Source organism: Nocardia sp. Root136, assembly GCF_001427185.1.
In the GTDB taxonomy this organism is placed as follows: domain Bacteria; phylum Actinomycetota; class Actinomycetes; order Mycobacteriales; family Mycobacteriaceae; genus Nocardia; species Nocardia salmonicida.
On the sequence record NZ_LMFE01000007.1, the window covers coordinates 287,304 to 344,974 of the forward strand.

Here is a 57,671-nt window from a genome sequence, read left to right on the forward strand (position 1 = left end):
CACTCGCAAGGGCCGACAACGAACGGTCGGCATGCATGCGAACAGTCGGCGCATAGGTGCACCGCCGCTCAAGCTTACCGGGCCGGGCGGCCAGAGGCAAAAGTGCCCCGAACCGTACACCTCGACCGGGCCTCGCGCTGAGCTATCAACGGGCCGATCCGGAGCTACGAGGCGGCCACCACCGCGTTGGGGTTGTCGCGTAAACTCACCGACGTCGGAGAAGTGGGTCGATCAGATCGGGGGACCCTGGTGAGCGAGGCGTGCCGGTGAGCCGCAACAACGACAGCCTCCCCATGCTGCCGCCGTGGCTGTCGGAGAGCGACGTCACGCAGGTCGGGTACGAGGCTCCGGTCGAGAACCTGCCCCAGGACGACGAGATCGACGAGGCACCCAAACGCCGCCGCTTCATGAGCCGCGGCGACGATGCGCCGCGCAAGGACAAGGGCAGGCGCCGCCGTAAGGACCGCGAGTCCGAGGAAGAAGCCCCCGCCCAGCAGCACTCCTCGCGCCCAGCCGAGCCTGTCGACCAGCGACGCCCGGCCGAGCCGACCCATCAGTCCAGCTGGTCCGCTCAGCCGCCCGCGAACCCACTGATCCCCGGCCCGTCGCACCAGCAGCCCACCTACGACCAGCCGCCACACCAGCAGTCCGGCTATCCCGGCGAGCAACAGCCGCCCCAGGGTCAGGCCCCGTTCCAGCAGCCGACCCCGTATCAGCAGGCGGGGCAGTACCAGCAGCCCGACCAGCAGGCTGTGCCCGAGCAGCCGAGCGTCGGCCGACAGCCCGCCCCGGACCGTCTGACCGCGCCGACCAGCGCACCGCCGTCATCGATCGATCCAGCGCCGCGGCCGGACGCACATGGTCCGTCGTCCGCCCCTGGTCCGTCGGCAGCGGATCCGGCACCGTGGGCCGTCGGCCAGGCGTCGACGATCAGTCCGGCCCCATGGCAGACGGGTCAGCCGACGGCGGATCCCGCGCCGACTTCCGCCGCCGCGCCCCCGCCGATCCCGCCCGCGCCGTCACCCACCAGCGGGCATGCTCACGCGGGCCCGGAAACAGCCGCACCGACCACCGAGGCGGCGGATCACGCCGCGAACGCACTCCCGACGCGCACGCCGGCACCACCGTCGACCGGCTTCACCCCGCTGGGACCGAACCAGCGGCCCGATCTCCCCCCGCCCCCTCCCCTGCCCGACCCACCCGCACGGCCGACCCAGGCCCCACCACGCCTGACCGTCCCGCCGACCGCCGCCGAATCGCGGCCGGTCACCGCTGACCGGGAAGTGGCGCAGGCAGGCCCCGTGACCTCCCCACCGGCGACGCCTGGTGAAGAAGGCGGGCAACCCACCACACAGTCGACCTCCGCGCGCAGCGAGGCCGAGCAGGCCACACCGCCTCGCCCGGCCACAGAAGTGTCCGAATCATCCACGGCGACAACACCGACTTCCCCCGCGGAGTCGCCTGAATCGCAGACGACCGGTGCGCGTCACACGGCCGGATGGTCGATGCCCGACGAGCAAGCACCCGCGAACACCACTGTCGCCGCCGACAGCGCCGCGCAACCGAGCGTGGTCGAACCACCACAGCCGGAAACCGCACCGCAGCAACACGCAGCGCAGACACCGCAGACACCGCCGACCTCGACGCCCGAACCCTCCTCGGACGCCGGGCATTCGGATGCCCGATCCCCGTACCCCGCAGGCGAATCCGCACCACAGCACGGGTCGCCTTACAGCTCCGGCGAGTCCGTGGCTCCGCAACGGCCGACGGGAACCGAGCAGCGGTCGCCGTACGCGACGGGCGAGAACGCGCTGCCCACGACTTATCCTCCGACGCAATACAACTCCGTGCCCGGCGATCCCACGCCTGCCGTGCCGACGCATGCGCCGGATGGGCGGACCGAGGTCATCCGGTCCGATGATCCCCGGCTGCAGAATCGTGTGCCGAGTGCCGAGCACGGGCAGCCGAACCGGCAGAGCGGTGCCCAAACCGGTTATCGCTCGGGTGAATTCGTGCAAGCGGCCGACGCCGCGTCGCCGTATCCCCGTCCCGACGGCACCCCGGCCCAGCACCAGCAGCCCGATGGTCTGCCCACGTACGGACCCGACGGCGTCGCCCAGCGACCCGACGGTGCGACACCGCAGTATCGACCCGAAGTGGCTCCCGCACAGCAGTATCAACAGCCGAATCAGGGCGCGCAGCAGCAGTTCCCGGCACCGCCGTACCAGCCCGACGGCACACCCGCGCCGTACCAGCAGCAGCCCAACGGCCCGGCCCAGCAGTTCCACCCCGACGGCACGCCTGCCCAGCAGTACAACCAGCCCAACGGCCCCCAGTACCAGCCCGACGGCACCCCGGCGCAGCAGTACCAGCAGCCCAACGCGGCCCCGCAGCAGTACCAGCAGCCGGGCAACTACCAGCAGAGCCAGCAACCGCCCTATGGCCAACCAGGTTGGGGCGCACAGCCACAGGGCTACCAGCCCTCGCTCGACGACGTCCCGGTCAAGCGCGCGAAGAAGGCCCCTGGCAGCGGTTGGCGCAAGGCCGTGCACCACGTGTCCGGCGGTGCGATCAACCCCGGTATGTCCGCGGAGGAACTGCGTCTGCAGGAACTCGTTGCGCGCATTCGCCAACCTGTGCGCGGCGACTACCGCATCGCGGTGCTCTCGCTGAAGGGTGGTGTCGGCAAGACGACCACCACCACCGGCCTCGGCTCGATCTTCGCCTCGATCCGCGGCGATCGAGTCATCGCCGTCGACGCCAACCCCGACTTCGGCACCCTGTCACAGCGCGTGGCCATCCAGACCCGCTCGACCGTGCGCGACCTGCTGCTCGACCCGGCGATCCAGCGCTACTCCGACGTCCGCAGGCACACCTCCCAGGGCTCGAGCCGCCTGGAAGTCCTTGCCAGCGAGCGTGATCCGGCCGCGTCGGAAGCGTTCAACGATGAGGAATACCGGGCCGTAGCCCGCATCCTGCAGCGCTTCTACAACATCATCCTCACCGACTGCGGCACCGGCTTGATGCACTCGGCGATGAGCGGCGTCCTCGACCTCGCCCACTCGCTCGTGCTGATCTCCTCGGCCGCCATCGACGGCGCCCGCAGCGCCGCCGCGACCCTGGACTGGCTGTCGCTGCACGGCCACGACCACCTGGTCCGCAACGCCGTCGTCGTCATCAACCTGCCGCGTGAGGGCTCTCCCAATGTCGGCGTCCAGCAGCTACGCCAGTACTTCCTCTCCCGCTGCCGCGCCGTCCACATCATCCCCTTCGACGAGCACCTCTCCGAGGGCGCCGAAATCGACCTGCACCGACTGCACAAGACCACCAAGCGCGCGTACGTGGAACTGGCGGCGACGGTGGCCGACGAGTTCAGCGTCCACCACCACCGACTCGGCTGACCCGCACGCCCGCGGCCACACCGCGGGCGTGGTGCGGTCGACGCGCCGGCTCACCACTCGGGCAGCCGCCTGCGCCCGGCCAGTACGTCACGCACCAGATCGTCGTAGGCGTCGGCCAGTTCGGCCAGGTGGTGCCACGCGCAGTGCAGCATCTCGTCGTTGGCTGCCCGCGTCATCAGGGCGTGGTGCGCTCGCACAGAAGCCTCGGCCATCCGGTCGATGACCGCGCCGACGGTCTCCGTGTGCAGCGTCGCGCCGAGGCGGTGCTGCGGGATGGCCCGCAGGACCCAGTCGTCGATCGCCAGCACCAGTTCACTACGCCGACAGTCGATTTCGCGCAGGACCGCCGGATCGGTGTCGACCCGGCCGCCGCGCCCGACGATGCGTTTCTCGTGCAGCACGGCCAGATCGCGCGCGAACCACAACAGCGGTCCACCGACCACCCGATGTCCGCGACACGCCCGGACGAGAATGTCGGAGAGGGGTAACGGACCGGTAGCTGCCGGGAGCCCGGCGGTATCGACACTCCGCACTGTGTCAGGGAAAGCCATTACAACTGTTGAACTCTCCGAACCAGCCACGTTGCCTCGCCGTCATCGCCGCAGAGCACCGGATCAGGACGTTCATTACAATAAACCTCGCAAGCTTTCTGTCAAGCATTACTCGGCCGTAGGTAACCGATACGAGTACACTTCGTTACCTGCACGACCTACCGAGGAGCATGATGGCGGACGGTCCGACCTATCTCCGGATCGCGAACCTCCTCCGTGAGGAGATCCGCGCGGGCACATGGAAACCGGGCGACCGGCTACCCAGCCACTCCGAGCTCGCCGATCAGATGCAGGTCTCGATCACCACCTCACGCAATGCGATTCAGGTGCTGGTCGCTGAAAATCTGGTCTACACAGCGACTTCCCGCGGCACCATCGTGCGAAACCAGGAAGTCCTGGAGTCGGTGGTCACCGACCACATCCGTCGCGATCGGCCCCAGTCCTCACACGACATCTTCGAGGAGATCGCGCGCGCGGCCAACCGGGAACCGTCCAAGCAATTCAGCACCAGGATGGAACCCGCGAACACCGAAGTCGCGCGCTGGCTCGGCGTTGCCGCCGACTCCTGGGTGCTGGCCCGCACGGTGGTGCAGTACCTCGACAACGAACCGTGGTCGTGGGAGGTGAGTTTCTACCCCCGCGACCTCGCCGAAGCCGCGGGCATCGATTCCCCACACGACATCCCCGAGGGCACCACCCGCCGCCTGGCCGACCGCGGCTACGGCGAGACCGCCCACCGCGACACCGTGCTGGCCCGCGCCGCCACCGCCGAGGAAGCGGCGGTGCTCGGCGTCGCCACCGGCACCGTCCTGCTCGACCACCTGCGCATCGGCGCCAACCACGAACGCGTCACCCGTGCCACCCGACACCGCTCCCTGGCAGGCCGCAACCAGCTGGCCTACCAGCTCGGCGACACCACGGGCACCGACATCATCGCCCGCACCCTCGGCATCGCTCCTCGGTTGGCCGTCGCGCTGCCATGACGGTGCGCCTGCGCCCGGCCACCCTGGGCGACCTGCCGCTGATCTGCCGCCTGCGCGTGCAGCGCACGTCGTGGCTGACCGCACGCGGGTCGGATCAGTGGACGGTGGCGGGGCGCGGGCGGCCGATCGAGATCTTCGCCGGGGCGGTCGGGCGGGCGCTGGATCGGGGTGAGACGTGGATCGCGGAGATGAACGGTGAGTCGGCCGGGACGATCACGGTCAATCATCGGGCGGATCCGGGTTTGTGGTCGGCGTGGGAGCTGGCCGAGTCGGTGATCGTGCATTTCATGATCGTCGATCTGCGGTTCGCGGGTCTGCGGGTCGGTGATCACCTGCTCGCGCACGCGGCGCACCTGGCAGACCATGAACATCGGCCGTGGGTCCGCCTCGACGCGTGGACCACCAACACCGCGCTCCACAACTATTACCGCCGTGCCGGGTTCGCGCTGGCTCGGGTCGCGGGATCCGGCGCCTCGGGTCCGTCGAAGGCGCTGTTCGAACGACAGACAGGGACGTGGCCGCCCCGGCAGCCGCCGAGGTTCACCGCCACTGGCACGCAGCGGAGGTTCTCGGCGGCCTCGCTTCTGGACTGATCAGCGGTGTTCTATACCGGTGGCAGGTCCGCGATGTGAACCATTTCGATGCCGCGGCTGCGCGAGATCATGGTGCCGCGGCCCGGTGGCAGCTTGCTCGGGCGGACCTCGCCGATGAGTTTTCCTTCGTCGCGCGAGCCACTCATGATCAGCGTCTGCACCGACAGATTCTTCATCGCGCCCAGGATCGGGTCGTAGAGCGCCCGGGAGGCGCCACCGATGCGCCGGGCGGCCACGACGTGCAGACCGATGTCCCTGGCCTGCGGCAAGTACTCGATCAGTGGCGCGAACGGATTGATCGACCCGGTGACGACCATGTCGTAATCGTCGATGACGACATAGATCTCCGGGCCCGACCACCAGCTGCGATCGCGTAGCTGCTGCTGGGTGATGTCGGCGCCGGGGATCCGCTTGGACAGGTAGGTGGCGACTTCGGCGATCATCGGCCCGCAGGTCTGCGACGAGGTGGAGTAGCCGGCCAACTGCTTGCCGTCGAGGACGCCGAGCATGGTGCGCCGGTAGTCGATGAGGATCACCCGCGCCTCGTCGGAGGTGGACTGCTCGGTGATGCCCATGACGATGTTGCGCAGCAGCGTCGTCTTGCCGCATTCCACGTCCGCGAAGGCCATGAAATGTGGCTCGGTCCCGAAATCGAGTACCAGGGGCCGCAATTCGGACTCGTCGAGACCGACGACGACCCTGGTGCCGTTGAGCTCGGTGCCCTGCTCGCGCGCGGTGGCCAGGACCTGCTCACGCGGGAACCGCAGCGGGAGCATGCGTACCTCGGGTGCGCGACGGCCCTGGTAGAGCTCGACGAGACCGTCTTTGGCGCGCGCGACGCCGTCGGCGATGGTGCCGGGGTCGGAATCGGAATCCAAGCGCGGCAACGCGATCAGCAGGTGTAGATGTTCGGCGTTCAGGCCTCGACCCGGCCTGCCGACCGGAACCTGGTGCGCGACACGGCGACCCATCTCGGAGTCGGACGGGTCGCCGAGCCGGAGCTCGATTCTGGTGCCGACCTGGTCCTTGACCACCGGCCTGATCTCGGCCCATCGCGAGGCGCCGATCATCAGGTGGATGCCGAACGACAGACCCTGAGCGGCAATGGCGTTGATCTGCGCTTCGAGGAGGTCGAACTCCTCGCGGATCGCCCCCCAGCCGTCGATCACCAGGAACACATCGCCGAACCGGTCGGCGGCCAACGGATCGTTGGCGGCCGCGGTGGTGCCGTTGATCTGGCGCGCCTCGAACGCGGAGAACTTGCGCCTGCGGAACTCGACCATCGATTCGATGCCGAGCTCGGCGAAACGTTCCTCGCGCTGGCGCATCAGCGTGGTCAGTTCGGCGACGGTGCGGCGCACCCGGTCGCCGTCGAGGCGACCGGCGACCGAGCCGACGTGCGGGATGCCGACCAGACCCGCCATGCTGCCGCCGCCGAAATCCAGGCAGTAGAACTGCACCTGTTCCGGGGTGTGCGTGGCGGCGGCAGCCATGATGATGGTGCGCAGGGTGGTCGACTTGCCCGACTGCGGGCCACCTACGACGGCGGTATTGCCCAGCGCGCCCGCGAGATTGATCGTGAGCACGTCACGGCGCTGTTCGTAGGGCTTGTCGATGACACCGATCGGCATCCACAGCTGACCGTGCCGGTTGACGGGCGAGCGCCAGTCCGGATCGGGCAGCAGCATGTCGGCGGTCGGCGATTCCTCCAGCGGCGGCAACCACACCTCGTGCGCGGGCCTGCCGTGGCCGTTGAGCCGCTTCACGACGACATCGAGCAGCGAATCCGGCACGCCCTCCTCGGCAACAGGAACGGTGGGCGGCGGCGGTGGCAGCTCGGGCCTGCCGCGCACAGCGGTGTCCTCGGCCTCGACCCGTTCCGGTTCGGCGACCTCCACCGGTGCCGCGGTGAAGACCACCGGCCGCTGTCCCGCGACGGGCGCGCCGTCGTCATCGGTGATCGTGCCCGCGGGCGCCACGTACGGCCCCGACACGTAGCTGGCGTTGAACCGAAGCGGCTCGGAGGCATCGCTTTTCAGGTAGCCGGCACCGGGCACGCTCGGCAGGTGGTAGGCGTCGGTGATGCCGAGCACGGCACGGGATTCGTTGGCGGAGAAAGTGCGAAGGCCGATGCGGTAGGAAAGGTGCGATTCCAGGCCACGCAGCTTGTTCTCCTCCAGGCGCTGCGAGGCGAGCAACAGGTGCACGTGGAGCGAGCGGCCGAGTCGGCCGATCATCACGAACAGCTCCGCGAAGTCCGGTTTCTGCGAGAGCAATTCGGAGAACTCGTCGACCACGACGAACAGCGCGGGTAGTGGGTCGAGCGGAACGCCGGCAGCCCTTGCCTTCTCGTAGTCGGTGACGTTGGCGTAGTTGCCCGACGAGCGCAGCAGCTCCTGGCGCCGGTTCATCTCGCCTGCCAGCGCGTCCTTCATGCGGTCGACGAGGGAGAGCTCCTCCTCCAGGTTGGTGATCACGGCCGCGACGTGCGGCAGCGAATCCAGACCGAGGAAGGTGGCGCCACCCTTGAAGTCGACCAGGACCAGGTTCAACGCGTCCGGCGAATGGGTGGTGACCATGGAAAGCACAAGCGTGCGCAGGAATTCCGACTTACCGGAACCGGTAGCACCGATGCACAGCCCGTGCGGGCCCATCCCGTTCTCGGCCGACTCCTTGATGTCGATGTCGACAGGGGTGCCGTCGGGAGTGACGCCGATCGGCACCCGCAGGCGCTCGCGGGCCGTCCGCGGGCGCCACACACGAGCCGGATCGATCTGGGCCGCATCGGGAATGCGCAGCAACGCCATCAAGCCGGGATCGGCGGTGGTGCCCTCGCCGAGGCTGACGATCTGCGCGGCCGTCGCGAGCCGATAGCGCGCCAGGTTGCGGGCGAAGGATTCCGCTTCGGCCAGGCTGACCTCGTCAGCGGTGGCGAACCGCTCCACGCCTGCCGCGCTGCGCGCCGACACCGCGCCGTCGCTGACCACCAGCTGCAGCCCGCGCCGGGCCGCGAGGCCGTCGGCGGGCGCGGTCAGGTCGAGCACGGTGACCGAGTCGAGGCCGGACTCGCTGATGATGCGTTCGTTGCCGCTGATATAGCCGTCATCGATCACGACGACCAGGTGCAGTCGGCCCTGGGTCGGCTGCGGATTGCGCATGAAGCGTCCGCGTTCGAGCAGTTCGACCTGCATCGCCGACTCGAGCTCGCCTAGCGAGGTGTAAAGCATCCTGGACGAGCCGAGTCCGTCGCGCTGGCTCGGATGCTGCAGGTGCGGAAGCCATTTCGTCCAGGCCCAGTGCGCGTCAGGGTCGGCGCAGACGATCGCGACGGCGAGGTGGTCGGGTCCGTGGAAGGTGGCCAGTTCCATCACCATGGCTCGAACGAGCTCGCGGGCCTGCTCGGGATCACCGCCGATATTGATCGCGGGGAACGCGCGCGCCGAGACCGCGGTGGGCAGTTCGTGGACGACGGAGTGGGTGCGTACGAAGCGGCGCAGCGCGACGGTGGAGACCGGTTCGAGGTCTTCGAGCGGGCCGGTTTCCGGCCTGGCCAGTTTGGTGGCGAGCCGATGGCTGCCGACGCCGACACGTACGTGTCCGAAGTCGGGATCGTTGGGGCGGCGCTCCCACATTCTTCGGGTGCCGATCAGCGAGGCCAGATCGGCGGGCTCGGGATGGCTCCAGCCGAGGGTCTCCAGCTGCTTGATACCGGTGCCGCGCACCTCCTTTCGCACCTGGTCCAGGTAGCGGAAGTAGTCCTTGCGTTCCTCGTTGAGCTCGACGGCGCGCTTGGGGCCGCCGCCGCGCATGCCCGCCATCATGCCGACCATCGACATCAGCATCATCATCGGGAACATCATCGACATCGGGTTCGACAGCAGGCTTCGGCCCATCGTCGCCATCATCGCGATCATGCCGACGACCGCGACGACCATGATGACCGGCATCAGCTTCATCATCAGCGGCGACGGGATCGCGCGCTGGATCTCCGGCGGCGGGGTGAGCGCGACTTCACCGCCGGGGGCGCGCGGTGGCGCGATCCGGGGACGTCGGACGAAACCTTCGGTAGCCATCGTTGCCTCTACTCGAAATCCGAATTCAGGTCAGCCCGCCGCGCACGGAATGGAAAGCCGAGTGCGGCACCCATTCCGAGCACAGTGAGCAAGGTCAATGAGCCGATGATCGCCACCTGTCGCGGGCGCGGATCCGGCGCCGCGGGCGCGGCGGGGGCGGCGATCGGGTGGCCGCTGTCGGCGCCGGTGCTCACCGGGTCGGTGGGCAGCGGTGCGGTCAGCGCGGCGAGCGGATCGATCAGTCCGGCCCCGATCGCGTCATCGCGGCCACGCCCCGGCCCGTGTGCGGTGCGGATGATCCGATCGATCACCTGTTGGGCGTTGAGTTCGGGGAACTCGGCGCGCACCAGCGCGGCCAGACCCGCCACATATGGTGCGGCGAAACTGGTTCCGTCGACCGGCTGCACGCCCTGGGCGGTTTGCACGCCATCGACCAGCCCGCCCCCGCCCGGCTTGCTGTCGAGCGAGACGATGTTGCGCCCGATCGCGGCGACCCCGATCCAGGGCCCACGCAGCGACAGCGCCGACGGTGCGCCGTTGGCGTCCACCGATGCCACCGACAGCACGTACGGGGTGAACCACGCCGGAGTCGGGACGGTCGCCACCGCACCCCACCCCGAACCCTGGTTCTGGGTCTGGCACGCACCGCCCTGCTCGACATTGCCCGCGGCGGCGACCACCACCACATTGCGTTCGTAGGCGTACTTCACCGCGGCACCGAGCGCACTGTCCGCGGTATCTGAACCAGCCGCGGTGCAAGCGACTTCGGAGATGTTGATGACCGTAGCGCCCATGTCGACCGCGCGAACGACGGCCGCCGCGAGGGTGAGCACACTGCCGTAGCCGTCGCTGCGCAGCTCACCGGGCGGCTTGTCCGCGCCCTTGCGGTCCTTCGGTTCGTAGGCGAGGCTGAGCTGGCGGATCGAGAGGATCTCGGCCTCCGGCGCCACGCCGACGAAAGCATCGTCGGGCGACGGCCTGGCGGCGATGATGCCCGCGACCAAGGTTCCGTGCCCGTCGCAGTCGACGGTGCCGTCGGTATCGCTGACGTAGTCACCGCCGGACTGCAGGTCGGGCAGGCGATAGTGCCGGTTCACCCCGGTGTCGATGACGGCGACCTTTTGCCCGGCGCCGCGGCTGAACTGCCACGCCGCGGGCAGGTCGAGCACCTGCTGCGCGATCGGCGGCTCGCTCGGCGCGCTCCCGCGCAGCACCGGCTCGGCGCACAGCTCACGCTGTTCGGTGGGTTCCAGCGGGGCAGGTCGGACGCTGAGCGCCACCGCCGCGTCGAGCGCGCCCGCGTCGACCTTCGGTGGGGCGATCGCTACCGCGGGTGCGGGAGCCCCGGCCACCGCCGCGAGAATCGCCACGGCACTGGCAGACCGAATCAGGGTGCGCCACCAGGATATCCGGGTCATATGTTGCGAGCGGCCGAGTACACGTCCATGACCCACAACGCCAACGGGATCATCGTGATGATGAGCAGGTATTCGAAGATCTCGACCATCCGCCTCGTCACCGGCGTCACCTCGACGTGCGGGCCGACCACTCCGAAACCGACCACTCCGAGTGCGATGACCAGCAGCATCGCGATCGCGCCGAATTCGAGCGAACCGTGCCCGAGACCGAGACCGAAGACCACGGCGATCAGCGTCAGCGCACCGCCGGCGATCAGCGTCGCCGCCTGGCCGAGATCGGCGAAGGAGCGGCCACGCAGACACAGGATGATCGCTGTGACCACCGCCAACGCGACCCCGCCCGAATGCATCGGACCGAATGGGTTCACCGTGCCGAACGCACCGAGACCCGCGGTGGCCGCGCAGGCGGCGACCAGGCCGGTCTGGATCTGGTTGGCCACCCGCGCCCGTTCGCCGAGCCCGGCGGCCGAGGGCAGGGCGATCGCACCGATCGCGCCGATGCCCTCGATGGTCGGGCGCTGTTCGTGGTCGGCCGGGTCGATCGCGCCGCCCGCGGTCGGCACCGGCGGAATGGGCAGACGTGCGGTCACCGCGGCCAACCGCGGTACCGAGGACAGCAGCACGATCCCGGCGATCAGTACACCGGCGAACAGCTTCGGCGGCGCGGGCTCCCAGATCAGCGACACCGTCGCCGACCCCGCCGCGATCACACTCATCGTGATCGCCGCGGCGAACAGCCCGGCACCGATCCCGGTGACCCGATGACCCACGATCGCGGCGACGAGCAACACCACACTGCCGAGCAGGACATGCGCGGCGCCGAGTGCGCCCGGCACGAGCAACGCGCCGCCCCCGAACAGCAACAGCAACGCGTCCAGCGACAACCAGTTCCCGGTGATCGGGTCGAGGTATTTGCGTGCCGCGATCCCGGCCACGGCCGAGGTGAAGATCCCGGCGACGAGCAACACCAACGCCGGGACGAGCGGGTCGCCCGAAGCACGCGAGACGACCAGCAGCGCCAGTGCGGCAAGGATGGCGACGGTGGCGAGCACCAGTCCGGTCCAGCGCGCCGCCGAACCGGACCAACCGCGGAATTCGCCCGCGGTGAGCCGGGAGACGGCGTCGATCACATCATCGAACAGCGCGGGCGATTCCTTGCGCGTCACCGGGCTCAACACCAGCAGCTCGCCGTCGTAGACCTCGGCCTCGGTGAGCGTACGGTTCGGTGCGAGCGGGTCCTTTCCGAGTCGCGCGAGCGTCCAGTGCTGGGCGCGCACCGGCGCCGAATCCTCGTCGCCGTCGGGCAACCGGGGGTCACGCGAGCGGATCAGCGACACCAGATCGCCGATGAATCCGGCGATCGGCACAGTGGCAGGCAGTCCGATGTCGAGCTGCGTGTCACCCCCGATCACCGAGACACGGCATAGTTCGGGTTCATTGCCTAACAACGTCGACACCAGTGATGAACTCTCAGTCGTAGCTGACTACTTCCGTTGCAACCACCCGGCAGCGTTACCTAATCTAACGGACAGGGCAAGCCGGCGCGATCGTAGCTTCGTCGCCAGGGTTGAACGTAATGCACACACCAGACGAAGATTTCGGGGTCCGACACCACATGCCAGACATTCGCCAAGCCCAGCGTGCCTTCGACGCAGGTGTTCTGTCGCTCGGCCTGTCCATCGATGGCCAGGAGTCCGCGCGCGACAACGAGTACGCCAAACTGGCATTTCAGCGCGCCACCGAATGGGACCCGTCGATGTGCGACGCGTGGCTCGGCCGCGCCGCCGCCGGCGAGGTAACCAACGAAGTGCTGTTCAATCTGCACCGCACCAGCCTGGATTCGCTCGGGCGCGAACAACGCAGGCTCGGCCTCGCGCCGCGCGCGATGGCGGGTCGATTCCTGCCCGGTCTCTACATCGACTACCCGCTCGCCGGGCTCACCGAGATCTGGTTGGCTTGGGCCGCTCGCCAGATCGAGGACCAGAACTACGACCAGGCGGAGAAGGTGCTCGACGAACTCGCCGCCCTGCGCAGGGGTCGCGCCGAGGACCCGGACAAGCAGATCGACGACCGGATCAGCACCTACATTCGTGGTGTCCTGCACTACAACACGCAGCGCTGGTCGGACGTGATGACCGTGCTCGCCGGCTCCGCCGAGTGGACAGATCCGTTCCTGGCCACCGGCGCCCACGTGATGGTCGGCACCGCGTGCGCCCAGCTCGGCCTGTTCGGTGAGGCGATCCGACGGATGGAAGCGGCTGAGGCAGGGCCGATTCCGTCGGCGCGGTTCACCGCCATGTACAACCGCGGGCTGTGCCTGCGCGAGGCGGGCAACGAAACCGAGGCCCAGGCACTGTTCGAGCAGGTCTACTCACAGCTGCCCGACTTCACCGCGAACACCACGGCCATGCGTGACCGCACCTTCCGGATCGTGGTCACCAGCCGCGAATCCATCGACGCCAGAACGAACAAGTGGGATCCGACCTCGGCGCCGACCATGGCGCAGATGGACCAGGCCGATGCCGCGGACCGCGCCAAGACCGTGCTCGCGGCGGCCCGCGCCGAACTCGACAAGCAGGTCGGCCTCGCCTCGGTGAAGAACCAGGTCGCCAAGCTGCAGTCCTCGGCACAGCTGGCCAAGATCCGCGCCGGGAAGGGCCTGTCGAGCCAATCCCGTGGCCAGCACCTGGCTTTCACCGGACCGCCGGGAACCGGCAAGACCACCATCGCCAGGGTGGTCGCCAAGATCTATTGCGGGGTCGGGCTGTTGAAGACCGACAAGGTGGTCGAGGCCAAGCGCGTCGACTTCGTCAGCCAGAACCTCGGTGGCACCGCGATCAAATCCGAGAAGCTGATCGACAGCGCGATGGACGGTGTGCTGTTCATCGACGAGGCCTACACGTTGATCCAGACCGGCCTGTCCGGTGGTGACGCGTTCGGCCGCGAAGCTGTCGACACGCTGCTGGCCAGGATGGAGAACGACCGCGATCGGCTCGTCGTCATCATCGCGGGCTACGACGGCGAGATCGATCGACTGCTGACCGCCAACGACGGTCTGGCGTCGCGTTTTTCGAAGCGCCTGCAGTTCCCGTCCTACACCCCGGAAGAGCTCGGGCAGATCGGCGAGATCATCGCGGGCAGCCGAGACTCCCAGCTCTCCGAGGCGGCGCTGGCCGCCCTGATCGAATCGTGCGAGTACCTCTACAACCTGGAGAGCACCGACCAGAGCGGGCAGCCGCGTCGCGGTGTCGACCTCGCGGGCAACGGCCGTTTCATCCGCAACGTCATCGAGGCGGCCGAGGAGGAACGCGAGTTCCGGCTGGCCAACGATATCGACGTCGATCTGTCCGAGATCGACGACGACGTGCTGATGCGCGTCGAGGAATCCGATATGCGGACGGCGTTGGATGCCATCCTCGCCACCCTGAACGTGGGCCGCTAGCGCGGAGTCACTTGACGGCGGGCAGCGAATCGAAGCTGGTCAGTGCGTCTTTGGCCGACAGGGTCGGTCCGGGAACCAGCTGACCGACGATCGCCCACGGTGCCAGCCGCGGCTTGTCACCCAGGCCGAGAACGGCGGCGGTCGCGGCATCCGGCACACCGTAGCGAACCCCGTTGTCGGCCACGTAGAACAGGGACTCGCGGCGGGGGCTACCCGGCTCGGTACCGGTGACCTGGATGAACTCACCGGAGCCCGGTGCCAGGTACACCGCGTCCATTCGGTCGCCGGTGCCATCGGCACTCGACAGCACGACCGGGTCGGCGGAAGCCGCCAACGGCAGCTCGGCGCCGGTCAGCAGTGTGCGGGCGGCCCGCTCCGCGGGCCCGTCGACGGATTTACCCTGCGCGACAGCGGCTCCCGGCGTCTTCGACCAGCTGATACAGGCCACCGGCGCGTCCTCGGCGCTGAGCAGGCGCGGCTTGTGCTCGGGAAACTCGTCGGTTGGCAGAACGTGCACCACCGGCATCCGGTCGAGGGCGTCCGGCGCGACGACGGCGATCTCACGCATCCCGCGCGAGTCGGCGTTGCGCACCAGTTGCGCGGTGAACTCCGAGACCGGCTGCACACCGTCGGCCAGCACCACATACAAGGTTTCCTGGCCGTCTCGGTCTGTGCCCGGCACCGAGATGATCCCGCCTACCGGCACATTCGACAGCTTGCCCGGCCCCGGAGCGCCCGCCTGCGGAATCGTCGGCACCACCAGCGGCGGCCCCTCGGTGGTCGCACCGAGGAATCCGGTGCCCATCGGTCGAGGCTTCTGGCCCGACAGGCCGAGGGTCCGCGCGATCACCGAATCGGCCGGGTCGATCGCGGCCCTGACGCCCTGGTACACCAGGTAGGTCTTGTCGCCGCGCCGCACCAGCAGTGCGTCATCGGCGCGTGCCGCCCCGATCCGATCGTTCAGTGCGGGCTTGCCGACCAAGGTGGTGGTGAGCCCACCCGTCGCGCCCGAAGCGCTGCCGCTGGCGGAGAGCTGGGTGGTCTCACACAGCGTCCAATCCGAGCTCGCGCCCTGATCGGAACCGGGCAGGGCCGCCGGTGCCCCGGGGATGCCGAGCATCGGTCCGCGCGGCATGGCATCGAGCTTGTCGTCCTTGACCGCGTTCGGCGCTTCGGCGGTACCGGCGATCAGCCGGGCCGAGGCCAGATTCAACACCGGGTGCAGTGTTTTCGTGCCGTCCTTGGCCGCCACGACCACATACATCGCGCCGCTCTGTTTTCCGGTGACGATCAGCGAGTCACCGATCGCGCCCTGCGGCTTCAGGAAACCGAGAATGGCGGCGCCCGCGACGACGATCAGCCCGAGCACCGCGCCCACCCACATGGACCGGCTCTGCGAACGCATCGGATCGTGCAACATCCGCACGTCACGCCGGATCAGCGCATGGTCGAGCCTGCGCAGGAGGAACCGATAACCGTTGACCTGGGCCTTGGTTGTCAGCTGTGCCGGCACACGTTCTCCATTGCTGCGATGATCACGTTCTCGTTCGACACGGTACCGTAATTCCAGAATTGCCTTTCACCATGATTCGACGTATGCCAGCCAGGGACAACGATTTTGAACAATGGGATGAACGCCGGTGAAACCGGTGGCGACAACGTTTACGACACCTTGCGTGATCCGGAATTCTGGCTCTTCCGCATCTTCCCGCTGTGGGCCTGCGTGCCCGTCGCGGTGCTCGCCGCGATGGTGGCCTGGGTGGTGCTCGCCACGACGGGATCGGTGCCGGGCGCGATCGGCGCCGCGGTCGCGGTGCTGGTCATCGGGCTCGTGCCGATCCGGCGGCGCCCACCGGCCGTTCGGTTCGGTGGGTGGATCGCCCGCAGGCTGCGCGGCCGCACCGACACCATCGATCGCGCACCCGCCTTCGACGTACCGCTGGCCGAGGGCGGCGGCTGCGGGGTGCGCTGGGACGGCGATCTGCTGCTGACGATGCTGCGCATCGATCCGCCGCCGGACGCGTTGACGCTGCTGCGCCGCGGTTCGCTCAGCGCGGACCAGCTGTTGCCGATCACCGAGATCGCGCGCTGTCTGGATCAATTCGATGTTCAGCTCGTGAGCATCGATGTGATCGCGACCGGTGCGCGGACCGCGGGGATCGGGGCGGCGGCGCAGCTCTACGACCGCATCCTCGGTCCGCTGCCCGCCATCGCGCACCGCGCCTGCTGGCTGGTGCTGCGCCTGGACCCGGTAGCCAACGCCACCGCGGTCAGCAAGCGCGGTGGCGGCGCCGAGGGCGCGCTGCGCACGATGATCATCGCCACCCGCCGGATCGCCAATCGTCTCGCCACCCACGGCATCGACGCGGCCGTACTCACCGCCACCGAGATGAACAGCGCGCTGCGCCAACTGACCCATGGGTTCGATCCGCTGCGGCTCACCGAGTCGTCGCACGGGCTGGCCACCGAACAGCGCAATCGGCCCGAGCGCACCGCCTCCCTGCGTGAGCAGGTGACCGGGCAGCGCGAGCAGCCCGAGCACAATGAGCCGGTGACCGCGCCGCGTCATCTCACGCAATATCAGCTCACCGCGCCGATGATCGGTACCAACGGCTTCGCCGAGATCTGGTCGACCCCGAGCCTGTCGACGACGGTGACCCTGCGCCTGCACCCGGGTGCGCGGCGCACCGACCGCCGCGACGACAAGGCCGACACGGTGGTGCTCAACGCCGTCGTCCGATTCGACACCGCCGCACCGCTGGACCACAAGCCGCTGCCCGGGCTGCGTGAGCTGCCGGGCAGTCAAGGCCGGATCCTGCTGGACACCTTGCCGATCGGCGCTGCCGAGGACCTCGGCGGGCGCGACGGTTACCGCGGCACCCTCGTCGCGCTCACCGATATCGCCGTGCCGACCACCGGCTGCGGGCAACTCATCGGAGCCGACGCGGCCGGTCAGGGGATCGCCGTGCCGCTGATCGGTGAAGGAACCCGCCACGTCGACGTCATCGGCAACCTCGACCTCGCCCAGCAGGTGATCCTGCGAGCGACCGCGCTCGGCGCACACGCCGTGGTGCACACCGCCCGACCGCAGGCCTGGCAGTCGATGGTCGCGAATCTGGCTATGCCCCAGCTACTCTCGATCGCACCTCGCGCCGCGGGCGCCACCCCGCAACCGCAACTCGGACCGCCCCCGATGCCCGCGGCGCCGTACCCGGCCACCACCGTCCTGGTGTACGACGGCATCGCGCCGACCAGCCACCTCGGTGGCGCCACGGTGGTCGAAGTCCGCACCGCCGAACGCGACCCCGACGACTTCGCCCCGGATGTCACGCTGACCCAGGACCCCTACTCCCCCAACCGGATCACCGTCCGCACCAGTACCGGCACCGCGACCGTCACCATGGTCACAACCCCCGACGAGATGCACTACATCGGCGAATCACTGGCCGCGCGCTGACACGACGAAGGCCGACCGGTCACACCGGTCGGCCTTCGCAACAAGCGGATCAGAAATCCGCGAAACCGTCGCCGACCTTGCCGTCGGCCTCGAGGGCGCGGTTCAGCGCCGACTCGACCGCTGCGGCCAGATTGTCGAGCTTCGTGAGAGTGTCGCTCAGCTCCGTGTGCACGGAAGCGTGCGCCTTTTCGAAATTGGCGTGCGCGTTGTCACCGGTGAGGGCGGCCTTGAAGTTGGTCGCGGCGGTCTCCAGCTCGGAGATCTCGCCACGCATCTTGCCACCGAACTCCTGCAGGTCGCTGAACAGCTCGTTCATCGCCTTGGGATCGTAAAGAATGGTCATGCTCTAGTTCCTTGTCGTATCGATGCCGATTGCGATCGTGGAGAAGCGATCAGGTGTGGAGAGTGGTCTGCGGAGCCGAGCCGCCGGCGCTCGCGCCGCCGCCACCGAAACCGGCCTGGTCCATGTTCACGATGGTGCTCTTGCCGGAGTCGATGGCATCGTTGAACCGGTCGAACTTGGTGTTCAGGTCGGAGGCCTCTTGGTTCCAGATGTTGGCGACCTCGACGAACTTGTCGTGCGAGTCACCCTTCCAGCCCTTGACGACCGCCTGGGCGGAGCCGTCGATCTCGTTCACCGACCGACGAAGATTGCTGATCGTTTCCTGCAGCGCCGTCACAACATTGTCTACGCCGCCGGCTTCTACGCCTACTGATCCCTGAGGGGGCATTGTCGAACCTTTCCTTCTTGATGGGTGACACGGGAGTTGGCTATCTGGACTGCCACCCCCCACCGGGAAGCCCCTCGAGGAGCGCACCGATCGCCTGGGTGAGGCGGTGGTCGGTGCCCGGCGTGATGGTGGCCCACACCTGGCCGTCGGGCGCCGTCATCGGCGCTACGACGATCCGGCCGCGCGCGGTGTCGTACACCGCGACCGCGCCAGGAGCCAGGGTGGTCAGCCCGTCGTGGCGGACGGAGGCAGTGATCTCGGTGTAGCCGTGGCAGGAGCCGAAGGCCGCGCCGAGCACTGTCGCTTCGTGCGCGTCGATACCGAGCGCGTACATCGCGTCCACATAGTCGGAGGTGGAACTCGCGGCGTCGAGGCGTCGCGACAGATCGTCGGCGGAAACGCTGACGGTGGTGATGTCGGCCTGCGGGCAGGTGGGCAGCGTGGTGAGCAGCAGCCTCGTGAGTTCCCGGTCCGATCCGTCGATCCCCGGCGCCCATACCTCGAACGAGGATCCGGTCCGCGCGGCGACAGCATGCTGGGAACCGCGGCGCGCCAGGCAGATTCGGCGTTGCTCCGCTTCGCCGTAGCTGCGCGCGACCAGTTCGGCCTCGGGTGCGGTGAGCGTGAACATGGCCTCGGCCAAACCAGGCTCGACATCGCCGTATCCGTCGAACACGCCACCCGCGGTGAGTTCGGCGACAGCACTGTCGCGCGCGGCTTGCCAGGCGTCGATCGTGTCCTGCTGCGGTCCGACGGCGAGTACCAGCGGCAGCGTCTGCACGCCGAGGCGTTCGGCGACCGCGAGCAGCGAGTCGTTGGTCAGTGTGGTCACGACCCACCTCCCGACTGCGCGGTTCCGGACTGCGGTGCGACTCGCTCAGCGACACCGAGCACCGCGGGAGCCGCCTGGATCTCGCCCTCGGCCACCAGCTGATCGGATTCTTCGTAGGCCAGACCTGCCCGGGGGAAACGCGCCGTGTCCTGTCCACCCGCGGCGGACGCCATCGGCCCGGGTGCGATGGGTGTCGAGTGCCCGGCCGCGGTGGCGACCGGTGTCGGCTGCGCGGACGGGGCGACGGCGGTCGCGGACTGCGCGAAAACAGGTGCGCGATAGGCAGTTTGCACCGGTGCGGGCAGTGCGGGCAGACCGCCGAGTCCCAGCATGCCGATCCCCGGCATCGATGACGCTGTCGTCGCCGATGCGGTCTGAGCGCCGGACTGCTCTGCCGCCAGCGCGGCCTCGGGCACGATCGGGGGTGGCGGGACATGCAGCCACGGATCGGCCAGCGGCTCGGTGGCCGCTTCGTAGCTGCGCATCACCCGGGAGGCAACGGCTTTGGCCATATCGGCCTCGGCGTCGTTGTGTGCCGCGACGGCCTTGATCGGCGCGCCGAGCACCGCGCCGACCGCTTCCAGCGCCTTCTGCATCTCGGCGATCGCGGCGATGTCGGCGGTGTTGGGCATCGCCAGCGCCGCCACTTCGTAGGCCAGCACCTGCGCGTGCATTCTGGCAGCGTTGGCCGTCGCGGCGGCGGCCGTCTCCAGCAGCCAGTCGCGCAGGGTGGAAACCCGTTGCCACACTTCGTCACTGCGCCCGGACTGCCAGGCACCGCGCAGTGTCGTCAGCACCTGCTCGTAGTCGAGCACGGCCGCACCGAGGGCCGCGGCGAGCCGCGTCCACGCGGCGGCCGCGTCGGCCATCGGAATCGGACCGGAACCGGTGGTGAGTTCGGTGGCCAGCCGTTGGGGCTCGCGTGCCTCCCACACCACACCGGTGAAACCCGGCTGCGGTGGTTCGATCATCAGCCGCCGAAACCGGTGGTGTTGTCGGATTCCATCCGATCGAAATCGGTGACCTGCGAGCGCAAGGTGGCGGCGAACTTGCTCATCTCGCGCGTGCCTGCCTCGGCTCCGGTCAGATAGTCGTCGGCGACGCCGTTGGCGGTGGCCGCGGCGCGCGCGGACACCTCATCGGCGCCCGCCGGCGCGACATGCAGCGCGGGCGCGACCGCGGTCAGCTCGGTGGAGAGCCGATCGACGATGGCGTCCAGTGCCGACGCGGCCTTACTCGCCGCGGCCGCATCGAATTCGAAGGTGTCACTCATTTGCCACTCCTGTCGTCACAGTGTGAGTTCTTTGTCCGGTGGTGCTTCGGTGGTGGCGGCCTCCACAGCGCCGACCACCGGCATCGACACTCCGTCGATCGCGCCGACGACCTCGTCACCGTGATGGCCGGTGACGAGCTGGGTGTGCACAGCTTCGTTGCCGCCCCCTTCGGCGGCCCGCGCCATCGGCGTACCCGCACCCGCGGCACCGCCCATCGGCATGTAGCCGGGAGCGGATGAGCTGGTCGTGGCCGAGGTGGTGGTGCCGCCGGTAGCGCCGGTACCGCCCGTGCCCATGGCGCCCATGGTGGAAAGGCCACTGCCGCGGCCGCCCTGCCACGGGCTCAGCGGCGTCGCCGCGGCGGCCACGCCGCCGCCGCCGAAGCCGCCCATCGTGCCGCCACCGCCACCGCCACCGCCACTGCCTGCGGCGGCGGCTTCCTCGGCGGACAACGCCTCGTCGGCGGTGCCGGTGTCGGAGGTCGTGGTCTTACCGGTGGTCGCCGACAACGAGCTCGCCTGCTCGGTCAGCGAACTCAGCGAGGAGACCGCGGTGCTCGCGGTACTGATCAACGGCGTGATCATGCTCATCAACTGCGACAACGATTCCGACGAGTCGACACCGGTCGGCGCGTTGGTGATCTCGACCTTCTCACCGGCCTGCGTCATCTGCGCGCTGTGGCCGAGCAACTGGACCTTGGTCTCCGCGGTGATCGCGAGCGCCTCGGTCATCGCCTCGACGGTGGCGGCGACCAGCACACCCTGCCCGACCGGGGTCAGGGCGTAGAGCGGCGCCAGCGCCACGGTGGCCGAATAGCGTGCGATCACCGCCGCCAACTGGGTCGCACCGGTCGCCACACTGCCCGCCGCGCCGGTGAGTACCGCCTTCTCCTGCGTGCTCTGGGTGGCCAGCTTGGCGCCGTCGGCCTGTGCCGCTGTCGCTTTCGTCGTCGCCTGCGATGCCGCCGCGCTCTGCCACAGTGACATCACCGTCTGCAGCGCCGTGGATCCGAGCGAGGTCACCGTGCTCAGCACCGAGCTGATATTCGAGAACATCTCGGTGGGATCGACGGAGGTGTCGGTGCCGGTGCCGCCGAGCTGTCCGGTGCCGAACGCGGAGGCCAGCTGGGTGAGCGGCTGCATCAGCGCGGTCAGGTCGATCGTCGGCAACGGTGGCAGTTCGGGCAGCTGTACGAACTGGGGAAGTTGCGGAAGTTGCGGCAGCCCCATCGAAGTCAGCGCCTGGCTCACCGGCTGATCGAGCATCGGCGCCAGCGAGCTGCCGCGCATCAGCTCGAGCACCGTCGGATCCAGCGACGCGCCGCTGGTCGGAACTCCCCCGGGAAACGTCATGGCTACTTGTCGACCGCCGCGATACCGAGTCGGGCCGCCGCGTCGGCACCCTCATAGGTGGCGGCCGCCTGCGTGGCGGTGAGCGCCGTCCCGGCGTGCACGCCCGCCAGCTGCGCCACCGACGTCAGGTGGTTGGCTTGCGCGTACGCGAACGACATCAGGAACTCCTGGCCGATCAGGCCGAACACCGGCACGACCGCGCCGACTGTCGCCGCCTGATCGATGGCACCGGCTTGGGCGACACCCGCCGCCATGCCGGCCGACGCACCGGCGTAGGCACGAACTGCATCGGGAACTACCGCAACGTGATTCATGACCATTGTCCAATCTCGAAACAGCCCTTAGCGTTTCGTTACTCTATCTACCAGTTTAATGTCAGCGCTACGCATAGCGCCGGTAAAATTTCGTTGAACCTCATGGGTTCGCTTCGTTGAACGCCGTGATCGCACCGGCCCGTTCGGCGTAGGCGCGATAGGCCGCCGCGTGCGCGGTTTCCACCAGCACCCGCTCGAAATCCGCCGGCGAGAGTTTGCTGATCGCCGTCGAGAATTCCAGCCCGACCAGTGCGCCGTTGCCGTCGACGGTCACCGTCACCGCGCCGTCGGGCGAGGTCTCCTCCGCCCGAATCCCCTGCGTCGTCTCGGTCAGGTCCTGCAACCGGTACAGCTGCCCCTGCACGCGCGCGATGAGCTCGTCCATGGTCTCGACCATCTCGGTTACCTCCTTCTGCTTCGGCGCCGACTCATACCGAACGCAACCAACTGTCGGGCTCGGTGTCGTAGTCCTGCTCCTCGACGATCTCCGCCGCCGCGACCTCGGCCTCGGTCGGCAGACCGGTGGCAGCGAGCAGACCCGGATCGAACCCGGCCTCCGCCAGTTGATGTCGCCGCGCCAACCCGGCCCGCTTCGCCGATTTCCGGCACAACCGCAGTACCTCGGCCGCCAGCGCACCGGGATCGCCGCGCAACTGATCGGCATCGAGCGTGATCCCCACCGGCAACCCCTGCTCGGTGGTGCGCACCTCGATCCCCCCGGTCAACGACGCCGCGGTGAACTCGGTCGGAAACTCGTCCATGTGCCTCCCTCCTACGCTCGATCATCCTTGATGGCTCTGACAACTTCGGCGATCTGCGCGTTGATCAGCGAGACCAGCCGCCGACGATCGGCCGGCACCACCCGGGGCGGCGTACCCGGCACGATGACGTATCGCCCGTCGTCGACCACGTCACGCCAGACCAGATACAGGCGCAGAATGCCACGCGGCCCGAATCGCGACCAGCCCTGCTCGATCTCGATAGTGCCCGCGAGATCATCGGATTCCCGAAGGAACTCGGCACCGACCGCGGCGGAATCGTCGCCGGTGTCGTGCACGAGAGAGCGGCTGAACGAGAAGTCGACATCCGGGGCCGCGGTGTCGACGAGCTCGAAGTCACGGCGCCGACCCGGATCCGCCACCGGAAACAGCGATGCCACCGCATCGCCGAGGGCCAGCGCGTCGTGCCTGGTCACCGTGAAACCGGTGGAGTCGGACATGGTCGCACCGGGTTTCTGGCGCACCACGAAAGCGTTGTCGCCCTTGCGGACCGCGAGCACGCGCAGCGACCGCTTCGGATTCTCCGGTTCCCGCCCGTCGATTCCCCGCGCGATCACGCGAATGTCCGGACAGGTGAGCGCCTCGGTGAGCACCTCGAGCTCGCCGTTCGACCGGCGCCGAAGTGCCTGCCAGGCCTCGTGTTTGACACGGACACTGTCGGCATAGGTCCGCGCCGCGCCGCGATAGCTGAGCGGTTCGGGCAGACTCTCCTCCTTGAGCTCGTCGTACATCGCGGCGAACTCCACCGGCGTGAACTCCACCACCACCGTCATTGTTCGATGACCGGTCTCGCCACGATCGGCGCGGCGCCGAGCGCATCGTCGAGATGATCGACCGAGTCGAGGTAGTCGGCGCGCTTGTGTTCCTTCTGCTGTCCGCCCGCACCCGCGCCCGCACCGCCGCCGCCCATCGGCATACCGCCCATCGGCATGCCGGAACCGGCGCCCGCGAGGCCGGCGCGGCTCGCCATGGCTTCGAGGCCGGTCGCGCCGACGGTGGCACGGGGGAACAGACTCGACGCGTTCTGCAGACTCTGTCCGGACAGCCCGGCGCCCGCACCACCGCCCGAGCCGCCGCCTGCACCACCGCCACCACCACTCTTGGCCGCCGCGGTCATCTTCTTCGCCTGGTCCTCCAGCGAGGAGCTGAGACCGGCCAGGCCGGGCACCGACGACAGGGCGCTCTGATCCGCCCCTGATGCCGCCGAACTCGCCTGCTCCAAAGCCGACTGCGCGGCCGAACTCGCCTGCTCCATTCCAGAGGTCAACGCCGAGGCCGCCTGCTCGAGCCCCGACGACGATGCCGCCGCCGCGGCCTCTTCGGCGGCCTTGGCCGACTGCTCCGCCGCGGTACGCGCGGCGGCCTTCGCCGCGTCGGCGGCCGCTTTCTGAGCCGCGGTCTGCGATGCCGATTGCAACGCCGACATCCCGTTCTGGAATCCGGAGGACAGGCCGGCGGATCCCGCACCCGAACCACCGCCGGAGCCCGAACCACCGCCGGAGCCCGAACCGCCACCGGTACCCGAACCGTTCCCCGCCGGGTTGCTGCCCGTCGTCGGCGGGATCGGGTCGGGAAGCAGCGCGATCTTGCCCGCGGTGTTGTCGACGCCGAGCACATAGGTGTTGTTCATCGCCGTCGCGTAGCGCTTCTCGTGCGCCAGTTTCTTCCGCGTCTCGTACGCGCGCACCGACTCCGGTGACAGGTATCCCACGTCGGTGTAGTTCACGGCCTGCAGCGACGTCCTGGTCGCGTACAGCCAATCCGAGACGAACCCCAGCAGCGTGCCGAGCGCCTTCATGCCGTCGACCAGGTCCTTGTTGCCCTTGCCGTAGGCCGTGATCGCCGCTCGCGCACGGTCGGCGCCACCGCCTTCGCCGGGGCTACGCCAGCTGTTCTCGGTGGCGATCATCTTGTTCGACAGCCCCTCGAACTTCTCGTCCAGCCTGCCCGCCAGCCATGTCCAGTCCGTTCCGGCCTGTGCCGCGGTGACCTCCATGCTCGGGCTGCCGCTCAGGGAGGCGATGATCTTCTGGTAGTCGTCGTAGTTGAACTGGCTCGGGTCCTCGGCGTTGACGATCATCGGATCGAAGGTCAGGCCCTTGGGCGGCCTCAGCAGGCTGTCGGGAACCCCGCCGCCTTCCTTCTTCAGAACCGAGATGTCCATGCATCGCCCGAACGCCTGGGGCGCGGTGCCGAGCTTCTCGGTCTTGCCCTTGTCCGCCTCGATCCGCCCGCGCAGGGCGGCCAGGTCGGCCTTACCGCCGGCGTCGCCGCCGGTGTAGGCCTTACCGGAGGCAAGGAACGTATCGGCCATATCGTCGAGGATCTTGCCGTGATCGTCGAGGATGCCCTTGAGGTCGCGGCCCTTGGCCGAAAAACGGTCCGCCAGCCCCGCCGCGGACGGAATCACCGCGGCGAACGAGGCGAGCTGATCGACCTTGCCCAGCGCGGCCTTGACCGAGTTCACCCGAATCCGTACATCGATCGCCTCGTTGACCAGGCCCTCGATGACCTTCGGCTGCAATTCCAGTGCACCGCTGAGTGACTCGGCACGTAGCCCACTCCACGGATTGGGTGTCTCACCCATACGCGACTGTCCTCCTCATCACCACGGGCACCCCCTACGACGAGAGACCTGCCTGCGATCGATTCCTTCGACGTAGCAACGATTCTAATGTCGCAGATGTGAATACCGCATGTACAGAGCTGATCTCGTTGGCAGCGACATCCTGACAATCGCTCTCAGTGGTGCCGATCGGTCGCGATGTGGAAGTTCAGGTCCCGGCGATCGAAAGATGCTGGGAGATAACTGTTCTCGCGGATGTAGTCGAGAAATTCCGTCGGCAGGGCAAGCGCGTGTCCGGCGTAGTACTCGATGAAATCGGTACGCCAGATCCACACGCCGTCCGAGTGCAGAGAGGGCCCGCCGAGGATCCAGCCATCACCTGCCAGGAGGTCCGGTACCGCCGACATCACGTCGACGATGCCGGGCGCTGTGCGGAGATAGTCGAGGACCCGGGCATGTTCGCCGGTGCGATCCGGCATCAACGCATCCCGGATCGAGGGCAACTCGTCGCGTGTGCCGTCGTACATCTCCCGATACATGCCGAGCTGTTTCAGCTCGAAGACCTCACCGGGAGCGCCCGCCTCCAGCCGGTGTTCGATCAGCGTGCCGTGTTGGTCCCAGCGCTTGTGCAGGCGCAGCGAGCCGGGGCGGGCATACACGTCGAGCGTGGCGAGCGTCCCGTCGCGACGCCATTCCCGCCATTCACCGACCGGCAATCCCCGCTGCGTCGTGCCTACCGACGCAGGTGAACCGTCCTCGTACCAAGCCTGACTCGGCCCGTCGTCGAGACCGTCGACGAAGCTCCACCGCGCGGCGATCGTGCCGTCTGGATGGAGTTCGACCGCCTGCCCGGTGTACGGCTCGCCCCGGTAGCGGGTCGGCTCCTCACCTGAACTCAGGGCGAATTCCGGATCGTTGATATCGAGCGCGGGACCGTCGGTCATCTGCTCGTGTCCTTTCCTGTCGCGCCTGCCATCGTGAGCTCGAACAACGCGCTGTCGATATCGAAACCCGCGTCCTCGCCGAACAGTTCGGCCAGCGCGGCGCGGGTGACCTCGCCCTTCTCGGCCGCGGCGACCAACTGGACCACCAGGTCGAGCCGGTCGCCGGTCGCACCGATGACATCGGCGACCACGTCGACGACGGTCTGCGAGGTCCAGATGGCAGGGACGGCCGGCGCCAGCTCATCCGAGACAGGCGACTCACCGCGATGCCACGCACCCTCGTCCCACCAGTAGCAGAACGACAGCAAACCGTCGGACGCGCGGCCGTTGAGCACCGGCTCGGCGACCCAGGACGGCGCACCCGCGAAGAGCTCGGGCAGCGGGGCGCCGCCCTGGTATGCCTCGCGCAGCCGTTGCGCGTTCCACACCCCGCCCGAGAGCACCGCGCGCCCGCCCGGCAACGCGCACAGGGTCGCGCCGCTGCGCTGCGCGCCCTCGAACTGGCAGATGCCCGGTGAGATCCGCGGGCCCATCGGCGATCCGGCCGCGACGAAAGCCGCGGCGAGCACGGCCCAGCGACGGGCGATCAGCGGGAACGCCGGGAAGTCCTGGTCCGGCTCCGACCGAATCGCCTGCTTGCCGAGCGCATTGTCGCGACGTGCCTGTTCGGCGGCGTTCCGCGGCGATCGCACCTGACGACCGCCGTGGCCGATATAGGCGGCCAACCAGACCGGCAACGTCGGACGGGGATAGACCTCGAGGTCGCTGCGATAGGCGGGGGCGGCGAACAGTTGGCCCTCGGGGAACGGGTCGGCGCCGTAGTCGTAGTCGACTTCCATCCGGCCGTCGGCAGTGAGCTCGAGCAGATACCGCCACCACGGTTCGTCGTCACGGTGCGCCGACAACCCACGGTGTTCACGTACCAGGGCGAGCACGTCCTCCGCCGGGAACGCCCGGACAGCGCGGCCACGCTCATCGGCGAACAGCACCACCGCCGACTCGGCGGTCACCGTCAGCGCGAACGACGCGGTCAGCCGCGACCACCCCGGCGGCCCGAGCTCGGCGAGCTCGAGACCGATCCGGTAACTCAGTGCCGACATCTGCTCCGCTACGTCCGCCACCGGCGGATCCGCGGTGCCGAGGGCGAAATCGACGTCCGGGTCGGTGGTCTGCTCAGCCATGCCGCTCCTGGAACCGGCGCTCGAAAGCGTCGATGTAGATCGAGGGCGCCACCGAGGACGACGAGCGTTCCAGCACACCGTCATCGGCGACGTAGTAGATCGCGCGGCCGATCGCGATCTCGCCCGGTTCGACCGGCAGGTACACCATCCACCCCACGGACAACCGGTCCGCCCGTAGCAGCGTCGACGGGTAGGCGGTGGCGTCCACGGCCGCGTCGTCCAGGTGGCGACGGACCCGGTCGATCGCCTCCCCTCGCGGCATCGGTGCCAGCCCTTCGCTCGTCGTCGCGCCGGCGAGAACGAGGTGGAACAGGGCACCGTCGACATCGAAAAGGCCTTCGTCGCCCAAGAGTTCGACGAGCGTGCCCCGAGTGACGATTCCGGCTTCGGCCGCGGCGACCAGGGTCGCGGCGGCCGTGCGCAGCGGTTCGCTCGGGTGTTCGTCGATCAGGACGGCGACCGCGCGCGCCGTGGCTGCCGCCGACCACACGTCGGGCAGCGCGACGGCGACGGCATCGGCGGCGGGCGACTCGCCCTGGTACCAGCGACCGTCTTCCCACCAATAGCAGAAGGACAGCAGACCGGCGGCCGCCCGGCGATCGAGCGTCGGGGTGGCCACCCAGGCGGGGGCGCCCGCGTACAGCTGGGGCAGCGGCGCGTTCTCGTTGTAGGCGGTGTCCAGCGCGGGCGCGTTCCAGACACCACCGGAGAGCACCGCTCGATCGTCGGCGAGCTGGTAGAGGGAACTGCCGTGACGCTCACTCGTGTCGAAACGGCCGACCGAGGGCAGAAACCGCGGCCCCCAGGTCGTTCCGACCGCGACCGCGACGCCGGCCAGTACCCCCCACCGCGCCACGAGCAACGGCAGCGGCGGGAGCCCGTCGACCGTTGTCGGCTCCGCCGCGCGGTCGGCGCGGGCCTGTACCGCCGCGGTCGCCGCCGAGCGCAGCTGACGATCGTCGTGGTTGAGGTAGGCCGCCAGCCAGCAGGGCAGGCGGGCGCGGGGGTAAACCTCGAGGTCCGCCCGATACGCCATCGGCGGGAACAGGTGGTCGACCGGGAACGGTTCGTCGCCGTAGTCGTAGTCGACCTCGATGTGACCCGAGGGGGTCAGTCCGAGCGTCAACCGCCACCACGGTCCGTCACCGAGCTCGGCCGAGCGCTCCCGGTGTGTTCTGACCAGGTCGAGCACCTCAGCGGACGGGCGCAGCCTGGTTATTCGCTGCTCGTCGTCGGAGTACACCGCGAGCACGATCTCAGCGGTCACCGTCAGCGCGAAGACCGCGTCGACCCTGCGCCAGCCGCTCGGGCCCTGACTCGCCAGCGCACGGGCGGCCCGGTGCATCAGGTCACGGGCTTGTTCGCCGATATCGGTGGCGACGGGGACGGCGAAGTCGACGTCGACCTCAGCGGATTCGGTGGGTGACGAGGTGGCTTCGGTCGGCTCGGCGGTCACGGGCCGCAGTGCCGACTTCGCCGCGGTGTCGTCGGTAGGGCTGGTCACCGGCTGTGCTTCTCGACCTCGATATTGCGATCGTCGGCGGCCAGCCTGGCATCGGTCACCAGGAACAACACGACCGAGACCGGCGACTGCGTCAGGACAACGGTCTGTGCCGGACCTGCCCAGCGAATCTGCGGCCACCGACCCGGGATTCGCGCGGTCGGTTCGCCGAGCGCCTCGGTCAGCGCATCGGTCATCTCGGCGAACGCCGTGCGGAGGCGGGCTGTGCCTGCCGCGTCTTCTTCGACGAAATCGGTCAGCCGGGTCTCGATGCGCACGGCTTTACCGTCCTCACCGTGCACTTTCCCGCTGCCGACCCCGAGGCCGGTGTCGAGCATGACCCAGTTCGGGTTGTTCGCCACCACGCGCCAACCGAACTCGGCCGCCAGTTCCGGTACCTCGGACAGCTCCCACGACCAGTCCAGGTCGCGCAGCCGGGCAGCGAGATCGGCCAGCTCGGTGGCCGATGGTGTGTGCCATTCGGTCACCCGTTCGCCTCACGATCGAGCTCTTCGAGCCTGCGCGCCAGCGCGGCCCTGCGCGCCCTCTTGTGCGAACCATCGAGTTGAGCGGCGAACTCGGCGCGCGCGGCGGTCACCAATTCCTCGGGCACCGCGGGGTGGACACGCGAGATCGCCCAGAGCGCGTTCTCGGTCTCGTTGTCCAAGCCGGTTTCGGTGCGGAGGCCACCGCCGCCACACACCGAGGCGAGCATCTCCTCGAAATTGGCCCGGATCTCGTCCTCGGTCGGATAGTCCGTGCGCATGCTTGCCTCCTCCTGGTTGTATCGGTCGTCATCGGCGAGCGAAGATTTCGGCTCGGTGGACCGGGTCGCGCAGCGCGTGCTCGATATACGCGCCCAGATCCATCTCGCGCGGCAGCGGCCGGTAGAACAGCTCGCAGATCATGGTGCTCGCATCGACGATCGCGAACCGCGTGCGCCGGTGATCGGCGGGGCCGTATTCGATGCGGACCGGACCGTCGAGGTCGATCATACGATCGCCGACCCGCAGCGCGAGCCGGGCGCCGTCCCGGTAGAAGACCACCTGGACACCACCCACATCACCGTAGACACCACCCACTCCGCCGGCCTCCGGAGCGGCTGCCCGCAGCGCGCCGGTAGCCGGGTCGAACTCCGCGCGCACGCCGTATCCGACGAACGGGCGCACGAGCACCGCCCCGTTCGCCGCCGTCGGCGGCGGCGCATACCCGTTGCCGAACGGCCGACGACGCGAATCGTCTCGACCAGCCTGCACCTGCCCCGGCGGAACCGGCGGCATGGGCGAGAACGGCATCTGATCCGACGGCGAGGCGCCGGGGTACGGCCCGGCTCCCGGCGGAACTACGGGTACCCCCATCGGTGGTGTCGGCAGGTCAGGAGTCGCCACCGGCGGTGTCGACAACCACGGCGGTAGTGGTGGCGTCGACGGCGGGGTCTGACCGGTCGTCGGCGGCGTGGGCCACGGGGCCTCCGGGGTCGGCCACGAGGGAACCGAGTTCGGCGGAACCGGAGGTGGCGAAGTCTGCCACGGCGGACCCTGATTCGGCGGACCCTGGTTCGGCGGTACGGGCGGTGTCGGAGTGGGGTTTGGCGGGGTGGGCTGCGGCTGCGTAGGTGTCGGCCAAGACGGAGTGGGGTTCGACGGGACCGTCGGCGCCGGAGGTACCGGCGGCATCGGCCACGACGGTGCCGGAGGCGTCGACGGCCACGATGGGACCGAGGGTGCCGGGGGCGTCGAGGGCGTCGGCTGCCACGGCGGGACCTGGGGTGTAGGCGGCCACGGCGGAACCGGGGGTGTAGGAGGAACCGTCGGCCACGGTGGGACCGGGTTCGGCGGAACCGGAGGTATCGGCGTCGTCGGAGGAGGCGGTGGCGGGGTGGGGCAAGGCTCCGTAGGTGTCGGCCACGGCGGACGCGGCGGCTCGGGCTGACGCGGCGGCTCCGGCTCACGCGGCGGCTCCGGCTCACGCGGCGGCTCCGGCTCACGCGGGTTCGTCGGGGTCAGGTCCAGGTCTGGCCAGCGGATCGGGTCGACGTGCATCAGGTCTGGGAATTCTGGGTCGAATTCTCTTGGGGGATGCGGGATGTGCGAACGGTAGGTGGGAGTCGGTGGGCGCGAGGGTCGCGGTGGGGTCGCGGCGGGGTCGGCGTTCGGCGGTTTGGGGGTTCCGCCGTTCTCAGGCGGGGTGGTGGTAGGCGGAGCGGGAGTCGGCTCACCGGGCGCGGGCGTCGGGTGGGTTGTGCTCGTACCGGGGTCAGCGCGGTTATCGGAGGACGCGTTGTTGTCGAAAGCCTCGAGGGCTTCCTCCCGCGCCTGCTCGAGTTTGTTCACCGAGCGCACATAATCGGCATGCGCCTCGATATCACCATCGACCTGATCCAGATCCTCGATGACCCGATCGTGCGCCGCAGCCGACTCCTCATCGGCACGCGCGAAGGCCTCGTCGACCGCGGCCGTCTCCCGCTGACGCGCAGCTTCGATCTGCGCCAACGGATCCGGTGCGGGCTCACTGGGCTTGCGGCCCGAGTGCGAGTTGTCGGGATCCGCGGGAGACGAGTTGTCGGGATCGGCGGGAGGCGAGTCGTTGCCCTCGCGACCTTCGGCCGGGTCGGTCGGCCCGTTGTCCGGCGGTCCGGCGTCGGGTGGTGTCGGATCAGGGGTCGTGGGCAGTTCGCCGGGGTGCGCCGCGGGCAGTGGCTCGGCGCGCATTGCCAGGTCGAGTTCGGCGAGCAGGCGGGCGAGTGTGTCGATCTGATCGGCGCGCAACCGGATCTCCCCGCGCAGCGCGGCGAGTTCGGCGATCAGCTTCTCCGGGCTCAAGCCTTCGTGACGCTCGATCCGGCCGTCGCGGTAGGCCTCGTACACCTTGGCGAAGGTGGCGTCGTCGGCGTCGGTGATGTCGACACCGACGATCCTGGCCCAGTCGCGGTTCGCGGTCGGGCGGCGTGCCGGATCGGTGGTCGGCAGTGGCCCACTGTCCGGTCTGGCCGCGGCCTCGGCCACGGCGGTGGCGAAATCGGTCTCACCGCGACCGCGCATCGCGTCGGCGACGACATCACGCAGGCTGTAGACGGCGTCCGGATCGTGCATCGGCAGTCTGCCGTCCACCACGCGCGGGTCCGCTGACTCGTCGCCGCGCGGCACCTCCGAATACGCGTCGACTCGGTGCAACGCGCTCGCGTATTCGGTGAGCGCGTCGCGCAGCAGGTCGTGCTGTCCGTCGCGCTCGAGCATGCGGATCAGCTTGCGCAGCTTCTTGGCCGACAGCCCGCTCTCGTTCACCGCGTAGACGCGTTTCCCGTTCGGCCCGTCGACGTACCCCGGCGGCAGCAGCGCCATGACCCGGGGGTCGATGTTCACCCGGGCGATGAACCGCTTCGGCACCAACCTGCGCGCGGTGTCCTCGGAGACGAGCCGCCGTGCCAGGTGGTCTCGTGCGGCGTCGACGGCCGCCGGGTCGATCTCACGCAACTGCTTGGCGTAGGCCACCAGGTCGCCGACCTGTTGCACGCGCAGCGCTTTCGCCGTCGCGGTGTCGGTGAGGGCGGCCGCCAGCGTTTCCGGGGTGAGCGCTTCTTGGGTGAGCCCGAGGCGCGTCGCCAGGTGACTGCGCGCGTCACTGACGTCGTGGAACGTTTGAATGTCGTTGGCGGAGCGGGTGAAATCGCTCAGCGCCTCGATCTGGGTGGCCCGCACGGCATTGTCGAGGCGCAGGTCCGGCACCAGCGCCTCGAGCTGAGACGGGTCGAGGGTGAGCGGGTGCAGGCCGAGATCGCGAACCACCTGGGCCAGCTCGGTCAGCATCGCGGCCGGCGAGCGTGGCACGGTGGCATCGGCGGTCGAGGTGGGCGTGACCTCGTCGGCGTTGAGCACCGCACGCCATGGCCCGTCGCCGTCGCGCAGCAAGGTCACGGCCAGTTCCCGACCGTCGACAACCTCCTGCCGATACCTGACGTCCGGCGTATCGGCAGGTTCGAGCCGAATATTTCCCGACCAATCTGTCTGCGCCAGCCGATAATCGACGACCAGCTCACGCCGGGCGAGCTGGGCGGCGAGGTCGGGGTCGGCGGCGAGCAGCCCCGCCAGCACGTGGTCGCGCTGGGCGACACCATCGACGATGACCAGCCGATCCGGCCCGTTCGTGAACGGGACGCGCACCGCCTGGTCGCCGAGCCGGGCACCGACCGGTGCGGCGCCGTCGTCGCCGTCCGGAAAGAGCAACCGCTCGGCCGCGGCCGCGAACTCCGCGACCCTGGCCGACCTGGCGATGCTCTCGGCCCGCAAACGAGAGAGCAGCGCGTCGGCGGCGGCCCTGGTCGCGACCTCATCGATACCGACATCACGGCTGGCCGCCCAGGTGGCCAGCTCGTCGCGAAGCTGATCGCGACGCAGCGCGTGCTCGAAGAACTTGCGCAGACCTTCGTCCCGACCGAGCTCATCGGCGTCGCCCCACTCCGGCAGCGGCTCGGCGCCGTTGCCGATCGGGGTGACATTGAGCAGGCCAGGATCGTGGCCGAACGCCCGGAGGAACTCGTCGCGGAGCCGCCCGAGCGGGTTCTGGTCGGTGAAGCTGACCGAACCGCCGATCGGCACGGCCCGGCCTGCCGGGTCGGGATCGTCGTACCGGCCGCGCTGCCGTGGCCGCGACGACTCGTCGAACTCGTCGTCGTCGAAGTAGTCGTCGTCGAAATAGCCGTCTTCGTCACGGGTTTCGCCGATGGCCGCCGGTTCGCGCCGCCCGGGCAAGCCCGCCGAATCCGGTCGTGCGTCGTCGCCGAGATCAGCTCCGCCGTAGGGCAGCGTCTGCTCTTCGATGAACCGCTGCACCGCGGCGGCCAGCCCTTCGATCGAGCCGACCATTCGCATCGCGCGGTACTGCTGCTCGTCGATGACTCGACGCAGCGTCTCCCCTGACTCGTCGGGCAGGTCGAGATCGAGAAGCCGTCGCGCGGCCTCGGTCAGCGTCTCGCCTTCGGGCGGGGGCCCGATGGGTTCGGGCAGTCGTGGTGCGGCAGGCGGCTCGTCCGCGAGCCGGTCCGCGGCCTCGGGCGAGATCAGGTCGTGCTCGAGCAGTGCGTCGATGATCCGATCACGCGCTCCCGCATCGGCATTGACGAACGCGAGCAACAGACCGTCGCGCGCTTCGTCGGCGGTGGTCCGGCCGACCTCGAGGTCGCTGGTGACCTGGGCGCGAACGTCGTCGGGGTCCACGTCGGTGTACCAGGGCTGATACACCGAGCCGTCGGGCAACCGCATCGGCAGGTGTTCGCCCGCCGAGTCGCGCATCCGGGCCGAGAGTTGGCCAAGGAGCGGGATCTTCTCCCGGTTGGCAATCCAGATCGGCAACTGCTGCGCGAGGCGAAGGAAGGTCGGATCCGGTCCACCGGCCTCCGGCGGTGCCTGGATCACCGGGATGTCCGGTGACGCGGGCGGTGGGTTCACCGGCGCGGGTGCGGCGCCGCCCGACTCGACGAGATCGGCGAGGCCACTGATGCCGTCGGCGATGGCGGCCTGTCCCTTGCTGTCGCCGACCGGGGAGCCGGACGGGTACTTGATCTGCTCCACATGCTGGGGCCATGACTCGCGGACGAACTGCCATTCCCGGCGCAGGCGGGAGGTCGGCGTCGCGTCGGCCGGCGGCGCGTTCTCTCCGACGACCTGCCACCGATCGTCGCCGTCCGGGCGCACGTTCAACGGCACCCGTTCGCCGTCGACCTCGATCTCCACTCGTGGCGGTCGGCCGACGGCGGTCGGCTCGATCGGTGTATCGGGCTGGTCCGGCGTCGATTCGCGCGCACCGTCGGGCTCCTCGCCCATGCGGTCGAACGGCACGTCGACCTGATCTCGCGCCGGGTTCGACGCGTCCACCCGGTCACGCGGGGCTGACGGATCGGCGTCTCGTTCGGCCGGGCCCGGGTCGACGTCGCCGGCGATCGGGAGGAGATCGCCGGGGTGCAGTTCCGGGTTCTCGGCGTATCTGGTGAGCAGCTCGTACAGGGCACGGACCGGCTTGCTCACGTCGTCCACGCCGCGGAACATCACGTGGGCGAATGCCTCGGCCAGCGCCTCGCCCGACCGGAGCATCAGGTCCTCGTCGAGGCTGTAGCGGCTGAGCATGTCCAGCCAGCCGCCGAAGTCGGCGTCGGGATCGCGTGTGCTCAGCTCGAGCAGATAGCTTTCGGCGAGATGCCGAGCATTCAGCTGCCCCGCGGTGTCGAGGACGTGCCCGAACTCGTGCAGGGCAACGTAGTAGACGGGTCGCTCCAGCGCGGACGGGTAGAACAGATCGGCGTCGACAGCATCACGAACCTGCTGGTGGAAGTCGTAGGCACTCGTCGCGTGGTCGTAGTTGAGGGCGACTTCCTTGCTGTGGTAGCGGCCGGATTCGATAGGGCCACGCTCGGTTTCGCCGAGTACGCCGAAGGGCATCGACCGGATCGCGACGCTGCGCAGATCGACGTTCGGGTGCAACCTCGCCATATCCACGGTGCCCCTGGCGAATTCCTGCACCACCGACCAATTGAGGCCGGGCAGGTCGAAGCCGATCGCCGCCATGTCGGGATAGTCGAGGATGCGGGCGAGTTCGTCGCGCAGCCGAGCGCCGACCTCGGCGGGACTCAGTCCGGTCCACTCGTCGGCACCGGGCACACCGAGCAACCGCTCGTTGTCGGCGGTGAAGGAATCGATGTCTTCGTCCGGCGGGCGCAACGGCTCGATGTCGTCGCCCATCCGGTCGTACCCGGGCTCTGCCGCGGGCTCGTTCGACGCCATCCGGTCGATGAATCGTCCGAATCGTCCGCGCGGCCGACTGCGGTCGGTCAGGTCGGCGGCACCGTCCTCGAGCATTCGGGCGATGCGGTTGCCCAATCGGACGGGATCGGCATCGGTCAGTCCGTGGAACCGGCTCGCGAGCACGTCCGAGGCGGAGGCGTCCCCGCGCGGGCGCGGCACTCGCCACGCACCGTTCCCGTCCGGCTCGAAGTGGACGTTGACTCGGACGTCACCGACCGTGAACTGGTGGTGCCGAAAGTGCGGCGGACGCTCGGACGCCGCGGTCAGCAACGGAATTCGCCGGGTGGCCAGGCGGTGCAGCACCTCCGACGGATGCGGGGTCGCGGGCACCGCGGCCGTTGGCGAGGCGGCGGCCCTGATCCCGCTGAAGTACAGATCGCCGGTGAAGGCGACGACGGAATCCCGGAACTCGCTCGGCTGCGATTTCCGTCGACGCTCCGTGTGTTCGGGACTGTCGAAGTGGTCCGGTCCGAGTTGCCGGAACCACTCGCCGAAGCCGAGGTCGGTCAACCCCTCGGTGCGGTACTTCAGATAGTGGTCGAGCATCTGTGCGAGGCTTTCGTCCACGTCGGGACGACGCATCGGGCCGAGCGCTTCGCCCTCGGTCAGGAAGCGAAGGGCAGGCTCCCCGCCCGGACCGCGCTCCGGCACCCAGCATTGGACGTCGTGCGCCAGCACGTTCCACACCACATCGGAGTATTCGGGGTTCCGTGCCGCCAGTTCGTGCAGGGCGGCGAAATGCCCACCCGGCTCGGCGACGACGTGCAGTCTGCGCCAGGAGAGGAACCCGGGCCGACGGAAAGCGGCGATATTCGACGTGAGGGACACCCCATCGGGATCCGATTCGAGTTCCTTGGCCAACGCCCGCTCGGCGAAGTCACTCCGCACGGCGTCATCGGTGCGCGCGAGGGCGGTGTCGGCCCGATCCCCGGCATCGGGTCGGCCCCAGTGCGGGTTCGCGCCGTCACCGCCGGCGCGTGCCACGTCGAGGACGATCTCGGCATGCTCGAGACCCACCCGGTTCACGTACCGGCGCAGCGCTTCTCGCCCCGCCTCCACGGCGACCCGGGCAGGCGGCGGTGCGTCGGCGTCGCGCCGATGCGCCCGCTCGGCCTTGTCATGGGCCTTCGTGTACGCGTCGGTATAGGCCCGTTCGGCCGGGCCGATCGGCACATAGTCGCCGAGATCGCGGACAGCGCGCAGGGATTCGATCTCCAGCGCGAGATACGGTGCGCGCGCGTCCCTGAGCGCTCGCGACTCCGGCAGCCGCGCCGGGCGATCCGGTCGGGCCGCACCGTCGAGCGGTGCCGGTGGGGTGATGCCGCGGGTCCGGTCCCAGTCCGCGCCGAACTGGTCACGGTAGCCACGGCCGTCGACGCGCGGTCCGTCCGCGTCGAGAGCGGCGCGCACCGCCCTGACCCCGGCCCGATGCGCGGCAGCCTGGAACAGGTCGTCGATGGTGACCGTCCCGAGCTTCTCGTAGGCCTTCTTCGCCGTCTTCATCGCGTCCGCGACGGCGTCGTCGTAGGTGCGACGCAGGGGTGATTCGTCGCCGGTGTCGATGAATCTGCCGCGCTCCGCGTCGTATCCGAACGACAGCGCCAGCGCGTCGGCCACCCGATCTGTCATCCGGTCGGCGTATTCGTCCCGGCCCAGGGTGAGCAGCTCGGGCAACCCCTCGGCCACGGCGGCCAGCTGGTCCGCCATGCGCGCGGCGAACACCATGTCCTTGGCCTGCTGCGCGGGCGAGGCATCACGGTCGAGCACAAGGGTGTTGGTGACCGGGTCGTAGCCGGGGGCGCGGTCGCGGCGGTCGGCGCCCGGCCGCGACCGATATTCGGGCTCGATGCTGAAGCGAACCGCCACCCCACGATCGGCGATCTGCTGCAGCGCCCACCTGCCCATCCGGTCGAGCGAGGTCCCGCGATGCCAGCCGTCGAGCAGCATCGTCGGTTCCCGATAGATCCGGTCCACATGGTCGACCAGAGCAGCGTGGTCGGCATTCGCCCGGGTGAGTGCTTCGCCGGCGAGTCCGGGATCGGACAACCACGCGGGCCGGACGTCGTCGTCGGCGGCATCGGAATCCCGGAGCACGTGCAGCACACCGGATTCGTCACCGTGCGTACGTGTTCGGGCCGCGTCGGCGGGTGCGATCCCCTGCCGCACGAGGTCACCTCGGACGGTGTCGGTGATCTCGTCGACGATGCGCGCGTGCTCCATCGTCGCCCTGGTGTGCTGGGCGGCCAGATCATTGAGCAGCAGAGCGTTGTCGAGGCCGTGCCAGATGTCGATGTCCATCGCCCGCAGCACCAGCATGTCGGTGATCGCGCGGCGAGTGCCGGGCAGTTCGTCGACGGGCAAGTTGAAGCCGCGCACCATGCGATCGGCGACCAGATCCCAGTCGGCTTCGATCCGGGTGAGCGTGCGCGAGGCCGCCGACTGATCGCGCATCAGTCGCTCGAGTTCGCGGGCCGCGTCACGATTCGACGGCACGTATTCGTCGAGTCCGGTCCTCGGCGTGGGGTTTTGATGCCGATCCCATTCGGCGCCCGCTTCGGCGCGTCGACTGAACCCGTCCGGGTTGTCGAAGTGTGGGTGGTCGAGCAACCGGGCGACGCCCGCTTCCCGGCCGATCTGCCGCGCTTGTTCGGGGCTCAGGGTCGAATCCCGGCGGGTGGCCGCGTCTACCGCCGCGTCGTAGGCCGCGAGGTAGGCCGCGTCCAACGTCTTGCGGGTCGCGACGTCCACCAGATCATGGGCAGTGCCGCTGAACGGATCGTGGCCTGCCTCGTTCAGCTCACGATGGAATTCGGCCTGCCTGCCGAAGGCCTCTGCCTCGGCACGGACGCGGGCGGTGATGTGGTCGTCCCGATCGAGCGCCCTGATCTGTGCGGGCGTCACCTCGACGCGGCCGCCGAGCACCGCATCGGCGAGGCTCGCGGCGCGCACCATCGCGTCGGCCTGCCCGACGCGGTCGCGGCCTTCGGCACCGACGACCACGTCCATCGTCCGGCCGTTGAACGAGTCCGGCGCGTTGTCGTCGAGCGTCCCGAAACGCACGCCCGCGTCGACGGCATCGAAGGTGGCCAGCGCTTCGCGACCGATGTCGGTGCGCGCGAGCAGATCTCGGACCCCGGTCGTCGCGGGATCGGGTGTGTGCAGCAGCCAACCGTACGGTTGCCCATCGCGCGGCAGCAGCACGTCGGGATCGGGGCCACGGAGGTAGCCGGGGCCGTCGAGCGAGGGCTCCCCCATCGTGTCGAACTCGGCGATCGGCAACGGGACATCGGCGAGGACATCCACGCCATCGCGCACCAGCAGCAGTTCGGTCACCGTGACCTCGCCGCGCGCGGAGGCGTGCACCAGGTGGTATTCGACCCGCAGGGTGCCGTCCGCGGCCGCCGCGCGCAGCTCGCGCACCGCCTCGCGCAGTGTCCGGCCCGCGTCGCTGTCCGGCTCGAGACCACGCGCCGCCATCTGGGCCGGGGTCTCGTTGAGGATCCTGGCCAGGTTCTGATCGATCGCCAGGGTGCGCCGCAGGTACTCCGGCGAACCCTGTTGCGCGTGTGCGGTTTTCGAGCCGCCGAGGGACGCTCCGACGCCCTTGGCCTCGACGACGATCAACGTCGTCGGCGCCCCGTCGACGGACCGGGTCATCGACGCGATATCGACGGTGTTCGCACCGTCGAAGGAACCATCGAACGGGGACAACAGGACCGCGCCCGGCCTGGTCTGCGGGTCGAGGGCGAACGCGCGCCCCGCCAGCTCGCCGAGGTGCTTGGAGACCTCGACCATCTTCGGACCGAGGTCGTTGTACTTCGTCGCCGCGACTTCCAGATCGGCGAGCGTGGCCAGCTTGCCCACCAGGTCTGCCTCGGTGAGCGATGGATCGGCGTAGAGCCGCGCCTGCTGCCGCTGAGTCTCGGGGCCGAGTCGTTCGGTCGTCAGGTCCGTGAGTCGCTCGATCCCGAACTCGGACTTCAGTCGATCGACGGTGTCACGGACCGCGTCCCGCTCGGCTTGCAGTTCCATCCGCTCGGCGGACGCGTCCCGCAATTGTCGAGCGAGGTCGGGATCGCTCACCTCGTAGGGGTGGGTATCGCCCTTCTGCGCCAGGTACTCGTACTCCTGCGCGGTGAGATGATCGCTGAGGAACTGGTTGCTCGCATCGCGGTAGCCGAAGTTCGCGTCGCGGTGGGTGTTCGGCGCGTCATCGCTGTGGTGCCAGGTGCCGTCCGGATCGCGGTAGCTGTCGGTGTGCGCGTCTGGGCCGTCCTCGCCCATGACGTCGTATCGCCCCTGCCCGGGTGGGGTATTCGGGTCCGGCGCACCGATTTCGGGCCGTGTCCCCTGCGGGGTCGGGGTCGGGTCGTCCGGGGTGCTCCGCGCAGGCGCTTCGAACGGGATGTTCGCGCGGTCACCGGTGAGGGGCGCGCGGTGACCGTCCCAGTGATCGCCCGGCATGCGCGCGACCCGGTCCTGAATTTCTTCCCAGGTGAGGTTGTAATCGTCGTCTTCGTAGCTGCGGCGGCGCTGCTCGGACCACTCCCACGCATCCCGCATCAACAGCAGGTCGCCAGGCTCGGGCTCGCCCCTGCTCAGTCGACCCCATGCTTCGGCCACATGCGCCAGCCGGTCGAGTGGACGCCACCGCAGCTGACCCGAATCCGGGTCGGTCATCAATATTTCGTGCTCCATCAGGAACTGCTTGATCTGGCGCACGTTGTCGGGGGTGAGTTCCGGGATGCGGCTCGGCAGCTGGTTCGCGATCGTGTCGGCGATGACATGGTTGGGGACGCCGGACTCCAGCCAGTCGTAGACCTGTCGCAGTGCTTCGCGGCGGGTCTCGGCCTCCGTGTCTTTGCGGCTGAACCGGGTTTCGGGGTCGGCGAGGCGAGCCCTGACCTCGTCGATCAAGGCCCGCTTCCGGGTCTCGGGATCGCCCGGCAGTCGGGCGGCGGCGTCGTTGAGCGCGCTCTTGATGGCGTCGACCATGTCCCGGGCCTGGGTCCGCTGGTCGGCCAGGCGCTGATCCCGCACCGCGTCCGCGATCGGACCCACATCGCCGTCGGTGCGCAGGAATTGGTCGTATTGCTGATCCGCCCAGCGCTGCACCTCGGCCCATGCGGCCCGTCGCGCGTCGCGCCGATCTCGCATCTGCGCCGAATCGTTCGGGTGGGCCACCACATCGGCGCGGTCGGGCCGGTTGACGAACGGCTGCTGGTCCGAGCTGAACCGGCGGATGAGGCGCTTGGGCTTGAAACCGGGCTTGATGCGGCTGGAGTCGTTCGGGTCCTGGAACCACGACCAGCCCGAGATCTTCACCAGTTCCACGGTGATCCGCAGCAGGTTGGACGCGGCCTCCGGCACGGGATTCGCGTGGCTGTCGAGCCCCGGGTCCAGGGGCGGACCGCCGGGAACCCGAGGCAGGAAGCCCTCATTGATGCCGGGGCCGTGCGAACCGCTGATCCCGTCCACGATGGCCGCCTGGGTCGGGCTGACGCCGACGCTGCTCACGCCTTCGGGCAGCGGCCTGCCTTCGAAGTGATCGGGCCGTTCGTCGGAGCCGCGCCGGTTCTCCCACCGGGCGCCTTCCGGATTGACGTCGTGCCAGGTCCCATCGGACGAACGCCACTGCACGACATCCAGATGCGTGCGCCCACCAGCGCTGTCACGGATCGTGTAATCGATGGTGGTGCGCCGCACCTGCGGTCCGTCGTTCGGCATGGCATCGACGCGGGCATTGCCTTCGCGGTCGGCGGTGATCCTGCGGAACTCCACCGTGGCGCGGTCGCGGGTGAAGGCCCTGACCACCGCGTCGGAGGTGCTCAGCGCACGCTGCAGAGCAGTCTCGTGGTCGGTGAGTCCGCCGTCGCGTGGCAGATAACCCAACGGATCACGCGGTCCGTAGACGACGATCCGCGGCGGTTCGCCGTCGATGAGACCGACGTCTCTGGTGTGCATCCGGCCGCCGTCGCCCTCGACATCGGTGCGGGCCGCACCGGCCACCAGCGCCATCTCGTCCTGGAGGCGGCCGATCCGATTGTGTGCCTCGTTCACGTCGCGGGCGGCGGTGGCGAGTGCGTCGAGTTCGGCGGTGCGGCTGGCGGGATGGTTGTCGCGCAGCTGATCGATCGTCGCGGCGAGGTTCTCCGGGGCGAGTGCGCTCTCGTCGATCGCACCGTCGGCGTCGACCAGGTCGAAGCGCTGCGCCAGATCGTCGCGCATGGCACGGTGCGGCTTGATCCGCAGCAGTTCGGCGGCCCGCTGCCTGGCCAGCCGATCCAGTTCGGGGCCTGCCTCGGCACTCGGCGGTCGTCCGTCGAGGGCGCCGCTGGCCTCGAGTTCGGCGATCTGGCGGTCGATGGCGGCGAGGTCCTCGCGCAGCTCGATGACGCGACGCGCGGCATCGTCGAGCTTGGCGGCGGCCTCGCGCCGATGTGCCTGGTCGGCCTGCGAGCGCCGCTCGTTGACCTGCCCGCCCGCTTCCTCACCGATCGGCGCGACCCGGGTGGGCCGCGATGCCGCCTCGTCCGCCAGCCGGCGCATCGTCTGCGCGAGGTCGGCCCTGGTACCGACCGCCTGCTCCGCATCGACGATCCCCATCAATCGGGTGACCCGGTCGTCCCGCTTGGCCCGCCAGAACTGCGTCTCGCGCGCCAACTGGTTCCGCTCGGCCATCAGCCGGTCGTACTCGGCCTTGGCCCATGCGTCGGCGGCGGCGAGATCTGGTTGCGACGCGGCGGGATCCATCATCCAGTCCGCACGCGGGTCCGGCGTCGACGGATTCGCGGGATCGTTCATCATCCACGCCCGACGCGGATCAACACGAGACGGATCCGCCTGCGACGCCGCGTCATCCAGCATCCACGCCCGACGCGGATCAACCGGCGCCGAATTCGACTGCGACGCGGAATCATCCAGCATCCATGCGCGACGTGGATCAACCGGCGCTGAATTCGATTGCGACGCGGGATCGTCGAGCATCCATGCGCGACGCGGATCAACGCGAGACGGATCCGCCTGCGACGCCGCGTCATCCAGCATCCACGCCCGACGCGGATCAATCGGCGGCGACTCGGCCTGCGACGCCGCATCATTCACCATCCAGCCCACGCGCGGATCCGGAGTCGGAGTGGGAGTGGGTGTTTCCGGTCTGTCACCGGCGGCGGACCACAGCAGGTCCGCGTCAGCCCTGAGCTGGCGGGCATTCCAGTCGGCTTGTCGAGCGCGGCCGCGCGCCGACTCGGCCGACTCGCCGTCGCGAGCGATCGGGTCGGACTCGGCGATCGCATCGGCAATTCCGTGGAGGAATTCCGCGCGGTTCGCTGCGAGATCGGCACGCAGGTCGGCGAGTTCGGCGCGTACGCGGTCGGCCTTCTGCGCCGGTGTGTCGTCGCCGGGCTCGTCCTCGCCCATCCGGTCGTAACCAGGCCTGTCGGACTCCGGGCGTTGATGCGGGTTGTCCGGCGACACCCCTGCCTCGGGCAGCCTGCGCAGGACCTCGGCGTGGAAGTCCGCGAAGTCGCCGCCGTTGGCCAGTGTGGCCTCCAGCGCGGCGCGAATCGCGACCGAGCGCACGAATCCGAAACTGTTGCCCTTGGGGTGCGCGCCGATGCCGACGCCCTCCAGCATCTGCCGCGTCATCGGGGGTGCGTCCCAGACGAAGACGTCCCCGGCCCGATCGCGATAGTCACGCAACCATTCGGTCACCCGGTGCGCGTCATCGATGTCGCGCACGTAGACCACGATCGCGTCGGGTCGCGTCGCGAGGGGACCCGCCACCTTCGCGGTCTTGACGCCGGTGAAGTCGTCGGCGTCGAGGAGCAAGTCGCGCACCATGTTTCGCATCAGCTCGGGTGCGGCATCCATGCGCGGGTTCACGTACACCCGGTACCCGGGGGAGAAGTCGGCTCCCGGCCGGTTGAAGTGCAGGAAGTGGAAATCCGGGTCGACGTCACCGACGGTTTCCGGCAGGACCATGCCGCGACCGTGCGGCGACTGGATCATCGCGTACTGGAGCTCAGGGTTGTTCACCAGGATGTCGGTGACGGCACGCAGGTAACCGGCGGGATCGGTGACCACGTTGGGTTCGTGCTGCAGCGCGTACAGGTTGTAGACATCCATGGCGCCGGGCATCGCGTCCCGATCCTCCCAGACCGCGTCGAGGAAGCTGTCGAGGCTCTCGCGGGACAGGCTCGGCGGTTCGATACCGGCCTGCTGGTACAGCGCCTCGCGCAGGTCGAGCAGATCATCGAACGACAGGTCAGGCCGATCCCTGCGCAACTCGTCGAGCGAGCGCGGCGGCCCGCTGACATCCGGGGAGTTGTTCGCGAGACTCCCATCGACCGCTGGGCCGAACGGAGCATCCCGCGGAAGATCGGGATTTCGGCCCGCCTCGTACGCCTCGTCGGGATCGTAGAACCGAGGCTCCGCCGGTCGACGCGAATCAGACTGCGGCGCAGGTGATTCCGCTGGGTTGCGTGGGTCGGGCTGTCGCGCAGGCGATTCCGCCGGGCTCCGCGGGTCGGGCTGACGGGCGGGCGATTCCGCCGGGTTGCGCGGATCGGGCGTCAGATCGCCGACACGTGGCGCCGGTCCCGCATCGCCGCGGTTCGCGGTGAACTGTAGACGGGGGTCGACGACGCGCGGCTCCACGACATTGCCCTGCGAGTCCATCAGGACGGCCGAGACCGTTCGCAGATCCGGCGGTGTCGGCCGCGGATAGGGATGGCGCGCACCGGTTTCGGGATCGAGGATCTCGACGCGGTGCTGCCCGGTCGCCGGATCGAGACCGACGACCATGGCGTAGGGCGCGCCGCCGACGATGAGCCCTTGACCAGGGCTCACGAACTGGTCGACGACGAAGGCGCGTGGCCCGGCACCGCGCGCGATATCGCCGGGGTCCGCGTCGCGGGCCATCCGCATCAATTCGTCGACGATCCCCTGGTGCCGTGGCCGACCGGCGCCGGGGTCGGCGAAGTCGCGCAGCGGTCCACCGAGTGCCGCCTCCAACTCGGCGCGTGACCGGCCGTCCTCGCCCATCCGGTCCATGTCCAGATCGTCGAAGTCTCGGGGTGACCGCGTCGAGTCCGCGGGCTGATGCGACGAGTCCGCGGGCTCACGGGCGCCGTCGGCGGTAGGTTCGGCGCCGTTGCGACCGTCGAATGTCTCCCATTTGCCCGCAGGCAATTCGGCGGGCTGGTCGGAATCCTGGCGGACGCGGACTTCATCTGTCGGTGCCTCCACCCGCGCACCGAGTAGGTCGGCGAGTGTTCGCGCGAAGCTGCCGTCGGCGCCGCTGTGGCAGGAGAGCAGCCGCACCGGAGTACCGGGAACATAGTGCGGGTTGTTCAGGATCGCCTGGGCGATGAGGGCCGGATCGACCGGGCCCGCCAGTCCCGGAATGGGCTGGCCTGCCCTGCTTCCGTGCAGGACGACGTCGTGCGCGCCCTCGTTGCGCACGTTGTTGCGGACATTGTGCGTCGCGGTGTCATTGCCGATGGAGGTAGCGGTCGGGGCGTGGACCACGCCCTGTCCGTTGGGCAGAAATGCCGCGTAATCGGGCGTGCTGCCGGCGATTCCGCCGTCGGCACCGTTGTTCCGGTCGGCGACGCCACCGCGATCGGCGCCATCGGTCGGTGCGACACCGGGCTCGCCGATCGGAACGCGGGCACGTCGACGGACGGGATTCGACGGCGCGTTCTCGCCGGGGGCGAGCGGCACGACCGGAGCCACCGCGTCGTCGACGGGCGAGGCCAGTCGCGTTTCCCCGGTGTCGACGCCGTTGCGCGAACTCGTCGCCACGTTGTCGGCATGGTCGGCGCGTACCGCAGGTTGGTTGTCCGCACCGGCGCGCCCGGTATCGGCGAGACCCGCGCGGCTGTCGGGGGTGGCCGCCACGGCGGCCGCGTCGTCGGGCGCACCTGACCGATCGGCCGAAGACGATTCGTCGGTCACCGGCGCCGAGTCGGGGGTGGAGCCGACGATCCCCGCTCCCGATGGCGAGTCGGGCCCGACAGCTTGGCGCAGATCCACGGCTGGACCCCGTGCCGCGGAAGATGCTGGGGCGCCACGGGTTTCGCCGGCCGCGGCAGCCTGAGAGGCGGGCGCCGGGTTGCCGGCGGCAGCGGGTGCCGTGTTGGTAGCGGGCGCCGGGCTACCAACGCCTGCGGGGGCCGGGTTGGCGACCGCAGCGGGCGCCGGACTGCCCACCGGGGCATGCGCGGCGAGCGGAGCGGCGGCGGCTGCTACCGGAGTGTGCGTCGCCCCGCCGTGCGTCTCGGCGGTGACCGGCGCGCTGGAGTCGGCGAGACCGCGCGCACCGAGGTCCGCGCCCGAAAGGCCGCTTTCCCCGGCCAGGACACCGGCCCGTTGCGCACCGTTCGGGTCCTGGGTGACCGGCGAATCCGGTTCGGTCCCACTGCGATCGGTCGCCGACGGCTCGGCGGCAGGTCGATCACCGTTGGCCGCATGATCCCCCTCGGCACGACCACCCTCGGCACGATCGCCGTCAGCACGGGAATCCTGACCGGTGAGTTGGGTGTCGGCGAAGTCCTCGCCTCGACCCGCATCGGAAGCACCATCATCGCCAGCGGCGGCAGCCCTACTCCCCGATCCACCGTCGGATTCACCGGTGGACGGGCTCGCGGCAGGGCGCATCGACGAGCCGTCGTTGCCGCCCGAGCCGAGCCCGGACGCGCCACTGGGCCTCACCCCATCGCCGCGGGACCCGCTCCCGGCGCCCTCACCCTCGCCTTCCGCGAGACCAGCGCGGCTACCTTCACCCACCCCCACCTCTTCGTCGCCACGCGCCGGTCCACCCTGCCCGGTGTCGTCGTCAGCGGCGGCGCGTGAGCCCTCGTCCGTACCGAGGCCGCTGTCGTCACCCTCGCCGACACCTCGCCCCTCGGACGGACTGATGCCGACGATGGCATCGATCTGATCGCTCAGACTCGGCCCGCTCATCGTGTCGACGCCCGGTGTGGTGATACCGCGGTTGCGGAACGCGTGCGCGCCGGTCCCGCTCAAGCTGGACAACAGACCGTTGGAAACGCCCGCCGTCAACATCAGCGGATCGTGATTCTTGGGATTGGCGGCGTGCTGGGCTCGATCCCACGCCGCGTCCCATTCCTCCTGGTTCTTCGCGTCGTGCAGGTCGATGGCGAGCTGTGTGCCGATCGCGGCGTAATTGCCCGCCTCGGCCCCGACGAAGCCGGCGGCGGGGCCGGTGATCGCGGCCTTGAGCCACCGATTCATCTGCGGGCCGAGGACGCGGTTGCTGAGCAACTCGCCCGCGGGCCCGGCGAACGCACCGCCCGCGGCCGAACTCACCATCGTGACCAGCAGCTGACGATCGTTGATCTGGTCCCGGTGGCCCTGGCTCACCTGCCAGGCCTGGGTACCGAGTTCCTGCATCGTGCCCAGCGTCAGGTCGATGGCCACATGCCTGGCGAGGAACTTCAGCACCGTCTTGACGAACGCCTGCCTGCCGAAGCGGATGAGGGCTCGCGTGGCCGCCTGCCCGATGATGCGGACCGCCAGCCGGGTCGCCAAGATGGCCGCGGTCTGCAGGGCGGGTGAGGCAGGCGTCGGCGGAATCCAGCACAGCGCGATCTCGAACGCCAGCAGCGCCAGCGACGAGTAGAACATGATCTTCGTGTACTCGACCTCGGTGCCGGTATCGAACACCGATTTGCCGACCTCGTCGAAGTACTCGGCCAATTTTTCCAGCGACTGATCGTCTTCGGACCCGTCGCCGGTGCGCATCGAGTTGAAGTCCTTGATCATCTCCTCGACGCCCTTGCCGAACGGGTAGGCCGTCAGCGACGCGGCTTTCGCGGCATCGATGTCGTCGAGAATCCCGCGCAGCTCGTCCGCGGCCGCCTGCCAGTCCTCGGCGAGACCGAACAGCTCGTCTTCGTTCCCGTCGGGCCACTCCATGCCGGCCGGATACTTGAGCCAACCCAGCTCATCAGGAAGATAGATCATGCGCGATTACGCGAGGTCACCAGCTCGAGTCGGTAGCCGAACCCGACCGATCCGGCGCTCCGAGCAGCTCATTGCCTTCCGAATTCTCTTGCCGCTCGGGTGAATTGGGGGCAGCGAGCGAGGCCTCCACCGCCTGGGGAACGATGAGGTCCGGCATGTCGGCGACCAGGTCGGTCAGTTTCGGCAGCCGCGAGCGGCCCTCCTGCAGCGGCGCCATCATTTCCTGGGTCAGCCGTGCGACCTCCGCCGACGCCTGCTGCGCGGCCTCGGTCATCGCCCTGGCGATCTCGGGGTAGGTGAGATCGTCGATGTCGGAGCTGAACTTGGTCTCGATGACCTTGTAATCAGCGTTCACCGACACCGTCACCCGCTTGCGGACAGTCGCGCTGGCAACGATTTTCGCGCGATCCCGCTGTATCTGCGCGATCCCGCGCATCTGCTCCTGCACGCCTTCGATGATCTCGGCGAGCTGGGCCTTTGCCTGTTCATTCGTCATGATTCAGCGACCCCTGATCAGCGCAAGCCCTCGTAGTTGCCCTTTTCCATCTGCTCGAGCAACCGGGCGCTCTCCAACTGCCCGTCGCACATCGTGCCCATGTTGCCCGCGATGGCTTTGGCGCTGTCGGTGGTGTTCTTCTTCGACGCTTCGTAGCCGTTGTCCGCGTCGCCCTTGAAGAAGTTCTGCCCCAGCGTGTCATCGCCCCAGCAGGAGCCACGCCCGGCGGCCGCCGCGTCCAGCCGTGCGATGACGCCGTTGATCTGGTCACGAACAGACCCGGTTTTGACGGCTGCCCTGCGGAACAGCAAGGGTTCGTACTCGAACTTCTCCACCATCGCGTTCGTGTCCCTCCAGCGTCAGCGCACCGATCTCACAACTCGTTTGCTGCGCAAAAGAATGGCAGCGGTGAGCGAATCCTTCGTTACACCAACATGAATGGAGAGTTCCCACCACATGATCGCTCCGCGATCACCGGTGGTGGCGGCTAGCAGAAGTAGCGCAGCAGCGCGTCGTAGAACGTGTCGTTGTCCTCGACCGCGGGTGGGGTGTAATCGATGGACCGCACGTACTCGACGAAATCAGCGGGGATCTCCAGCGGCTGAGCGGCTAAGTACTCGACCGAGTCCTCACGCCAGACCCACACACCGTCGGAGTTCAGCGACGAGCCGCCGGGGATCCAGCGATCCTTCTCGAACAGGTGAACCACCGCCTCCATCACGTCGAATCCGGCCGGGGGATTGCGCAGGTACGCGATGATCTCGGCGCGGTCGGGCAGTACCTGCTCGGTGCCGGATTCGGCGATCGAGGGCAGTTCGTCGTGCTGGCCTCGGAACATCTCCCGGTACATGCCAACGGGTTTGAGGATCACTGGGTCACATCCTGGATCAGCGTGCCCGCGGCGTCCCACTTTCGCCGAGCGCGCAGTCTGCCGGTGTCGTCGTAGACGTCGATCTGCTTGACGGTGCCGTCGGGGTACCACTCGCGCCACTCGCCGATCGCCCGGTTCCGCGCGGCCCTCCCGTCGGATTGGGGGGTGCCGTCGGCGTAGAAACCCTGGGACGGACCGTCTTCCATGCCGTCGACGTACGTGGTCAGGGTGAAGAGCGTGCCGTCGTCGTAGAGCTCGACCATTTCACCGGTGAACAGTTCGCCGCGGTAGTACATCAGACCGTCGGGGCCGGTCGCGTCGGCCTCCGGATCATCCATGTCGATCCGCCGGGGAGTCATCGATACCTGCCTTCCGTTCGCTTCGCGCCTACGGTGTCACACCCGCGTCGACCGTCGCATCCGGTGCGGTAGCGCCCGCGACGGTCAGTTGGAAATACGCGCCGTCGACATCGAAATCACCGTCGAACACCTCGGTGAGCACGGCGCGGGTGACCACGCCTGTCTCGGCATCGGCGACCAGTCGCCGCGCGGCCGTGTACTGCGACTCGGTCGGGTGGTCGGTCAGCAGACCGGCGATGATGCCCGCGACGATGTCGGCCGTCCACACGCCGGGGACCGCCTCGGCGAGCTCGTCGGCACCCGGCGAATCCGCGCGATACCAGTGCCCGTCGGCCCACCAGTAGCAGAACGAGAGCAGGCCGGAACCGGTGCGCGCGTTCAGGACCGGGTCCGCGACCCACGCGGGCGCGCCGCGGTACAGATCCGGCGACTCGGCGCCGTCACGGTAGACCGCGGCCAGCGCCGGGGCGTTCCACACGCCACCAGAGAGCACCGCCCGATCCCCCGGCAGCGCCTGCAGGGTGGACCCGCTGCGGCGCACGCCCTCGAAAACGCAGGTCGACGGCGCCACCCGCGGACCCCACATCGACCCGACGGCAACGAATCCCGCCGCGATCACCGCCCATCGCCTGGCGAGCACGCCGAAGTCGGGAAATTCGGTGTCGGTGGCACATCGCACCGGCACCCGCCCGGTCGCCTCGTCGTTCCTTGCCTGCGCCGCCGCCAGTTGCGGCGGACGCGACTGCCTGCCGCCGTGCCCCACATAGGCGGCCAGCCACAGCGGCACCTGCGCACGTGGATACACCGCGAGGTCGGCACGGTAGGCCTCCGGCGCGAACAGTTGGTCGTCGGGGAACGGGTCGTCACCGTAGTCGTAGTCGACGTCGAGTTTTCCCTCGTCGGTCAGTGTCAGCAGATAGCGCCACCATGGGCCGTCGCCGAGCGAGGCCGACAGATGCCGGTGGTCCCGCAACAACGCCAGTACCGACTCGGTCGGGAAGACCCGCGCCACCCGATCGTGCTCATCGGTGAAGACCATCGCCGTCGATTCACCTGCCACGGTCATCGAGAACGTCGCCTGCACCCGGCGCCAGCCCGGCGGCCCGAGCGCGGCTGTCTCGCGCGCGATCCGCCGGCTGAGCTCTGTGGCATTGTCGAGCGGCGACAGGGTAAACCCGACATCGGGTGCCTCGGGTGCCTCGGGTGCCTCGGGTGCCTCGGGTGCGGTGGTTTCGGCGTCGATCACCTCGGCGTCGGGTGTGACCCTGTCGGTGCTCGGGGTCGTCATCGCCTCGTCCTTCCATCTCGGCATCGGCCGCTCAGCCACCGAAGATCGTGGCCCGGCGAACCGGGTCGGCCAGCACATCGCGGACCATCAGTCCCAGATCCATCTCGGGCGGCACCGACCAGTAGATCAACTCGCAGCGCACGACACCGGCGACGACCACCGCGAGCCTGGTCTGTCGCTGCTGCGACTGCGCCCACTCCACACTCACCGACCCGTCCAACTCGATCCGCTGCCCACCGACCCGCAAACCCAACCGGCCCGCGTCCCGGTAGAACACCACGAAGACATTACCGAGATCGGCGAAGAACCCGCCCAGTGCGAGACCGCCACCGGCCGCCGCGAACAGCGATCCCGTCACTGGATCGAACTGCGCCTGTCCCCCGTTGCCGAAGTAGGGCTGCACGAAAACCGGCACATCGGCAGGGTTTTCCGCATGGTACGGACGCTCGGGCATTCGTCCGGCTCCCCGACCCCCGCCACCTTGCTGAGGCGACATGGGCATCATCGGCGGCATCATCGGCGGCTGGGCGCTCTGCTGGTACTGACCGCCTGCCGATGCCCGCGGTCCGGCGGACCCGGAATCCGCGGGGGTATGCCATGGCGGATAGGCGGGCAACGGGGAACTACCGGGACCAGCTCCGCCCGGCGCCCCATACCCCTTTCCGGTGGGCGGTTGCGCGGAGCCAGGGCCGCCCGCTCGATACTGCGGAGCTTGCCCCGCCGACTGATACCCAGCGCCCGGATCACCCTGCGGGTAGTACGGACCCTGCCCGTTCGCGGGATAACCGGACCCCTGCGACTGCCCGTTCGAGGGGTAACCGGACCCGTGCGGCAGCCCGGTCGACGGGTAACCCGTACCCTGCGGCTGCCAGTTCTGCGCATAGCCGGACCCCTGGGGGTATCCGGGAGCCTGCGACTGCGGCGAACCGGATGGATACTGCGATGCAGGCGGCTGCTGCGGGTACCCGGGAACCTGGTGCGGCGAACCGTACGGGTACTGCGGCTGCGGATACTGCGGGCCGGACGGCTGCTGCGGACGACCGGACTGCGGTTGCTCGGCGCCGTGCCCGTACGACGATTGTCCGTAGCTCGGCTGGGGAGGCGGACTCCCCACCCCCTGCGACTGACGCGCATCACTCTGTGGGCGTGGATCATTCGACTGCCCATGGCCGGATCGGGACTCGTCGCGGCCCCCATCGTGATCTTTGATCGCCGACTCGGGAACCGGCCAGCGCGCGGGCTCACCCGGCAACGGGACCGACAGGTCGTACTCGTACTCGTGCGGCGGATGCGGAATATGCGAGCGCATCGCGTGCCACGGCACACCGTGTCGATCGGTGGACCCGGAGGTGTCGTCATCGTCGGTGGACTCGGGATTCGGCGGCGGATCGTCGCCGTCAGCCGGATCGTGATCGCCGGAGACCGGCGGTGCATCCGGATCGGCGCCGACAGACGAATCGGGTTCGCCCGACACGCCCCGCTGGTCGGGAGCGCCTTCGGCGTGGGCGGCCGCGTCGGGCGTGCCGAGGTAGCGCCCGTCGAGTTCGTCGAAACGCCGACCGATCTCACGCTGAGCGGCATCGAGATCACCGGCGATACGGGCCCGCTCGGCCATATCGGCGCTGACCCGATCGAGGTGGTCGAGCAGTTCCCGATGCACCGCTTCGGCTTCGGCCGCGCGGCGGTCGAACTCCGCGTCGATGCGCGCGAGTTCGCGGGCGAGCACGGCATCGATTCGGCCGCGGGCATCGGTTTCGGGCACAGCGCCCGCGATGTCGTCGATCGCGGCGATCGGCGCGGCCAGCGCGGCGCGGGTCTGCTCCATTCGCTCGATGGTTCGGCGCAGATCCGCCTCGGCCTCCGCGGTGAGCAACCGATGGTGCTCGTCGAGCGCGGCCAGCTCGTGATCGACGGCCGCCTGGTAGCGCGAGGCCTCGTCTCCGTCGGCACGATCACCGGCCCCCATCCAGTCGACGCCGTCGCCCTGGTCACCGCGCGGCGGAGTGTGGTCGGCCTGCTGGTCGGACTCGGACTCGCGCAACCGTTCGGTCAATCTGCCGAGCAGTCCACGCCGTTCGAGCGAGTCGAGGCTCGCGGTGCCGTCCTGTAGAATCCGGGTGACGGCGGCCTCGATGGTGTCGGCGTCGGCGGCCCAACTGCCGGGCAATCGACGGCCGATCACGTCGGACGGGTGTCCCTGCGCGGTCGGCGGTGCCAGACGCCAGTTTCCGTCACCGTCGCCGACCAGCCACAGGGTGAACGGTCGCCCGCCGAGCTCGATGGTTCGCGCTTCGTACTGCGGTGTCGGTCGCGCCGGGTGCCCGTCCAACGGTGGCATCGTGAGCTGACGGGTATGCAGTTCGTGCGCGACAGCGGCCGGGTGCGTCGGACCGTACCGATCGGGTTCGGCAGCGTGCAACTGGTGGCCGATCGCCGTGAAATCATCGGCGAGCATCGAGACCAGCACGCGCCGCCGCCCGTGCAGGAAGCTGTCGGCGAACACACTCTGATCCTGGAAGCCGTTGGGGCCCAACTGCTTCAGCCATTCATCGAAACCTGTCCGGATCCGCCCCTCCCCGCGCAGGCTCAGGTAGCGAGCCAGCGCGTGCGCCACTGCTTCGTTGCGGTCGGGAGCCCGGAACGGCCCCTCGGCCTGCGACGCGGGAATATCGCGCAGCGACGGCCGCCCACCGGGACCGACCACCGGCACCTCGTAGCTGAGCCGATGTGACCGGTCCCAGAGCACATTCGAGTATTCCGGGTGGATGATGGCCAAGTCGTTGAGCACCCGCATGTGCTCACCGGCAGGCGCGACGATCACCAGGCGGCGGTAGGCGTCCCCCGCATAGGGCGTGGCGAGGGCGACGTAGTCGGTCAGGCGTTGCGCCTCGGGATGGCGTTGCAGGTACCGGTTGAGCGCCCGCACGGCCAGCGCGTCGGCCGCCGCGGGGTCCGCCAGGGCCGCGCTGTCGAGCGCGACCGGGTCGTCGGCGCGCAGCCGGTCGGCGCCCGCGTCGACCGGCTGTGGACGACCCCACCGCGGCTCGCCTTCGTGCAACCCACCGTGCACCAGGTCCATGGCGACCTGCGCGGTATCGATGCCCGCCTTGTCGAGGTAGCGACGCACCGCGGCCCGACCGGCATCCGCGGCGACCCGCTCGGGTGCAGGCGCATCGGGCTTACGCTCCGCGACCCGCTCGGCTTTACGAAGGGCTTTGTCGTGGGCGGTGGCATAGGCACGTTCGGCGGGACCGACCGGGATGTACTCCCCCGCGATGCGCAGCGCTCGGAAGGTCTCGATCTCGGTGGTGAACTGATCGGCCAGCCGCTCGCGGCGCTGCGGGGTATCGCGGGCGATCGCGGCCAGATCGCCCGGCTGATCGCTGGCCGGAATCCCATGTGCCCGATCCCAATTCGCACCGTGATGATCAGCGAGGCGGCGACCGTCGACAGTCGGCGCCAGCTCGGCGATCGACGCCCGCAGCGCACGCACACCCGCTCTATGGGCCGCGCCGTGCACAGCGGACGGCGTCGCGGTCATGTCCTTGCCGATCCGCGCGGCCAGCTCGGACGCGCGCTGATACTCGGCGGCGTAGGTCCGAGCGATGGCGTCGCCTTGTGGCACAACGGGATTGCCCTCGTCGCCGCGGGTGAACGCCCACGCCAGCCCGTGCGCTTCGGCCGCGCGATCGAGCATGGTCGCGACGTATTCGTCGCGCGACATCGTCAACCGTTCGATGCTGTTGTCGGCGAAGGTCCTTCTCAGCTCGACGGTCATCGCCGCCCTGACCAGTTCCCTTGCCTGGTCACCTCTTTCGCCGTTTCGATCGAGAACGGCTTCGTTGGTGACCGGGTCGTAGCCGATCCTCGCGTCGGGCTCGGTGCTGTAGCGGATCGCCACGGCGTTGTCGGCGAGCACCTGGGCCGCCCAGCGCCCCACGGGGTCGCCGTCCAGTTCCGCGAAGACGCCGCGCAGCTTCCGCTCGCCGATACCGTCGAGCTGCGGCGGCATCCGGTGCTCGACAAAGCGCGAGCGTGGGGCAGGTTCGGCCGGGATGTGGGTGGCCGGCGCGTCACTGACATAGAGCACACCCGTCGCGTCCCCACGCACGGTCACCGGCACACCGAGATCACCGCGAACCGCCGCGGTGAGATCGACGACCAGCCGTGCGCGTGCCGCGGTGACTTCCGCGTGCCGGTGCGTCAGCGCGTCCAGGACGTGCACTTCTTCGGTGAGATGCGGCATGAACACGTGGCGAACGCGTTCGAGCAGGAGATCTACCGTCTCGCGTCGGCCGGGTCCGAGTTCGTCGTCGCGGATGTTCATCCGGTCCTGCAGCCGGGAAGCCACCCGCTGCCAGTCGGTTTCGATGCGATGCAGTTCGCGGACCGTCGAAGCCTGCGCGCGCACCAACCCGTCGACGGTACGTGCGTGCGCCGGCGTCGACGGCACGTATTCGCTCAGCCCGGGCGGCGGGGTATGCGCGCGTGCGTTGTCCCATTCCTGGCCCGCGATATGCCGGAAACCGCGCCCATCATGCGGAAAGTCGGCCGCGTCGAACCGATCGCCCGCCAGCAACCGATCGACGCCTGCGGTCCGGCCGAGATCGAGGAGCCGGTCGCCGTCGATGCCGGGATCAGCCAGGCGGGCAGCGACTACGGCCTCGTCGAACGCCGCCAGATACGACGCTTCCAGATCCTGCCGGTAATGGCTGTCGATCAGATCGCGCAGCGGTCCCGCCGACACGTCATAGCCCGCGTCCGACATTTCGCGATGGAATTCCGCCTGCCTGCCGAGCGCCATCGCCTCCGCCCGCAACCTGGCATCGATATGGGCGTCGCGATCGAGACCGGCGATGCGGGCCGGGGCCACCTCGAGCTCACCGGCCAGCACCGCGTCGGCCAGCACTCCCGCCCGGACGACGCCCGCTCCCTGCGCGATCTGGCTGCGCCCTTCGGTGCCGATCACCACCGACATCGTGCGGCCGTCGAAGTGGTCGGCACCGTCGACTTCGAGGGTTTCGGGCGTGAAACGGATCGCGGCGTCGGCAGTGGCGAGCGATCGCACGGCCCGCGTGCCGAGATCACTGTGGGCGAGGACATCCCGGACTTCCGATGCCGCGATGTCGGTGGGGCTCGTCCGCCAGGTCGCGGGTTGTCCCGCGTTGTCGTCGCCGTAGCGGGGTCGCGGTTCGGGGTCACCGCCCATCCAGTCGACATCGTCGTCGGGGGTGCGGGCATTGTCGGCGGGCGGGGTCTTCGGCGGATCATCCGGGTCGGCGGGGGTTCCCGCGTCCGGCTCCGGGTCGTCACCGTCGTCGCGAGCCCGGTCGAGCGACTCCGCGCCCTGCTGCTGCTGCGCGTCGTCGAATTCCCGCATCATCCGCAGATGTTCCGCTTGCGCGGCGAGCTCGTCGGCGACCTGTTGCAGGTGGTCCATCGCCGCCCGATGCGCGGCCTCGGCTCGCGCCTCGCGCTCCTCGAATCCGGCTGTCATCCGGTCGATTTCGCGGGCACGAGCGGCATCGATGAGCGCCGTCGCGTCGGGGCGCCCATCGAGACCGACCACCGGATCACGCAGCCCATCGAGCACTTCGGCCAGCCGGTCGAGGCGACGCTCCGAATCAGCATCGGCATGCTCGGCGATCTGGCGCTGCGACTCGGTGAACAGCTCGAGCTGGCGGGTGACCGCGTCGCCGAACCGCGCAGGCACCGGCCTGCCGTCCGCCGCGAGGTCAGCACTGTTGTCCGGTGGCGTCGGATCGGGTTCGGCTTGATTAGGCAGCGTCGAATCGGGATCTACGGAGCCGCCCGGCGGCCCGGCGATCGGGTCAGGCGCTGGTGTCTGCCCAGCCGGTAGCGCCGGTCCGGGCGTCGTCACCGGGCCAGACGGAAGCGCCGGGTCGCCCGACGGCGCGGGCGGCGGGGTCGACGGGGGCGGGGTGGGGTCGAGCGCGCGTGGACCGTCGGATTCGGGCGCATGTCCGGGCGTCGGCTCCGCCGCCGTAGGTCGGTAGAACTCGTCGCTGAGTTGGACGAGTCGATCGATGAGCACGGCACGGCTGCGAACCTCGCCCCGCAGCGCGTTCAGCTCCGCTTCCAGCTCCTCGCGATCGAGTCCCGCGTGCTGCTCGGGCTCGGTGGCGCGGAAGTTCTCGTACGCGTCGGAATAGCCCTTCTCGTCCAGCGTGGTGAGGTCGAGCCCGACCAGTCGCATCCAGTCCGAGTTCGGCTGCGGCCGTTGGTCTCTCGAACCCGGCATCGTATCGGCGCCGAAGGCACGATGGGCGTTGTCGGCCAGCAACCGGGCGAAGTCGAGTGGGTCGCCGTCGGGGAACGCGGCCGCGATCACCTCGCGCAGGGCATGGATCGCCATGGGGTCGAAGATCGCCAGCGGGCCGAGGCGACGCGGGTCGGCGCTGCGGTCACCGGCCGCCACCTCGGAGTACGGGTCGATCCCGATCAGCGTGGCCGCGTACT

General features: G+C 69.2%; 33 protein-coding genes (1 of these 33 only partly in view). 5 read left to right on the forward strand and 28 right to left on the reverse strand.

Annotated features, from left to right (window positions below; all coding sequences use genetic code 11):
- Positions 1 to 266: 266 nt before the first annotated feature.
- Positions 267 to 3,401 carry a MinD/ParA family ATP-binding protein gene (locus ASD42_RS35335; protein WP_235569677.1) on the forward strand — a complete coding sequence of 1,045 codons (3,135 nt, stop codon included), beginning with the start codon at positions 267 to 269 and terminating at the stop codon, positions 3,399 to 3,401.
- 50 nt (positions 3,402 to 3,451) lie between these two features.
- On the opposite strand, the gene ASD42_RS18520 is transcribed toward ASD42_RS35335, so the two are convergent.
- Entirely contained in the window at positions 3,452 to 3,934 is a 483-nt protein-coding gene (locus tag ASD42_RS18520; protein WP_235569678.1) for a DUF4254 domain-containing protein, read from the reverse strand.
- 191 nt (positions 3,935 to 4,125) lie between these two features.
- Here ASD42_RS18520 and ASD42_RS18525 point away from each other — a divergent pair, with 191 nt between their 5' ends.
- Both ASD42_RS18525 and ASD42_RS18530 read left to right on the forward strand, forming a co-directional pair.
- Positions 4,126 to 4,935: a GntR family transcriptional regulator gene (locus tag ASD42_RS18525; RefSeq protein WP_235569680.1), complete on the forward strand. Its 810-nt coding sequence runs from the start codon at positions 4,126 to 4,128 to the stop codon at positions 4,933 to 4,935.
- On the forward strand, positions 4,932 to 5,528 hold the full coding sequence (locus ASD42_RS18530; RefSeq protein WP_056818305.1) for a GNAT family N-acetyltransferase: 597 nt from the start codon (positions 4,932 to 4,934) through the stop codon (positions 5,526 to 5,528). Before ASD42_RS18525 ends, ASD42_RS18530 begins: the two co-directional genes overlap by 4 nt.
- Positions 5,529 to 5,539: 11 nt before the next feature.
- On the opposite strand, the gene eccCa is transcribed toward ASD42_RS18530, so the two are convergent.
- From eccCa to eccD, 3 genes are read right to left on the reverse strand one after another with little or no spacing between them, the layout of a single operon-like run.
- Positions 5,540 to 9,601 carry a type VII secretion protein EccCa gene (eccCa, locus tag ASD42_RS18535; protein ID WP_056818307.1) on the reverse strand — a complete coding sequence of 1,354 codons (4,062 nt, stop codon included), beginning with the start codon at positions 9,599 to 9,601 and terminating at the stop codon, positions 5,540 to 5,542.
- Positions 9,602 to 9,609: 8 nt separating this feature from the next.
- Positions 9,610 to 11,019, reverse strand: coding sequence for a type VII secretion-associated serine protease mycosin (gene mycP, locus ASD42_RS18540; RefSeq protein WP_056818309.1), 1,410 nt, complete (start codon positions 11,017 to 11,019; stop codon positions 9,610 to 9,612).
- Positions 11,016 to 12,476, reverse strand: coding sequence for a type VII secretion integral membrane protein EccD (eccD, locus tag ASD42_RS18545; protein WP_268793535.1), 1,461 nt, complete (start codon positions 12,474 to 12,476; stop codon positions 11,016 to 11,018). The genes mycP and eccD overlap by 4 nt, the downstream gene beginning before the upstream one ends.
- Before the next feature lie 158 nt (positions 12,477 to 12,634).
- Here eccD and eccA point away from each other — a divergent pair, with 158 nt between their 5' ends.
- Positions 12,635 to 14,461, forward strand: a complete 1,827-nt coding sequence (gene eccA / locus ASD42_RS18550; RefSeq protein WP_056819248.1) for a type VII secretion AAA-ATPase EccA — start codon at positions 12,635 to 12,637, stop codon at positions 14,459 to 14,461.
- A gap of 7 nt (positions 14,462 to 14,468) precedes the next feature.
- On the opposite strand, the gene eccB is transcribed toward eccA, so the two are convergent.
- A complete protein-coding gene (gene eccB / locus ASD42_RS18555) occupies positions 14,469 to 15,974 on the reverse strand; it encodes a type VII secretion protein EccB (protein ID WP_056818313.1) in 1,506 nt (501 codons plus the stop codon).
- Positions 15,975 to 16,091: 117 nt separating this feature from the next.
- Here eccB and eccE point away from each other — a divergent pair, with 117 nt between their 5' ends.
- Positions 16,092 to 17,918, forward strand: coding sequence for a type VII secretion protein EccE (gene eccE / locus ASD42_RS18560; RefSeq protein ID WP_056818315.1), 1,827 nt, complete (start codon positions 16,092 to 16,094; stop codon positions 17,916 to 17,918).
- A gap of 49 nt (positions 17,919 to 17,967) precedes the next feature.
- On the opposite strand, the gene ASD42_RS18565 is transcribed toward eccE, so the two are convergent.
- The 23 genes from ASD42_RS18565 to ASD42_RS18675 all read right to left on the reverse strand — a co-directional run.
- Positions 17,968 to 18,261, reverse strand: coding sequence for a hypothetical protein (locus ASD42_RS18565; RefSeq protein WP_056818317.1), 294 nt, complete (start codon positions 18,259 to 18,261; stop codon positions 17,968 to 17,970).
- Positions 18,262 to 18,310: 49 nt separating this feature from the next.
- A complete protein-coding gene (locus ASD42_RS18570) occupies positions 18,311 to 18,649 on the reverse strand; it encodes a WXG100 family type VII secretion target (protein ID WP_056818319.1) in 339 nt (112 codons plus the stop codon).
- Between the two features lie 40 nt (positions 18,650 to 18,689).
- Positions 18,690 to 19,481, reverse strand: coding sequence for an ESX secretion-associated protein EspG (locus ASD42_RS18575; protein WP_056818320.1), 792 nt, complete (start codon positions 19,479 to 19,481; stop codon positions 18,690 to 18,692).
- Complete coding sequence (locus tag ASD42_RS18580) at positions 19,478 to 20,452, reverse strand: PPE domain-containing protein (protein ID WP_056818323.1); 975 nt, start codon at positions 20,450 to 20,452, stop codon at positions 19,478 to 19,480. Before ASD42_RS18580 ends, ASD42_RS18575 begins: the two co-directional genes overlap by 4 nt.
- Positions 20,452 to 20,754 (reverse strand): PE family protein, encoded by a 303-nt coding sequence (locus ASD42_RS18585; RefSeq protein ID WP_056818324.1) that lies wholly within the window; start codon positions 20,752 to 20,754, stop codon positions 20,452 to 20,454. The genes ASD42_RS18580 and ASD42_RS18585 overlap by 1 nt, the downstream gene beginning before the upstream one ends.
- Before the next feature lie 15 nt (positions 20,755 to 20,769).
- The gene (locus tag ASD42_RS18590; RefSeq protein ID WP_056818327.1) at positions 20,770 to 22,107 is read right to left on the reverse strand and encodes a hypothetical protein; all 1,338 of its coding nucleotides are present in this window, start codon (positions 22,105 to 22,107) and stop codon (positions 20,770 to 20,772) included.
- Positions 22,108 to 22,109: 2 nt separating this feature from the next.
- Positions 22,110 to 22,421: a type VII secretion target gene (locus ASD42_RS18595; protein ID WP_056819250.1), complete on the reverse strand. Its 312-nt coding sequence runs from the start codon at positions 22,419 to 22,421 to the stop codon at positions 22,110 to 22,112.
- Between the two features lie 100 nt (positions 22,422 to 22,521).
- A complete protein-coding gene (locus ASD42_RS18600; protein WP_056818330.1) occupies positions 22,522 to 22,818 on the reverse strand; it encodes a YbaB/EbfC family nucleoid-associated protein in 297 nt (98 codons plus the stop codon).
- Positions 22,819 to 22,849: 31 nt separating this feature from the next.
- Positions 22,850 to 23,182, reverse strand: coding sequence for a hypothetical protein (locus tag ASD42_RS18605; RefSeq protein WP_056818332.1), 333 nt, complete (start codon positions 23,180 to 23,182; stop codon positions 22,850 to 22,852).
- 11 nt (positions 23,183 to 23,193) lie between these two features.
- Positions 23,194 to 23,964, reverse strand: a complete 771-nt coding sequence (locus ASD42_RS18610; RefSeq protein ID WP_235569682.1) for an ESX secretion-associated protein EspG — start codon at positions 23,962 to 23,964, stop codon at positions 23,194 to 23,196.
- A gap of 5 nt (positions 23,965 to 23,969) precedes the next feature.
- Positions 23,970 to 25,787, reverse strand: a complete 1,818-nt coding sequence (locus tag ASD42_RS18615) for a hypothetical protein (RefSeq protein WP_056818335.1) — start codon at positions 25,785 to 25,787, stop codon at positions 23,970 to 23,972.
- Between the two features lie 155 nt (positions 25,788 to 25,942).
- Entirely contained in the window at positions 25,943 to 26,710 is a 768-nt protein-coding gene (locus tag ASD42_RS35340; RefSeq protein WP_235569684.1) for a toxin-antitoxin system YwqK family antitoxin, read from the reverse strand.
- Positions 26,707 to 27,891, reverse strand: coding sequence for a hypothetical protein (locus ASD42_RS18625; protein ID WP_056818338.1), 1,185 nt, complete (start codon positions 27,889 to 27,891; stop codon positions 26,707 to 26,709). The genes ASD42_RS35340 and ASD42_RS18625 overlap by 4 nt, the downstream gene beginning before the upstream one ends.
- Positions 27,884 to 29,395, reverse strand: a complete 1,512-nt coding sequence (locus ASD42_RS18630) for a hypothetical protein (RefSeq protein WP_235569686.1) — start codon at positions 29,393 to 29,395, stop codon at positions 27,884 to 27,886. The genes ASD42_RS18625 and ASD42_RS18630 overlap by 8 nt, the downstream gene beginning before the upstream one ends.
- On the reverse strand, positions 29,392 to 29,880 hold the full coding sequence (locus tag ASD42_RS18635) for a DUF6301 family protein (protein WP_056818340.1): 489 nt from the start codon (positions 29,878 to 29,880) through the stop codon (positions 29,392 to 29,394). The genes ASD42_RS18630 and ASD42_RS18635 overlap by 4 nt, the downstream gene beginning before the upstream one ends.
- The gene (locus ASD42_RS18640; protein ID WP_056818341.1) at positions 29,877 to 30,158 is read right to left on the reverse strand and encodes a hypothetical protein; all 282 of its coding nucleotides are present in this window, start codon (positions 30,156 to 30,158) and stop codon (positions 29,877 to 29,879) included. Before ASD42_RS18640 ends, ASD42_RS18635 begins: the two co-directional genes overlap by 4 nt.
- Positions 30,159 to 30,186: 28 nt before the next feature.
- Positions 30,187 to 48,177 carry a WXG100-like domain-containing protein gene (locus tag ASD42_RS18645; RefSeq protein WP_056818344.1) on the reverse strand — a complete coding sequence of 5,997 codons (17,991 nt, stop codon included), beginning with the start codon at positions 48,175 to 48,177 and terminating at the stop codon, positions 30,187 to 30,189.
- A gap of 16 nt (positions 48,178 to 48,193) precedes the next feature.
- On the reverse strand, positions 48,194 to 48,673 hold the full coding sequence (locus tag ASD42_RS18650; RefSeq protein WP_056818346.1) for a YbaB/EbfC family nucleoid-associated protein: 480 nt from the start codon (positions 48,671 to 48,673) through the stop codon (positions 48,194 to 48,196).
- A 17-nt stretch (positions 48,674 to 48,690) separates the two neighbouring features.
- Positions 48,691 to 49,011, reverse strand: a complete 321-nt coding sequence (locus ASD42_RS18655) for a hypothetical protein (protein WP_056818348.1) — start codon at positions 49,009 to 49,011, stop codon at positions 48,691 to 48,693.
- 149 nt (positions 49,012 to 49,160) lie between these two features.
- A complete protein-coding gene (locus tag ASD42_RS18660) occupies positions 49,161 to 49,544 on the reverse strand; it encodes a hypothetical protein (RefSeq protein WP_056818350.1) in 384 nt (127 codons plus the stop codon).
- The gene (locus ASD42_RS18665; protein WP_063893671.1) at positions 49,541 to 49,903 is read right to left on the reverse strand and encodes a toxin-antitoxin system YwqK family antitoxin; all 363 of its coding nucleotides are present in this window, start codon (positions 49,901 to 49,903) and stop codon (positions 49,541 to 49,543) included. Before ASD42_RS18665 ends, ASD42_RS18660 begins: the two co-directional genes overlap by 4 nt.
- A gap of 28 nt (positions 49,904 to 49,931) precedes the next feature.
- Positions 49,932 to 51,191 (reverse strand): hypothetical protein, encoded by a 1,260-nt coding sequence (locus tag ASD42_RS18670; protein WP_156677504.1) that lies wholly within the window; start codon positions 51,189 to 51,191, stop codon positions 49,932 to 49,934.
- 31 nt (positions 51,192 to 51,222) lie between these two features.
- On the reverse strand, positions 51,223 to 57,671 hold the final stretch of the coding sequence (locus tag ASD42_RS18675; protein ID WP_056818356.1) for a WXG100-like domain-containing protein. Its footprint extends 6,772 nt past the window's final position; only the last 6,449 of its 13,221 coding nucleotides appear in the window; its start codon lies off the right edge, out of view; its stop codon occupies positions 51,223 to 51,225.

Excerpts from the sequence above, each read along its gene's own strand:
- eccA (WP_056819248.1), top strand. The coding sequence starts at position 12,635 with ATGCCAGACATTCGCCAAGCCCAGCGTGCCTTCGACGCAGGTGTTCTG.
- ASD42_RS35340 (WP_235569684.1), bottom strand. The coding sequence starts at position 26,710 with ATGACCGACGGTCCCGCGCTCGATATCAACGATCCGGAATTCGCCCTG.
- ASD42_RS18625 (WP_056818338.1), bottom strand. The coding sequence starts at position 27,891 with ATGGCTGAGCAGACCACCGACCCGGACGTCGATTTCGCCCTCGGCACC.
- ASD42_RS18605 (WP_056818332.1), bottom strand. The coding sequence starts at position 23,182 with ATGGACGAGTTTCCGACCGAGTTCACCGCGGCGTCGTTGACCGGGGGG.
- ASD42_RS18650 (WP_056818346.1), bottom strand. The coding sequence starts at position 48,673 with ATGACGAATGAACAGGCAAAGGCCCAGCTCGCCGAGATCATCGAAGGC.
- ASD42_RS18590 (WP_056818327.1), bottom strand. The coding sequence starts at position 22,107 with ATGACGTTTCCCGGGGGAGTTCCGACCAGCGGCGCGTCGCTGGATCCG.
- ASD42_RS18585 (WP_056818324.1), bottom strand. The coding sequence starts at position 20,754 with ATGAGTGACACCTTCGAATTCGATGCGGCCGCGGCGAGTAAGGCCGCG.
- ASD42_RS18640 (WP_056818341.1), bottom strand. The coding sequence starts at position 30,158 with ATGCGCACGGACTATCCGACCGAGGACGAGATCCGGGCCAATTTCGAG.
- ASD42_RS18600 (WP_056818330.1), bottom strand. The coding sequence starts at position 22,818 with ATGGTCGAGACCATGGACGAGCTCATCGCGCGCGTGCAGGGGCAGCTG.
- ASD42_RS18580 (WP_056818323.1), bottom strand. The coding sequence starts at position 20,452 with ATGATCGAACCACCGCAGCCGGGTTTCACCGGTGTGGTGTGGGAGGCA.
- eccE (WP_056818315.1), top strand. The coding sequence starts at position 16,092 with ATGAACGCCGGTGAAACCGGTGGCGACAACGTTTACGACACCTTGCGT.
- ASD42_RS18595 (WP_056819250.1), bottom strand. The coding sequence starts at position 22,421 with ATGAATCACGTTGCGGTAGTTCCCGATGCAGTTCGTGCCTACGCCGGT.
- mycP (WP_056818309.1), bottom strand. The coding sequence starts at position 11,019 with ATGACCCGGATATCCTGGTGGCGCACCCTGATTCGGTCTGCCAGTGCC.
- ASD42_RS18670 (WP_156677504.1), bottom strand. The coding sequence starts at position 51,191 with ATGACGACCCCGAGCACCGACAGGGTCACACCCGACGCCGAGGTGATC.
- ASD42_RS18530 (WP_056818305.1), top strand. The coding sequence starts at position 4,932 with ATGACGGTGCGCCTGCGCCCGGCCACCCTGGGCGACCTGCCGCTGATC.
- ASD42_RS18615 (WP_056818335.1), bottom strand. The coding sequence starts at position 25,787 with ATGGGTGAGACACCCAATCCGTGGAGTGGGCTACGTGCCGAGTCACTC.
- ASD42_RS18570 (WP_056818319.1), bottom strand. The coding sequence starts at position 18,649 with ATGCCCCCTCAGGGATCAGTAGGCGTAGAAGCCGGCGGCGTAGACAAT.
- ASD42_RS18665 (WP_063893671.1), bottom strand. The coding sequence starts at position 49,903 with ATGACTCCCCGGCGGATCGACATGGATGATCCGGAGGCCGACGCGACC.
- ASD42_RS18565 (WP_056818317.1), bottom strand. The coding sequence starts at position 18,261 with ATGACCATTCTTTACGATCCCAAGGCGATGAACGAGCTGTTCAGCGAC.
- ASD42_RS18525 (WP_235569680.1), top strand. The coding sequence starts at position 4,126 with ATGGCGGACGGTCCGACCTATCTCCGGATCGCGAACCTCCTCCGTGAG.
- ASD42_RS18645 (WP_056818344.1), bottom strand. The coding sequence starts at position 48,177 with ATGATCTATCTTCCTGATGAGCTGGGTTGGCTCAAGTATCCGGCCGGC.
- ASD42_RS18655 (WP_056818348.1), bottom strand. The coding sequence starts at position 49,011 with ATGGTGGAGAAGTTCGAGTACGAACCCTTGCTGTTCCGCAGGGCAGCC.
- eccCa (WP_056818307.1), bottom strand. The coding sequence starts at position 9,601 with ATGGCTACCGAAGGTTTCGTCCGACGTCCCCGGATCGCGCCACCGCGC.